52 protein-coding genes, 1 tRNA gene and 1 pseudogene (1 of these 54 running past the window's edge) are annotated in these 56,879 nt (G+C 59.4%); 25 read left to right on the forward strand and 29 right to left on the reverse strand.

The window, feature by feature from the left end; all coding sequences use genetic code 11:
• Positions 1-1,271: 1,271 nt before the first annotated feature.
• Entirely contained in the window at positions 1,272-1,592 is a 321-nt protein-coding gene (locus PFEN_RS00005) for a MazG nucleotide pyrophosphohydrolase domain-containing protein (RefSeq protein WP_191485008.1), read from the reverse strand.
• Entirely contained in the window at positions 1,589-1,996 is a 408-nt protein-coding gene (locus PFEN_RS00010) for a hypothetical protein (RefSeq protein ID WP_191485009.1), read from the reverse strand. Before PFEN_RS00010 ends, PFEN_RS00005 begins: the two co-directional genes overlap by 4 nt.
• A 455-nt stretch (positions 1,997-2,451) precedes the next feature.
• On the opposite strand from PFEN_RS00010, the gene PFEN_RS00015 reads away from it, so the two are divergent.
• Genes PFEN_RS00015 through PFEN_RS00035 form a run of 5 tightly spaced genes read left to right on the forward strand, consistent with a single transcriptional unit; the run spans position 2,452 to position 6,982 of the window.
• A complete protein-coding gene (locus PFEN_RS00015; RefSeq protein ID WP_191485010.1) occupies positions 2,452-3,369 on the forward strand; it encodes a hypothetical protein in 918 nt (305 codons plus the stop codon).
• Complete coding sequence (locus tag PFEN_RS00020) at positions 3,369-4,550, forward strand: glycosyltransferase (RefSeq protein ID WP_191485011.1); 1,182 nt, start codon at positions 3,369-3,371, stop codon at positions 4,548-4,550. The genes PFEN_RS00015 and PFEN_RS00020 overlap by 1 nt, the downstream gene beginning before the upstream one ends.
• Positions 4,540-5,142 (forward strand): ATP phosphoribosyltransferase, encoded by a 603-nt coding sequence (gene hisG / locus PFEN_RS00025; protein WP_191485012.1) that lies wholly within the window; start codon positions 4,540-4,542, stop codon positions 5,140-5,142. Before PFEN_RS00020 ends, hisG begins: the two co-directional genes overlap by 11 nt.
• Positions 5,133-5,801, forward strand: coding sequence for an SDR family oxidoreductase (locus PFEN_RS00030; protein ID WP_191485013.1), 669 nt, complete (start codon positions 5,133-5,135; stop codon positions 5,799-5,801). The genes hisG and PFEN_RS00030 overlap by 10 nt, the downstream gene beginning before the upstream one ends.
• A gap of 2 nt (positions 5,802-5,803) precedes the next feature.
• A complete protein-coding gene (locus PFEN_RS00035; RefSeq protein WP_191485014.1) occupies positions 5,804-6,982 on the forward strand; it encodes an AIR synthase-related protein in 1,179 nt (392 codons plus the stop codon).
• A 495-nt stretch (positions 6,983-7,477) separates the two neighbouring features.
• On the opposite strand, the gene PFEN_RS31235 is transcribed toward PFEN_RS00035, so the two are convergent.
• Together PFEN_RS31235 and PFEN_RS00045 are read right to left on the reverse strand one after the other, a co-directional pair.
• Positions 7,478-7,708 carry an antitoxin VbhA family protein gene (locus PFEN_RS31235; protein WP_224770864.1) on the reverse strand — a complete coding sequence of 77 codons (231 nt, stop codon included), beginning with the start codon at positions 7,706-7,708 and terminating at the stop codon, positions 7,478-7,480.
• 242 nt (positions 7,709-7,950) lie between these two features.
• Positions 7,951-8,367 (reverse strand): annotated as a pseudogene (locus PFEN_RS00045) (hypothetical protein); the annotation flags it as partial.
• A gap of 719 nt (positions 8,368-9,086) precedes the next feature.
• On the opposite strand from PFEN_RS00045, the gene PFEN_RS00050 reads away from it, so the two are divergent.
• Entirely contained in the window at positions 9,087-10,289 is a 1,203-nt protein-coding gene (locus PFEN_RS00050; RefSeq protein WP_191485016.1) for a hypothetical protein, read from the forward strand.
• Positions 10,290-10,715: 426 nt separating this feature from the next.
• On the opposite strand, the gene PFEN_RS00055 is transcribed toward PFEN_RS00050, so the two are convergent.
• Positions 10,716-10,805: transfer RNA gene (locus PFEN_RS00055), tRNA-Ser, on the reverse strand.
• Between the two features lie 319 nt (positions 10,806-11,124).
• Between PFEN_RS00055 and PFEN_RS00060 the strand changes: the two genes are divergently transcribed.
• The 3 genes from PFEN_RS00060 to PFEN_RS00070 all read left to right on the forward strand — a co-directional run bounded on the left by PFEN_RS00060 (position 11,125) and on the right by PFEN_RS00070 (position 13,721).
• Positions 11,125-11,814: a crotonase/enoyl-CoA hydratase family protein gene (locus PFEN_RS00060; RefSeq protein WP_191485017.1), complete on the forward strand. Its 690-nt coding sequence runs from the start codon at positions 11,125-11,127 to the stop codon at positions 11,812-11,814.
• Positions 11,815-11,942: 128 nt separating this feature from the next.
• Positions 11,943-12,680 (forward strand): lysophospholipid acyltransferase family protein, encoded by a 738-nt coding sequence (locus PFEN_RS00065; RefSeq protein WP_191485018.1) that lies wholly within the window; start codon positions 11,943-11,945, stop codon positions 12,678-12,680.
• A gap of 69 nt (positions 12,681-12,749) precedes the next feature.
• Entirely contained in the window at positions 12,750-13,721 is a 972-nt protein-coding gene (locus PFEN_RS00070) for a magnesium and cobalt transport protein CorA (protein ID WP_191485019.1), read from the forward strand.
• 66 nt (positions 13,722-13,787) lie between these two features.
• Here PFEN_RS00070 and PFEN_RS00075 read toward each other — a convergent pair whose 3' ends face one another.
• Positions 13,788-14,516 (reverse strand): amidotransferase, encoded by a 729-nt coding sequence (locus PFEN_RS00075; RefSeq protein WP_191485020.1) that lies wholly within the window; start codon positions 14,514-14,516, stop codon positions 13,788-13,790.
• A gap of 680 nt (positions 14,517-15,196) precedes the next feature.
• Between PFEN_RS00075 and PFEN_RS00080 the strand changes: the two genes are divergently transcribed.
• Positions 15,197-16,003, forward strand: coding sequence for a cytochrome c (locus tag PFEN_RS00080; protein ID WP_191485021.1), 807 nt, complete (start codon positions 15,197-15,199; stop codon positions 16,001-16,003).
• 116 nt (positions 16,004-16,119) lie between these two features.
• Here PFEN_RS00080 and PFEN_RS00085 read toward each other — a convergent pair whose 3' ends face one another.
• The 14 genes from PFEN_RS00085 to PFEN_RS00150 form a co-directional block, all read right to left on the reverse strand.
• Positions 16,120-16,923 carry a transglutaminase family protein gene (locus tag PFEN_RS00085; RefSeq protein ID WP_191485022.1) on the reverse strand — a complete coding sequence of 268 codons (804 nt, stop codon included), beginning with the start codon at positions 16,921-16,923 and terminating at the stop codon, positions 16,120-16,122.
• Positions 16,920-17,870, reverse strand: coding sequence for an alpha-E domain-containing protein (locus PFEN_RS00090; RefSeq protein WP_177094799.1), 951 nt, complete (start codon positions 17,868-17,870; stop codon positions 16,920-16,922). Before PFEN_RS00090 ends, PFEN_RS00085 begins: the two co-directional genes overlap by 4 nt.
• 11 nt (positions 17,871-17,881) lie before the next feature.
• Entirely contained in the window at positions 17,882-19,291 is a 1,410-nt protein-coding gene (locus PFEN_RS00095) for a circularly permuted type 2 ATP-grasp protein (RefSeq protein WP_191485023.1), read from the reverse strand.
• Between the two features lie 280 nt (positions 19,292-19,571).
• On the reverse strand, positions 19,572-19,910 hold the full coding sequence (locus PFEN_RS00100) for a ribonuclease E inhibitor RraB (protein WP_191485024.1): 339 nt from the start codon (positions 19,908-19,910) through the stop codon (positions 19,572-19,574).
• 201 nt (positions 19,911-20,111) lie between these two features.
• A complete protein-coding gene (locus PFEN_RS00105; RefSeq protein WP_191485025.1) occupies positions 20,112-20,348 on the reverse strand; it encodes a hypothetical protein in 237 nt (78 codons plus the stop codon).
• Positions 20,349-20,591: 243 nt separating this feature from the next.
• Positions 20,592-21,197, reverse strand: coding sequence for an START domain-containing protein (locus PFEN_RS00110; RefSeq protein WP_191485026.1), 606 nt, complete (start codon positions 21,195-21,197; stop codon positions 20,592-20,594).
• Between the two features lie 43 nt (positions 21,198-21,240).
• Positions 21,241-21,495: a YkgJ family cysteine cluster protein gene (locus tag PFEN_RS00115; protein WP_191485027.1), complete on the reverse strand. Its 255-nt coding sequence runs from the start codon at positions 21,493-21,495 to the stop codon at positions 21,241-21,243.
• A 149-nt stretch (positions 21,496-21,644) separates the two neighbouring features.
• Positions 21,645-22,166 (reverse strand): hypothetical protein, encoded by a 522-nt coding sequence (locus PFEN_RS00120; protein WP_191485028.1) that lies wholly within the window; start codon positions 22,164-22,166, stop codon positions 21,645-21,647.
• 104 nt (positions 22,167-22,270) lie between these two features.
• Positions 22,271-23,713 (reverse strand): PLP-dependent aminotransferase family protein, encoded by a 1,443-nt coding sequence (locus PFEN_RS00125; RefSeq protein WP_191485029.1) that lies wholly within the window; start codon positions 23,711-23,713, stop codon positions 22,271-22,273.
• A 313-nt stretch (positions 23,714-24,026) separates the two neighbouring features.
• The gene (locus tag PFEN_RS00130; RefSeq protein ID WP_191485030.1) at positions 24,027-24,842 is read right to left on the reverse strand and encodes an OmpA family protein; all 816 of its coding nucleotides are present in this window, start codon (positions 24,840-24,842) and stop codon (positions 24,027-24,029) included.
• Complete coding sequence (locus tag PFEN_RS00135; protein ID WP_191485031.1) at positions 24,839-25,195, reverse strand: DUF4398 domain-containing protein; 357 nt, start codon at positions 25,193-25,195, stop codon at positions 24,839-24,841. The genes PFEN_RS00130 and PFEN_RS00135 overlap by 4 nt, the downstream gene beginning before the upstream one ends.
• A gap of 10 nt (positions 25,196-25,205) precedes the next feature.
• Positions 25,206-26,027 carry a substrate-binding periplasmic protein gene (locus PFEN_RS00140; RefSeq protein ID WP_191485032.1) on the reverse strand — a complete coding sequence of 274 codons (822 nt, stop codon included), beginning with the start codon at positions 26,025-26,027 and terminating at the stop codon, positions 25,206-25,208.
• 98 nt (positions 26,028-26,125) lie between these two features.
• On the reverse strand, positions 26,126-27,055 hold the full coding sequence (locus tag PFEN_RS00145; protein ID WP_191485033.1) for an electron transfer flavoprotein subunit alpha/FixB family protein: 930 nt from the start codon (positions 27,053-27,055) through the stop codon (positions 26,126-26,128).
• A gap of 2 nt (positions 27,056-27,057) precedes the next feature.
• Positions 27,058-27,807, reverse strand: a complete 750-nt coding sequence (locus PFEN_RS00150) for an electron transfer flavoprotein subunit beta/FixA family protein (protein ID WP_191485034.1) — start codon at positions 27,805-27,807, stop codon at positions 27,058-27,060.
• Between the two features lie 561 nt (positions 27,808-28,368).
• Between PFEN_RS00150 and PFEN_RS00155 the strand changes: the two genes are divergently transcribed.
• Complete coding sequence (locus tag PFEN_RS00155) at positions 28,369-30,033, forward strand: electron transfer flavoprotein-ubiquinone oxidoreductase (protein WP_191485035.1); 1,665 nt, start codon at positions 28,369-28,371, stop codon at positions 30,031-30,033.
• Between the two features lie 72 nt (positions 30,034-30,105).
• Here the strand turns inward: PFEN_RS00155 and nirD are convergent, their stop codons facing one another.
• A complete protein-coding gene (nirD, locus tag PFEN_RS00160) occupies positions 30,106-30,477 on the reverse strand; it encodes a nitrite reductase small subunit NirD (RefSeq protein WP_191485036.1) in 372 nt (123 codons plus the stop codon).
• Positions 30,477-33,038 (reverse strand): nitrite reductase large subunit NirB, encoded by a 2,562-nt coding sequence (nirB, locus tag PFEN_RS00165; RefSeq protein WP_191485037.1) that lies wholly within the window; start codon positions 33,036-33,038, stop codon positions 30,477-30,479. Before nirB ends, nirD begins: the two co-directional genes overlap by 1 nt.
• Positions 33,039-33,810: 772 nt before the next feature.
• Between nirB and PFEN_RS00170 the strand changes: the two genes are divergently transcribed.
• The 6 genes from PFEN_RS00170 to cobA all read left to right on the forward strand — a co-directional run bounded on the left by PFEN_RS00170 (position 33,811) and on the right by cobA (position 43,946).
• Positions 33,811-37,944: a bifunctional nitrate reductase/sulfite reductase flavoprotein subunit alpha gene (locus PFEN_RS00170; protein ID WP_191485892.1), complete on the forward strand. Its 4,134-nt coding sequence runs from the start codon at positions 33,811-33,813 to the stop codon at positions 37,942-37,944.
• A 201-nt stretch (positions 37,945-38,145) separates the two neighbouring features.
• On the forward strand, positions 38,146-39,339 hold the full coding sequence (locus tag PFEN_RS00175) for a CmpA/NrtA family ABC transporter substrate-binding protein (RefSeq protein ID WP_191485038.1): 1,194 nt from the start codon (positions 38,146-38,148) through the stop codon (positions 39,337-39,339).
• Between the two features lie 15 nt (positions 39,340-39,354).
• Complete coding sequence (locus PFEN_RS00180; protein ID WP_191485039.1) at positions 39,355-39,930, forward strand: ANTAR domain-containing response regulator; 576 nt, start codon at positions 39,355-39,357, stop codon at positions 39,928-39,930.
• 342 nt (positions 39,931-40,272) lie between these two features.
• Positions 40,273-41,484 carry a nitrate/nitrite transporter gene (locus tag PFEN_RS00185; protein ID WP_191485040.1) on the forward strand — a complete coding sequence of 404 codons (1,212 nt, stop codon included), beginning with the start codon at positions 40,273-40,275 and terminating at the stop codon, positions 41,482-41,484.
• A 9-nt stretch (positions 41,485-41,493) separates the two neighbouring features.
• A complete protein-coding gene (locus PFEN_RS00190; RefSeq protein ID WP_191485041.1) occupies positions 41,494-43,161 on the forward strand; it encodes a bifunctional protein-serine/threonine kinase/phosphatase in 1,668 nt (555 codons plus the stop codon).
• A 26-nt stretch (positions 43,162-43,187) separates the two neighbouring features.
• Positions 43,188-43,946: a uroporphyrinogen-III C-methyltransferase gene (gene cobA, locus PFEN_RS00195; RefSeq protein WP_191485042.1), complete on the forward strand. Its 759-nt coding sequence runs from the start codon at positions 43,188-43,190 to the stop codon at positions 43,944-43,946.
• Here the strand turns inward: cobA and PFEN_RS00200 are convergent.
• A complete protein-coding gene (locus tag PFEN_RS00200; RefSeq protein WP_191485043.1) occupies positions 43,907-44,800 on the reverse strand; it encodes an AraC family transcriptional regulator in 894 nt (297 codons plus the stop codon). The two genes, cobA and PFEN_RS00200, sit on opposite strands and share 40 nt — an antisense overlap.
• 179 nt (positions 44,801-44,979) lie before the next feature.
• Between PFEN_RS00200 and PFEN_RS00205 the strand changes: the two genes are divergently transcribed.
• The 3 genes from PFEN_RS00205 (at position 44,980) to PFEN_RS00215 (ending at position 48,549) form a co-directional block, all read left to right on the forward strand.
• Positions 44,980-46,032, forward strand: coding sequence for an NAD(P)-dependent alcohol dehydrogenase (locus PFEN_RS00205; RefSeq protein ID WP_191485044.1), 1,053 nt, complete (start codon positions 44,980-44,982; stop codon positions 46,030-46,032).
• A 251-nt stretch (positions 46,033-46,283) separates the two neighbouring features.
• Entirely contained in the window at positions 46,284-46,934 is a 651-nt protein-coding gene (locus PFEN_RS00210; protein WP_191485893.1) for a TetR/AcrR family transcriptional regulator, read from the forward strand.
• A 304-nt stretch (positions 46,935-47,238) separates the two neighbouring features.
• Positions 47,239-48,549, forward strand: a complete 1,311-nt coding sequence (locus tag PFEN_RS00215; RefSeq protein ID WP_191485045.1) for an MFS transporter — start codon at positions 47,239-47,241, stop codon at positions 48,547-48,549.
• 70 nt (positions 48,550-48,619) lie between these two features.
• On the opposite strand, the gene PFEN_RS00220 is transcribed toward PFEN_RS00215, so the two are convergent.
• Both PFEN_RS00220 and PFEN_RS00225 read right to left on the reverse strand, forming a co-directional pair.
• Positions 48,620-49,162 (reverse strand): cysteine hydrolase family protein, encoded by a 543-nt coding sequence (locus PFEN_RS00220; protein ID WP_191485046.1) that lies wholly within the window; start codon positions 49,160-49,162, stop codon positions 48,620-48,622.
• Positions 49,163-49,396: 234 nt separating this feature from the next.
• Positions 49,397-49,942 carry a histidine phosphatase family protein gene (locus tag PFEN_RS00225; RefSeq protein WP_191485047.1) on the reverse strand — a complete coding sequence of 182 codons (546 nt, stop codon included), beginning with the start codon at positions 49,940-49,942 and terminating at the stop codon, positions 49,397-49,399.
• A 165-nt stretch (positions 49,943-50,107) separates the two neighbouring features.
• On the opposite strand from PFEN_RS00225, the gene copC reads away from it, so the two are divergent.
• The 4 genes from copC (at position 50,108) to PFEN_RS00245 (ending at position 53,493) form a co-directional block, all read left to right on the forward strand.
• Positions 50,108-50,482 carry a copper homeostasis periplasmic binding protein CopC gene (gene copC, locus PFEN_RS00230; protein ID WP_191485048.1) on the forward strand — a complete coding sequence of 125 codons (375 nt, stop codon included), beginning with the start codon at positions 50,108-50,110 and terminating at the stop codon, positions 50,480-50,482.
• Between the two features lie 4 nt (positions 50,483-50,486).
• Positions 50,487-51,338 carry a copper homeostasis membrane protein CopD gene (gene copD / locus PFEN_RS00235; RefSeq protein ID WP_191485049.1) on the forward strand — a complete coding sequence of 284 codons (852 nt, stop codon included), beginning with the start codon at positions 50,487-50,489 and terminating at the stop codon, positions 51,336-51,338.
• A gap of 152 nt (positions 51,339-51,490) precedes the next feature.
• Positions 51,491-52,861, forward strand: a complete 1,371-nt coding sequence (locus tag PFEN_RS00240) for a gluconate:H+ symporter (protein WP_191485050.1) — start codon at positions 51,491-51,493, stop codon at positions 52,859-52,861.
• A gap of 92 nt (positions 52,862-52,953) precedes the next feature.
• A complete protein-coding gene (locus PFEN_RS00245; RefSeq protein ID WP_191485051.1) occupies positions 52,954-53,493 on the forward strand; it encodes a hypothetical protein in 540 nt (179 codons plus the stop codon).
• 2 nt (positions 53,494-53,495) lie between these two features.
• On the opposite strand, the gene PFEN_RS00250 is transcribed toward PFEN_RS00245, so the two are convergent.
• Both PFEN_RS00250 and PFEN_RS00255 read right to left on the reverse strand, forming a co-directional pair.
• On the reverse strand, positions 53,496-53,981 hold the full coding sequence (locus tag PFEN_RS00250; protein ID WP_191485052.1) for a GNAT family N-acetyltransferase: 486 nt from the start codon (positions 53,979-53,981) through the stop codon (positions 53,496-53,498).
• 58 nt (positions 53,982-54,039) lie between these two features.
• The gene (locus PFEN_RS00255; RefSeq protein ID WP_191485053.1) at positions 54,040-54,663 is read right to left on the reverse strand and encodes a DUF4865 family protein; all 624 of its coding nucleotides are present in this window, start codon (positions 54,661-54,663) and stop codon (positions 54,040-54,042) included.
• Between the two features lie 106 nt (positions 54,664-54,769).
• Between PFEN_RS00255 and PFEN_RS00260 the strand changes: the two genes are divergently transcribed.
• Positions 54,770-55,654 carry a LysR family transcriptional regulator gene (locus PFEN_RS00260; RefSeq protein ID WP_191485054.1) on the forward strand — a complete coding sequence of 295 codons (885 nt, stop codon included), beginning with the start codon at positions 54,770-54,772 and terminating at the stop codon, positions 55,652-55,654.
• Positions 55,655-55,761: 107 nt separating this feature from the next.
• Here PFEN_RS00260 and lpxO read toward each other — a convergent pair whose 3' ends face one another.
• Complete coding sequence (gene lpxO, locus PFEN_RS00265; protein ID WP_191485055.1) at positions 55,762-56,661, reverse strand: lipid A hydroxylase LpxO; 900 nt, start codon at positions 56,659-56,661, stop codon at positions 55,762-55,764.
• Positions 56,662-56,799: 138 nt separating this feature from the next.
• Positions 56,800-56,879 carry the 3' end of a PfkB family carbohydrate kinase gene (locus tag PFEN_RS00270; protein WP_191485056.1) on the reverse strand. Its footprint extends 844 nt past the window's final position, so the window shows 80 of its 924 coding nt (coding positions 845-924); its start codon lies beyond the right edge, outside the window — the gene reads right to left on this strand; it ends in the stop codon at positions 56,800-56,802.

The following is a 56,879-nucleotide window of genomic DNA, read 5'->3' on the forward strand; positions in this document are numbered from 1 at the left end:
ACCACCGCCACCGCTGTTGGTGAAGGCGGCTGATGCGCTCACAGCTTTCTGTTCTTGAACATCGAGCACACGAATAGTAGTAGTCATAACTTAATTCCTTTTCTAGTTAAGTTTTGCACAAAGCGGAATCACTTTGTCAAAGCAGGATCGTGGTGGTTGAGCGATGGCTCGTTAGGCCTTGTTGGCAACACCACCGCCACCACCGCCACCGCTGTTGGTGAAGGCGGCAGATGCGCTTACGGCTTTCTGCTCTTGGAGATCGAGCACACGAATAGTAGTAGTCATAACCTAATTCCTTTCTAGTTAAGTTTTATACGAAGCAGTATCACTTCGAACCAGAAAACTAGACCCATACTAACCACGTGTCAAATTTCAAAATGAAAAAAATAAAATAAAATCGCCCATTGACACACATGCATTATCTGGATACCCCCCCCTGATTAGATGATATTTTGATATTATATAGCCATTAGATTAGGTAAATTGCAGACAACATCAGTGATACCAAAAATGGCGGCTAAAGCGTTTCTCTAATATATGCTCACCGTGACGTCCACGCACAACACACATCCTTTAATGCTGCCAGATAGTAGTATTTATTGGAGTCAAGTAAAAATACCTCTACTCAAAAATCCATCTAAGTCCAGCACTCAATCACAGACCAAATACTCCATCGGATTTGGAGATCAAACTAGTGCTATGCGAGCCCGTTTTTTTTGCATGCCAATAAGCCATCATGAAGCTATCATGTCATATAAATTCTATTCCTGCTGGCGGCAAGCTTCTAAGTATTCACAACTGATACCTGTAGCGGGAAACCAGTCGATAAATCTCGCATCGCACCTCATGCTCCATCGAGTCTGCTTGCCTTCGCAAGGCTTGATAGTGAGGGATTTTCGTTACTGAAACGCCAGCCCCCCAAGCCAGCTTGGAGATCGATCAATAGCGGATGCATCTAGTGAAGTGATACAGTCCTCTACACCACCCACTTGGAAAATCCTCGTCTAAAAAATGGCTCAATAGACCTTGTGACGGGTGCTCTGAACTTCCAGCTAGATCCACTTGATACGCAGCTAAGCGGATATCGGTATATCATCTGCACCGCCCTCAATTACACTCGTTGAATCCACAATACTATCTTGTACGGCAGTTTGACCCAGCACTAAACAAAAACAAATAACAAGGCAAGGCCATCAATATCTGTATCAGCACATACTCAAGTATCAAACAAATGATTTTTACCGACGTCGTAATAAACAACAAAACTCACGCTAACTATTTACCTTATCTGCGCCATATTTTACTCTCTGGCGATCCAACTCCTTCAATATAGATTTCTCGACTAAAGTCCGGCCATCAATCTCTAGGGTATTCATTAAACTAAAAATCCACACTAATATATCACCAAGCTCACCGGTAATATCGTCCAAATCGTGATTACGCCGGATTGCCCGAATTAGCTCACCCACCTCTTCTGTCAGCCACAAACAAGCCTTATCCTTATCGTATGTTCCGAAGACGCAGCCATACGCTTCCTGCAGCTGAAAAATATTAGCCAGGGAAGAAATAATAATTTCATCAGATTTTTTCATGCCACCAACCTAAATGATAAATACTGGTTGATATACTTGATGCTAGAAGCGGTTTGTGAATCAATCGCTGGCATCTTGAGCATACACACCAGTTCCGAATATTGCGGCCCATACTCATCTAAAATTTTTTTAAACTCAGCTCTGAGTGCTTTTAATGTCGACTCATAAGACCGCCCCAAAAATTCGGAGTAATACTTTACACCCCAGCTATTTATTCTAAGTTGCTTCTCCTCGGAGATATCAACGTTGAATTTAGTTGCCACAGTAAATCGATAAATTAGCTGAGCGTATGTAATAAATACAAAAGAAGACTGATCCAAGCTTTTTCCTAATGCCCTTAACACCAATCCTTTAATTGAAGAGTCAGAAAGAACATACAACGAATTCCCCTGTAGATTGAACATGTGACGCAGCTCAAGATCAACAGCGAGAAGAGCAGCAATTAATAACTCACAATCCGCTTCAGATTGGAGTTAGTTGGGAGCAGGGTTTCAATTTTCGAAATAGGATTCAAATCATCAAAGCCTGGTGCCAGCAATATATCTCGAATAGTCATTTCCATTGACAAGTGCAGCTCCTAGTATAATAAAACACACACTGGGACTTAACCCTAGTTCATTTCCAAAAAAAGTCAAGTAGAGAGGATTTTTAGTAAATCAATTTAGAGGGGTAGCTTAAACCCACACGTCAACGCAAAGCTGCACAGCATGTGGTAAGCCTCGTCATAGGGCATATAGCTATGCTAGCCCACTGCCCTCTATTCAACATAAATAAAAAAAGCTACGCTAGATCGTCGGTGAGGAAGCAAGCAGAAGCACTACACATCTGATAGCCCCAATGGACTGAATGGGTAATACATGTGAAAACAATTCAACTTGAAAGCTACTACTATCAAACCCCTTTTGGACAACTCATAATAAATTGCGCACAAGAGAATAGGGCAATTACTGACCCTGTCCTTGGTGAGGCCAATTACAAAAAAACAATTAGCAATACTAAATACAATATTACCTTTGGCGCTGATAGCTCTCCGAAGTCATCATACAGAAATAGTCAATTTGCTAAAGGGTTGCACCTTGGGCATCACATCGGCCTGCCTGGCCAAGTGTCCATGTCGACAGACATGTTAAATATAGTGCTAAAAAATGGATGTTTGAATGATTACACTAAAATTTTCTGGAATTATGCACTCAAACTTTATCTTTCCACAATGTCATTTCAACACTCCGCGCTACACTTAAAAGCCACTACACTGTCCGATAAAAATGGAAATGCCTTACTAGTTATAGGCAAAGGTGGTTCGGGCAAAAGCACGCTTGCAGAAAAACTTAATCTGTTCGGTTATAAAACACTCAGCAATACGCATACCATTTACAAAGACGGATATGTTTGGGGCATGAATACTTGGATACGAAAGCGCTCGGAAAATTCACAACACTATATACCCCCTTCACCATTAAAGACGGAAAGATTTGCAAAACTGAAATCCATAATAATCTTCGAAAAAAATGAGAGCCCGGAATACCACGAGGAACCCCTCAATATAGAACACGCTATAAACTTTATCATCCAGTTCGGCTTGGCAACATGCAATTATGACCTGAAAGAGGATCTATCAGAGTTATTTGAATCAAGCCTAGAATATCTGAGCCACTCTCAACGCGAATACTTTCTTCTAACAAAAATGTTAAATAGCGTACCAATAAAATATTTGACGGGTGATATCCACAACAACTCAACCCTCGACAAAATATTATATAACATAGAGAGCAATTAATGAATATTGCATTTTTACCCTCTGCAGATTTATCTTACGAATCAGGTAGTATAATCAATGCACTGATCACAATAAAGGGCCTAAAAGAACTTGGCGTAACTGTGGCCACGCTTGCGCAAAAGCTGCCAATTGATATAAATACCCCAATCGACAATATTTCTACAAATCCGAAACTACTTGAACACCCTATAATAACAGACAGATATATTACCGACGAACAGCATATTGAAAACTTAGAAATATATCTCGCTTACCTATTCACTAAGCATGTCGAGTCCAAAATTGATGTGGTGGTAGTGCAATATTTTTCCGTAGCTAGTTATGCAGCCAAGGTATTTGGCGAGGTTATGGGGGTTCCGTATATTGTATTCAGCTTCGGACGCGACCTATCCTCTTTTGATCAGTTAAGCTCAAATTTAAAGCGCATGATACGTGAATCCATAACTCGAGTTAGCGGCATCATCTTCCCTAATGAAGAAATACTTAACTCCTTTAAAATTTTGAGAGTTAACAAAACGCCACCATATTTAATTTCCCCTCCAGCATTGACAGCAGACATTTATGATCTAGATTGCAGTACTACTCAGAGGCTCCCCAAGGACATGAAAGTTATCACCACGATCAACTCATGTTTTAAGGAGGAAAAGGGAATCGACTCGATAATTATGGCATTCAGCAGCATGCGAAAGCAGCACAATGACGTAATATTAGTAATAGCAGGTACCGATGACCACCCGGAATCCGTAAATTACAAACGGCTGAAGGCATTGGCGAAGCGATTCGAAATATCTGATAGTATATTTTTTCCAGGATACTTAAACAGAGCTCAAATAGGAGGACTCCTTGCTGGAACAGATTTATTCATCGATGCTAGGTATGTAAGTAATTTCAGCTCTGTCCTAATTGAAGCTCAGGCTTTTAAAGTCCCAACCATAAGCGCAAAAAATCTCTCTTCACTTCAAGTAATTGAGCATGGAGCAAACGGATTACTTTTTGACGCCAATGATTCATACCACCTGGCTGAGTTAGGGCTATCGGTACTTAAGAATCCTACCTTAGCAAAGGTGTTGACCAACGGATGCACTGAATGGTGTAACTTGCACCTTTCAACTTTTGAAAGCAATAACACCATCAAAGACATATATAATTTCATCAAAGGAGTAGTTAAACATGGCAGTTAAAATCGGATTTCCCAAAGGTGTTGTCATTCCATATTCGCGCAGCACCATTGAAAAAATAATGCATATGGACGCAAAAAATGACTGCCTGAGTTTTTGCAACACAGAAACACATTGCTATCTACTAAAACATAGAGACATCCCACAACTGGTACATGACGGGGTAATTGATATAGGAGTTACTTCGTCTGAATGGGTTGCAGAAAGCGGACTAGAAAATATATCTATACAAAAGCACCTCGACTGGTGTGATACACGTATAAGTCTTATCGGGTCGCACGCTAAAAATGAATTAGTGGCAGGAGTAAAAGTAGTCACTGAGTTCCCACGTATAACAAAACAGTTCTTAGCAGGCTTGAGTATTCCACCTTCTAATATCTACAAACTAAGCGGATCAACCGAAGCTATGATACCCAATGCTTTTTTGTATGGTGTTGAGTGCATTGAAACAGGCCAAACCTTACGGGCCAATGGCTTAGTAGAAATAACAGAAATAATGAATGCATCAGTCGTAGTCATAACAAAAAAAGATGAGGCAAGAAACCTTAGCGTCTACATCGATCAAATTCACAACAAAGGAAGTGAATGCAATTGAACATCCTATTGACAGGTGCTAGCAAAGGTATTGGACTTGCTATCTACGAGAAGCTTCGAGAAGACTCATCTAATAATATTTATGTCATCGGGTTGACCCCCCCGACCGGCATACAAGACTCAATGTTTTACAGGTGCGACCTTCGATTCAACGACCAACTGGTACAAACAATCGAGCAACTGAAAAGTGTTGTTTTGCGATTCGACGTCATCGTAAATAACGCTGGCTACGGTATTTTTAAGCCGATATCTGAAATAAAAATAAACGAATGGAGCGAGCTGATAAACGTCAATCTCACGACACCATTCTATATTATAAGTAACTATATTGAAGAGATGAAAACCGCAAATTTCGGCAAGATAATAAATATATCTTCAGATGCTGACTTCAAACCCTTTGAAAATGCTGCCCTATATTGCGCATCTAAGTATGGACTTCTCGGTTTGTCTGACTCAATAAGATTAGAGCTAAAAGGTAAAAATATCTCTATAACGACTATATCGCCGGGCCGTGTCGACACTTATTTTAACGGAAAAAGTCCTGGTGATCGCCCAGTGTCCTTGAAACCAGCTGATGTTGCGATCCAAGTTGCAAACGTGATAAAATTAGCAAGCACTACGTCAATACACTCTATTCGCCTTCAATCATCACTGGAGTAGGTATGTCTACCCTTTACAGTAAGCTGGGTGTTTCCTCATCAAAGGAAGATGTTCACGAAGCCATGGGCCAGTTGCGTAATTCGTCTGATGCAACTGCATTCTGCCAGGTAATTGACGATGGATCCCAATACTACCAACTGCTTCATGCTGATGGCGCAGGCTCTAAGTCTATAGTTGCATATCTTCACTATAAAGAAACTGGAAGCAGTAAAATTTTCGAGAGCTTAGCAATTGACTCTTCGGTCATGAACACCGATGACATGCTATGTGTTGGCTGTACAGATGGTTTCATTTTAAGCAATACAATAGGCCGAAACTCACATCGAGTTGGAAAAGATATTTTGGCATCTATAATGCTAGGATATCAACATTTCGCAGACAGTATGCGGCCATTTGGAATCACTATATCCCTGTGCGGTGGCGAAACGGCTGATGTCGGGGATATAATTAGCACCTTAATTGTCGACTCGACAATGTACGCCAGATTCCCGAAATCTCGCTTTATCGATGCAGGCAAGATAAATCAAAATCCAAATAACGTTATAGTTGGCCTTTCCTCCTTTGGCAAAGCAAGCTACGAAAGCACTATTAACTCGGGAATAGGTTCAAACGGGTTCACAGTAGCACGCCATGAACTTCTAAGCAAAAAGTATGGCGAAAAATTCCCGGAGACTTTTTCGAACACTATCAATCCTTCCTCCGTATATAATGGACAGTTTTCTTTGTCTGATGCGCTGCCAGGCTCAAGCCAAACGGTAGGCGATGCCCTTCTATCTCCGTGCAGAACTTATCTCCCCGTTATGGCGAAAGTCTTCGATATTTATGGAGATAAAATACGTTCAGTAATACATAATACCGGAGGCGGAATTACGAAGTCTTTGAACTTTTCAAGTGGCATGCACTATATAAAAGATAATTTGTTTGACCTACCCCCAATTTTTGAAGCAATAAAAAACAATAGCGACACGAACATCAAAGATATGTGGTCGGTCTTTAACTGTGGCCAGCGCCTTGAAATTTCATGTGATTCTAGTGTTGCCGCCGGTATTATCGAGATCTCTCAATCATTGGGAGTTGAGGCTAAAATCATTGGATATACCGAACCACTGAAGGACAGCAGCACTAACAAGGTTTCTATTTCTCATAATGGCGTTACTGAAGAGTATGTAAAAACTCTTTGAATTAAAACGGGCAAGCGACCACTTTGACAGGTGAGTCGCTGCCTTGTTTGATCTAAACTCTGCTATCTGATCTGCGCATTGGCTGCAGTAGCGCCTTTTTAAAGGTTGCACGCCCTGCACCTCCTACACGAAGCCCTTTAAGGCTACAAATCAGGCGATTCACTAAGGTAGTAGTCATTGGTGCGACATAACTCCTCTGGCAATTGTAAGAAAAAAGCCCACGCCTCCTGCGTAAGCATCTCTCGCTGCCACTCCCCCTTAATTGGCTGACCCAGCGACGTAATGCGGATTCGCCAACCCCGTGCATTCTCGCCTGAATAGGTGTCCAGTTTCATTAGACCACTACAGGGTACGGTAAACGTCGTCTGGGTGCAGCACACCATCAAAATCGAGAAATAGAACTCGATCATTCGGCGTCAGCCGGCTGCTTGTCGGGCAGTTCGAATCAAGCATGGTAAAGATCTCTCAGAGCCGGCTTTCATGGAAGTTAACTGCTTACCGTGGAGAGCACTGCCGTATGCACTCAATCAACTCCGTCAGTAGCTCATCAAGACTGACTAGGCCATCCGCATATCGCTGCATCTCAGCAAGGTGCGTAGAGGAAGGCCTCACACCTTCGAGTGCCTGACAGCCAAGAACCTCCGCCACCGCTTTGCGACGTCGCTCACGCTCAAGCTCATAGGTCTGCACGTGCCACCTCTCCTTCGCTGCGGATTCCACGGCCATCCGGACACTTTCAGGCAGGCAGCAACGCAGGATTATTCACTACCATCGGCCTCTTTTCTCGAAGCGAAGAGGTCGTCGTGGAGCGTATATCAGATTTCCAACGGCAAGAGATAATATACGCCACGAATGGTGATATAACTCACAGTGACAAACGAGTTTATGAATTTTTGCGTATCAATCGGTGCGACCTAGAAACTTTCAGCTTTTTCATTTTTCGAACCGAATGACGAATACCAGGTCATCTATAAATTAAATCTATTACCTGAAGACTCTAGCGTAATTGACTTCAACTGGTCGGCTAGCTGCTTTGCTGCTTCCTCCGCACGGGTGAATGCAGCGGCGTTACTTGGTGCTGGCGTCGATCCATGGGTATGCCCGGCTAGTTGAGTGTTCATCTGCTCCACTAGGTCGAGTAAATCACACAGCACCTGGAGCACGTTCACCCCTTCCGATCCAAGCCAAGTCTTGGGCGCCTGCAGGCGCTGACCGAACGCTGCCACGCTCTGGCGCAGCCCCTGGATCCGCTCCTGCATGTCGCCACCCACCGTGGCGTTGTGCTTCTGCCCTACTACTAGGTTGAGATCCCGGCCGGTGGCTTGGTGGAGATCGTCCACAGCCGCCAGGCTCGCGGATCCGAAGAGCCCAAGTCGCTGACCACCCGAAACGGTCAGCACGGCACAACAGCACACCCAGCAACAGGCGATTCACAACAGTCAACCGATCAGGCTGCCTTTTGCCCCGCATGTCAGCCAACGGAGTCAGATCCGTTTTTTGCTTCTCGGGTTTTTCGCGTGCGTGAGTAGCTTTCCTATTTTCGTGCTCCAGCAAATTGTCGATAGCGAACTTGTGAGTGGGTGGCGGCTCCGCTGCATTACTGAGCTTTTTATGAAAGTCATCCTGAAGTCGATAGCACCTCTTAGGTCGCCCCTTTCCCTCTGACGTGGACGAAAAGTCCATCACCTTGCACGCTACCAAAGCCGCCAGCGACGCAGTTACCTGGCGATCCGATAGCCCAAAGCGTTCCGCAAAAGCCTTTACGCCAAGCCCCTCAGGATCAGCGGCGCCGAAGCATTGAACGAAGCGAGTTAGGAAATATTTCCCCACTGGATCAAGTCCTTTCGCTTCGCAACATAAAGCAGCTGTAAACACGTAAAGCCTCCAGAGCCCAAGTCCGAAAACCTTGATTATATCGTAATAATTACAGACTGTATAAATGATTGATCGTGATGCAGTAACGTCATCTAAGACGTCATCTAGTAACGATATTATTCACGTGACATATTCACGTGACATATTCACGTGAATAGCCTCGTCATGTGTAACGTGATGAATAACACAGTATAGTTCTGCAAAATGGCACTAACAGTTGGGGCGGGGTATGAACCAAAGATCACGCGGACTTACATGGCTTGATAGCAAGGATCGCAAGCAGCAGGAATGGGCTCGCAAATATCTGCAAGGGAAACGCAAAATCGACCCGCGAAACCTCCCCTCAACTAGCGAACTCCTTCAGATCGGCGAAGACCTAGAGAGCTCCGGGGAAGGAATATTGATCCTTGTGCAAATGAGGGCTGCATGGCGACAGGTAAAATGCAATGCATCAGATAAGACTCGGAAGACCTATGCCTTCAAGCTCAAAATAGATGCAAAAAAAGAGCTGGCACGGCTAGCGGAGGAGAGCAAGATCACCGCAGGCAACATGCTTAGCAGATTGATTTCTGATGGGGCTAACGCCCACACCGAACTGAAAAAGCAGCGAGACGAATTCAAAGAAGAAGCCAAGAGACTCCGCCAGCGAAACAATGCCGCAATGGATTTGCTTGAATTCACCGTGGCAGCGCTGTGCCGAACCGAGATCCTGTTGCACGACAGTCACTCGACAGTGACGATCACCCAGGATCAACAGCACAGAATAGAAAAGCTAGTAAAGGAGGTGGTAACCGAGGCCGGCACCGATATAGCCGCAAGCACAGACAAAACCAACGAACTCAAACTCCGCATCCCAGGGCGCCTCTCTAAAGCCATGAAAGAGGAACAGCGCGTCTGTCGCCTCATCGCGGGCAGGCCGACGAAAAACACATCACAGACAAGACTCATCGACCTTCAGCCAGTCACCTACTCAAAGCCCCTGAGCCAACAACCCCCACAAACAAAGACAAAGCCCAATCCAGCGGGCACACTCAACAGCACTAATCCACCGCTCGGCCAATCCACCAGCGAAGCCATAGGAACGGCGCCCATCGAAAACGCCTCACCTCACTCCACTACAGAAGCACAGATTCAACCCCCTCAAACAGCAACATGGGATCAGCACGGCAGATATAAAATCTATGCTTCAATTGGGAAAGATGGAGTCGCGAGCGCATTCATAAAGCAGCGCCTCGCCAAGACAGATAGCACCAACCCACTGATCAATCACTTAGCCAGTGAAACCGCAGGAGCAGCACCTGGCGAGCGTGATACAGACATACCACGCCCGGGCACTCAAGCAGTCACACAAAGTCCTCCCAGCGGAGATGAATCGCCTACGACTCTTGGGGATCTCCTGTGCAAACAAGGAAAGCTCTCTGACCAAAGCTAGAGCCGGGACCGATTAGAGGCGAGCTATGCGACACCTTCCCAGGCAGACGCCGTGCTCCCTAGTAGTTTAGGCAGCTCGCGAAATCACGCCCCACCCAGGCGGGTCAGCCTTGAACCGGTAGGACGGAGCCAGCCTTGCTGCGGCACTGACACCTGTCCGACGCCCATAGCGATTCAATACAGGGATTGTGACATGACGACGATAGAGTACTGATCGACCACATACAGCAAGGCCGCAGATGTCGGGGCGCGCACGTTATACGATTTGATGAGTATTTTTATGCCAAGCGCTCACACCGCTGCATTCACACCCCTTTAAAGGGCGGCAGAGCAAAATCACACAAAAAGAGAGTGGGGGAACAGATGGGGGAACAGAAACCACCAAAAGCAAAAAGGCCCCATAAAATGGGGCCTTTAGGTATCAATATGGCGGTGAAGGAGAGATTCGAACTCTCGATACAGTTTCCTGTATACACACTTTCCAGGCGTGCTCCTTAAGCCACTCGGACACTTCACCGTATCTCGTCAAACCTATTCAGTCTGTCGAGGCGCGCTAATGTAGTCGAAAGCTTTTCCGATGGCAAAGGTTTTTTTCAGAATTTTCATGCGCTTAAGTCAATAAGCCGGACGCCCCCCAGCGCCCTGGCCCAGCGATCAGGGCAAAACCGCCAATCTCCGGCCTGGTCCGCCGCGCGTTACCGCCCTACAGCGGGCCCGGCGCCAGCTGCCAGCCCTTGCGCGACCGGCAAAGGCTGACTCACCAGTCAGTCACGACGCTTTACCTCGCCCTGGCAGCTGGGTAACGTCTGCTTCACTTCTATATAAGGAATTGCGTCATGAGTGAATTGATCTCTTACCACCTCGACGACGGCATCGCGACCCTGACCTTGAGCAATGGCAAGGTCAATGCCATTTCCCCGGACGTGATTGCCGCGTTCAACAGCGCGCTGGACCGGGCCAGCGCCGACCGGGCCATCGTGATCATCACCGGCCAGCCGGGCATTCTGTCCGGCGGCTACGACCTGAAGGTGATGACCGCCGGTCCCAAGGAGGCCGTGAGCCTGGTGACCGCTGGCTCCACCCTCGCCCGTCGCCTGCTGTCACACCCCTTCCCGGTCATCGTCGCCTGCCCCGGGCATGCGGTTGCCAAGGGCGCATTCCTGCTGCTCTCGGTCGATTACCGGATCGGCGTCGACGGGCCGTTCAGCATCGGCCTGAATGAAGTGCAGATCGGCATGACCATGCACCACGCCGGGATCGAGCTGGCCCGGGATCGCCTGCGGCGCTCGGCATTCCAGCGCTCGGTGATCAATGGCGAGATGTTCAACCCACGGGATGCCGTGGATGCCGGTTTCCTCGACAAGGTGGTGGCCGCCGATGCGCTGAAGGACGCCGCTCTGGCCGCCGCCCAGGCGCTGAAGAAGATCAATATGAACGCTCACAAGAACACCAAGCTGAAAGTGCGCAAGGAACTGCTGGAGACCCTGGATAACGCGATCATTCTCGATCAGGAACATTTGGGTTAAGCCCGCCACGGAGCGCTCAAGCGCAACCATACGCCAAAACATCGCCAACGCCCGGCTACAGACGGTAATTGCCGAAAACAGTGCACATCCGTACACTGCGCCACCTTTTGTCCGGGCGGGCCCTGCAGATGTTGTTTCTGGTGCGTATGTTGTTGATGGGGCTGCATTTTGTGCTTGCCGGTGTACTCGGTGTGTTGCTCGGGCTATGCCGTCCCTTCAACCCGGACAACAGCCGACTCTGCGCCCGCCTCTATGCCTGGCCCGCGATGCGCATCCTGCGCCTGCGGGTCAAAGCCGAAGTCGGGCCGCTGCTGAACAAGCCGCAAAGCTGCGTGATCATCGCCAATCATCAATCCAACTATGACCTGTTCGTCTTCGGCAATGTGGTACCCCGCCGCACCGTGTGCATCGGCAAGAAAAGCCTGAAGTGGGTGCCCCTGTTCGGCCAGTTGTTCTGGCTGGCCGGCAATGTGCTGATCGACCGCGGTAACGCCCACAAGGCCCGGCGCTCCATGCTGACCACCACCGAAACCCTGCAGCACAAGGACACCTCGATCTGGGTCTTCCCGGAAGGCACGCGCAATCTGGGCGAAGAACTGCTGCCGTTCAAGAAAGGCGCGTTCCAGATGGCCATCGCCGCCGGGGTGCCGATTGTGCCGGTGTGTGCCAGCAGCTATAGCAAGCACATGCGCCTGAACCGCTGGCTCGGCGGCAAGATCCTGATCCGCTCGCTGCCGGCGATTCCGACCGTCGGGCTGACACTGGACGATATGCCACTGCTGATCGCCCAATGCCGGGAGCAGATGCGCACATGCATCGAAGCGATGGATCAGCAACTCTCCCACGAACTCCCACGCGTTTGCTGACTCTGAACAGGCAAGGCAGGATAAGCTGCAACCCGCCCTTCCCTCAAAAAAGCAGAAGTGATCAACACCATGGGTAGAGTTGTTGCCTCGGCGGTTTACAGCGCCGGTAGGAAAGTCAGGGATATCACGCTCGATGAAGGCAGTACCTGGGCGGCGAAACCGGACCATTTTGTCTGGATCGGCCTGGAAGAGCCCAACGCCCAGGAACTGGCCAACCTGCAAAAACAGTTCAATCTGCACGAACTGGCCATTGAAGACGCGCTGGAAAAACACAGCCGGCCCAAGCTGGAAAGCTTCGGCGATGCGCTGTTCATCGTCACCTATTCGCCGATCCGCAACGAAGGCAAGCTGGAGTTCATCGAAACCCACATCTTCGCTGGCAACGGCTACATCATCACCTGCCGTAACGGCCACTCGAAGTCCTATGCCCATGTCAGGCAACGCTGCGAAGCGCGGCCACTATTGCTGGAGCACGGCGAGGACTTTGTCCTGTATGCCCTGCTGGACTTCGTCACCGAGAGCTATCAGCCCGTCAGCGAAGCCATCCACGCCGAGATCGACGAGCTGGAAAAAAGCGTGCTCACCGGCGCGCTGAACGAGGGCGATATCCAGCGCATCCATTACCTGCGCCGCGATGTACTGCGCCTGCGCCGCTACGTGGCGCCGATGGTGGAGATCAGCGAGGAAGTCTCGCGCCTGGACTTCCCGTTTATCGACAAGAACATGCGCCCGTATTTCCGTGACGTACAGATTCATGTCACCCGCCAGATGGAAGACCTGGCGACGCTGCGCGATATCGCCAGCCAGACCATCGAGATCGGCGTGCTGCTGGAGGCCGCGCGCCAGAGCGTGGTACAGCGCAAGTTCGCCGCCTGGGCGGCAATCCTGGCATTCCCGACGGCGGTGGCCGGGATCTATGGGATGAACTTCCAGAACATGCCGGAGTTGAGCTGGCACTACGGCTATTTCGCCGTGCTGGGATTCATTGCCGTGGGCTGCACGGGGTTGTGGGCCAGCTTCAAGAAATCCGGCTGGCTATAGCAGGCAGACCGGCTCGCGAAGGGGCCGCCAAGGCCCCCTGGAACAACCGCCCGCCCCCTCGCCCACTCAGGCCGATGCCGCCTCGGGTTTATGCGCCACGAAACGCATCATCCATTCCGCGACAGTGGTGCCGTGGTGCTCGTGCACCAGGCTCGCCACGCCATTGGAATAGATCTGCTCACCGAGAAACTCCTGGCGGATATCCAGCAACGCCCGGGAGTAATCGTGGATGAACTCCGGATGCCCCTGGAAGCACAGCACCTGGTCGTTGATGTGGTACGCCGCATACGGGCAGAAATCGCTGGAGGCAATCACCGTGGCGTTTTCCGGCAGTGCGGTGACCTGGTCCTGGTGACTGATCAACAGGGTCAGTTCTTCACGCACCGGACTCATCCACGGCGCCTTCGCCGCCATCTTGTATTGATGGGTGCCCACCCCCCACCCCTGGGTCGCACGCTCGGTCTTGCCGCCCAGCAGCAACGCCAGCAATTGGTGGCCGAAGCAGATGCCCAGCAACTTGTCACCCCGCTCGTAGCGGTTGAGCAGGTAAGCCTTGAGGGTCTGGATCCACGGGTCGCTGCCAAAGGAGTCGGCCTTGCTGCCAGTCACCAGGTACGCGTCAAAGTTCAGATCATCACTCGGATAGTTGCCCTGCATCACGTTGTACACGCTGAACCTGGCCGCGATCGGTTGATGGGAGAACAGGCGCTCGAACATCTGCCCATAGCCCTGATATTGATCGACCAGTTCCGGACGCAGGACATCGGTTTCCAGAATGCAGATGTGTAACGACATAAAAATACCCGACACAAAAAAGATCAAGAATGAAACCCGAGCCTGCCTTGAAACCCGCTGTCAAGGCAAGCACGGAACGCACTGTCGCAAGCTCCGGTTCAGCTTCGTGCAAAGTGGCTGCATCGGTGACTGGCCGGACTGGAGGGTCACACTCGGACGAACGGTAGTCAGCTAAGGGATCGTCGTTTTTCTCCCCTGCACGTGTCTAGCAAAAGGCCCTCTAGGTGGCTGGCTATATGCCTCATGCCTTTTTAAAAAGATTTTCCAATCAACTGATACGAAATGGTTCTAAGCCAAGTGTGACGCGGACTCTAAGGTTAAGCCTGTAGCGATGGCCGTCGGGTTTTGCCGAGGCATCGACTACAGCATTGTTGTCAGTAGTCGTCGCCAGGAATAACAACAAAAGGCAGTCAGCCATGTTCAAACATTCGAAAATCCGTCAAGCCGGTCTCATCGTTATCGCCACCACCCTGCTGTTGATCCTGCCGAACCTCACCAAAGTGATCGGCTAGGCACCGTAGAGTGTTTCCCGGCAACCCCAGCCACCTGCATGGGTTCACTACCGAAGTGCGGTTTTGTGTGCCAATCTTGAGCCATGTCGCGATGGAGGGAGACGCATGCGCCCTCGAAAGCGAAGACAATACGGCCGACGAGGCTGCCCCGACCGGTACCCCGACCGAATGAAAGCGCTGATACTGCTCACCACACTGTTGTCCTGCTCGCCCCTTTATGCCGCACAGCTGGAACTGCCCCAGGGCTCCACCAGCCGGATCTGGCAAACCGAGGAGCTGCTGGGCCAGGCCCAGACCATCACGGTCAAGGATGATGTCTCGTACAAACGCGACATGACCTATCGCGCCGTGCCGATGGCCGTCCTGCTGCAAGGTCTCAAGGCCGATGATCACCTGCAAGCGATAGCGTTGGATGGCTTCGCCGCCGAGATGAGTGCCGCGCCCCTGTTGAATCGTCAAGGGGCGCAGGCCTGGCTGGCGGTGGAAGATCCGCGCCAGCCATGGCCAGCACTGGCCGACGGCAAGCCCAGTGCCGGGCCGTTCTACCTGGTCTGGAGCAACCCCCAGGCCGGCCATGTCAGCCCCGAGCAATGGCCCTTTCAGATAGCGGCTATCAAGCGCCTGGCGCCGGTGGCCGAACGCTTCCCGGCCCTGCGACCGGACCCGAAGCTGGCGTCCAATGACCCGGTGAACAAGGGCTTCGCGCTGTTCCAGAAAAACTGCCTGGCCTGTCATCGGCTCAACGGCGCCGGCGATGCGCAGGTCGGGCCGGACCTGAACCTGCCCTACAACCCCACCGAATACTTCGCCGCGGGCTACCTCAAGCGCTATATCCGCGATCCGCAGAGCCTGCGGCACTGGCCGCAGGCAAAGATGCCGGCATTCGCCCCGGCGGTGCTGCCGGACGCCGAACTGGATCAACTGCTGGCCTATTTGAAGCATATGGCCAAGCGCAAGATAGCGACACCCTTGTAGGGCGCGGATGACGGGTGATGGTCGACTGGATGCTGCTCCATGTCAACGTTGACGTCCATCGCGAGCAACCGAGCGTCGGCCGGCTGCTCCTATAGAAAGGACCGTGCGTTCTTCCGTTATTGCTGCTGCACCGAGAGTACCGGAGCCGGCGCTACCAGCACCTTGGCGTGCATCTGCTCGCCGCCACCGCCCCGGCGCATGCCCCGCACCGGGCAGGCGTCGAGGTAATCCAGGCCCACCGCCAACTTCAGATGGCGCTCCGGCCGGGACAACTGGTTGGTCACATCGAAGCTGTACCAGGCATCGTCCAGCCAGGCTTCGGCCCAGGCATGACTGGCCAGGTGTTCGCTGTTCTCGCTGTACAGATAGCCCGACACATAACGCGCCGGAATCCCCAGGCTGCGCGCGCACGCCAGGAACGCGTGGGTGTGGTCCTGGCATACTCCGGCCCGCCGGGCAAAGGCCTGGGCGGCGCTGGTATCGACTTCGGTGGCGCCCGGCGTGTAGGTCATGTGCTGGTTCAACGCCTGCATCAGGTCAATCAGCGCGCTGCGATCACGGCGCTTGTGACATTGCTTGTCGGCGAAGCCGCGCAGGGCATCGTCCGGCTCCGTCAGGCGGGTCATGCGCAAGAACGGCAAAGCCGACTGGCTCTCGTGCTCGGCCTCGCGCTGCTCGTCGATATCCACCTGGCCACGGGCGCCGATGATAATGGCTTCATGGGGCTCGTCCAGGGTCAGCACATGCAGGATGTTGCCGAACGGATCGAGCTGCGCCCGCACCGGACGCGGCAGGTCCAGTTGCCAGCTGAGCACGTGCTGGCGCTCGCTGTCGTGGGGGGTCAGGCGCAGGTACTGGATGCTCGCCCGCACCTGATCCTCGTAGTGATAGGTGGTTTCGTGGCTAATGGAAAGTCTCATGCGGCCTCCAGGTAGGAGCTGTGTATGGCGTTGCCCAGTTCGGCAACCAGGGGAATGAACTCGGTCAGCCAGGTGTGCAGGCCTTCGTCGAGGATCTCATCGATACCGGTGTAGCGCAGTCGCGCGTCCATCTCCGCGGCCAGGCGCTGGGCCGGCCGGCCGTTGATGCCCGGCAGGCTGGCGAGAATCTGATCGATTTCTTCGGTACAGGCGCGCAACGAGCGCGGCACGTCGGCACGCAACAGCAGCAGTTCGGCAACCTGCCGCGCCCCCGGGGCATCACGGTAGATCTCGGTGTAGGCCTCGAACGAGGACAACGCCCGCAGCAATGCGCTCCACTGGTAATAGGCGTGGGCCGTGCCATCGCTGACCGCGTCGGCCTGGTCGCCGGCCATGTCGTAGCGGGCATCCAGCAGGCGCAGGGTATTGTCGGCCCTCTCGATAAAGGTCCCCAGGCGAATGAAACGAAAGGCATCGTTACGCATGATGGTGCCGTAGGACGCCCCGCGAAACAGGTGGGAACGCTCCTTGATCCACTCGCAGAAACGGCTCATGCCATACCGCCCGAGGCCCTGGTCGGCAATGCCGCGAATCTCCAGCCAGGTGGCGTTGATGTTTTCCCACATGTCCGCGGTAATCCGCCCACGCACCGCATGGGCACTGGCCCGTGCGGCCCGCAGGCAACTGAAGATGCTCGCCGGGTTGGCCGCGTCCAGGGCGAAGAAATGCAGCAACCGGTCGGCATGCAGCTCGCCATGGCGTTCCAGGTAGTCGTCGAGGGTGCCGGTGATCAACAGCGGCATGGCCATTTCATGCAGACCGTCGCCACGACCGTCCTGCGGCATCAACGACAACGAATAACTCACGTCGAGCATCCGCGCGAGGTTTTCCACGCGCTCCAGATAGCGCGACATCCAATACAAATCCGAGGCAGTTCTACTTAGCATGTCAGGCTTCCTTAATCCTCGACCACCCAGGTGTCCTTGGTGCCGCCGCCCTGGGACGAGTTCACCACCAGGGAGCCTTCGCGCAGTGCGACACGGGTCAGCCCGCCCGGCACGACACGGGTCTCACGACCGGAGAGGACAAATGGACGCAGATCGATGTGGCGTGGGGCAATGCCGCTCTCGACAAAGGTCGGGCAGGTCGACAGGGACAACGTCGGCTGGGCGATATAGGCATGGGGCTTGGCCTTGAGCCGGGCGCGGAAATTCTCGATTTCCGCGGCGCTCGCCGCCGGCCCCACCAGCATGCCGTAGCCGCCCGAGCCCTGGGTTTCCTTGACCACCAACTCCGGCAGATGCGCCAGCACGTGGGAGAGTTCCTCGGGCTTGCGACACTGCCAGGTCGGCACGTTCTGCAGAATCGGCTCTTCATCCAGGTAGAAACGGATCATGTCGGTGACAAACGGGTACACCGACTTGTCGTCCGCCACGCCCGTGCCGATGGCATTGGCCAGCACCACATTGCCGGACCGGTAGGACGACAGCAGCCCGGGCACGCCAAGCATCGACTCGGGGTTGAAGGCCAGCGGATCGAGGAACGCATCGTCGAGGCGGCGGTAGATCACATCCACCTGTTTCGGGCCGTCAGTGGTACGCATGAAGACTTTGTCGTCACGCACGAACAGGTCGGCGCCCTCCACCAGTTCCACGCCCATTTCCCGGGCCAGGAACGCGTGCTCGAAGAACGCGCTGTTGAAGCGCCCGGGCGTCAGTACCACCACGCTCGGGTTGTCCAAGGGGCTTGAGCTTTTCAGCGTGTCGAGTAACAGGTTGGGGTAATGGTCGATTGGTGCGATGCGCTGGGCGGCGAACAGCTCGGGGAACAGGCGCATCATCATCTTGCGGTCTTCGAGCATGTAGCTCACGCCGCTGGGGGTGCGCAGGTTGTCTTCCAGGACGTAGTAGGTGCCGTCGCCATCCCGGACCAGATCGACCCCGGAAATATGCGAGTAGATGTCACGGTGCAGGTTCAAGCCCTGCATCGCCAGTTGGTACTGCTCGTTGGCCAGCACCTGTTCGGCGGGAATGATCCCGGCCTTGATGATGCGTTGCTCGTGATAGAGGTCGGCGAGAAACATGTTCAGCGCCTTGACCCGCTGGATGCAACCGCGTTCCACGACGCGCCATTCACTGGCGGGAATGCTGCGGGGAATGGTGTCGAACGGGATCAGGCGTTCGGTGCCCTGCTCGTCTCCATAAAGGGTGAAGGTAATCCCGGCGCGATGAAACAGCAGATCGGCCTCGCGTCGCCGTTGTGCCAACAACTCCTCAGGGGTATCGGCCAGCCAACGAGCAAACTCCCGGTAATGCGGGCGGACCTGGCCGCCGGCATCGTACATCTCGTCAAAATAGGTGCGGATCATGCCGTGCTCCTTGTCACCCGGTCACAAGAGCCTTCGCAAGGCCCGTGCCATCGGCATAAACGCTTTAATATCAAACAGTTGGATAATCATCCAACCTGCGCCGCACCATAGCTGTGCAGTAAACGCCCCAATGCGAGAAGCCGCGCCTCATTGCGAATCAGGCTTTGCCTGTCACCAGCATAGCCAGAGTTTGCGCACCTGCCCGGGTGGCCTTTTTTTGTGCGCGCGAACAAAAACGGCCAACCCTTGGGTCAGCCGTTGCCGGTGGAAGGAAGTATTTTCAATTGAGCGCTCGAACCGGATGCTTGACGCCCCAACCCTCGATAGTACCGCCCAGGGGCTCGACCACCGCCCCGAAGTTCTGCTCGAAGTCACCGATACCGCCATAGGTGGCGTACATCACCTTGCTCAGTTCCAGGTACCAGGCACCGTCGTCCCGGACACTGACCTGGGCATTCAAGGATTCACCGCGAAACTTGCCTGCCGCCCTGCGCGCCCGCTCCTCGTCCGGGAAAACGGCATAGAACTCGATGGGATGGATGCGTGCGAAATCGAAACCGCCTTCTTTCATGCGGCGCAGCACGTGGCTGCTGATGTCTTCTTGATAGGCTGTGCTCATGAAACGTCCTCCTCAGCAAGCGTTGGATAGACTTTCCGTACTCCCGAAACCAGACACCGAACAGCGCTGGCGTTACAGCAACCGGGAAACAAGCATGTAGCTGACAAGATCAGACCGCTAGCGAATCATTCGCTGATCTCCCTTGCAGAGTAGCGCGATGCCATCGCCTCTGCCAGGGGGAATGCAGATGAAAAAACGCGGTCAGGGTAAAGGCGTGATGCTGATGATCTGGATGCTGTTCTGATCTTTCAAGCTCTTGACCGTCGGCTCCGAAGTTCGGCCCTCCAGGTCATTGAGGTCCAGCGTGGCGGGAATCGGCAACAGCTTGGCGCGAATCAATCGCGCGGCTTGCTCCAGATCCGGTTGGCTTGTGCAGTCGAAGTGCTCCGTGCCCTGCACACCATGATCGTCGACGAAGGTAACTACCCACTTGCTCATCGATGCGTCCTCGGTAAAGCCCAGGAATGGGCTTACTACATCTGGACTGTAAGGCACGAAAGATCGTTCAACCCACTTTGAGCGGATAAAACCCCGAACAACGTCACCTAACCTGTAGGAGCCAGCTTGCTGGCGATGGCGAGTTCTCAGGCGACAGCGATGTCGAGCAGTAGATCGCTATCGCTGGCGAGCCAGCTCCTAACGGGTCCATGAGTGTACCGACAGGCCGCGCCAGTCAGTTCCTCACTTTTCGGCACGCTCCTTCAGGGCCTTGAGGGTATTGAACGGCGCATCGACCACGAACTTGTTGGCCAGCCACGAAGGCACGCTGCCGCCCGGCTCGGTATGCACCTGATAAGTCACTTCGGTCATGCCACCGTCCTTGGGTACCAGCTTCCAGAAACCCTCCACCTGGGCGACACGGACATAGCCCTTCTCTTCCGGCAGGTAGCTCGGTACTTCCTTGAGCGCACGGGTCAGGCTGCCGTCAGCGCCCTTGGTGGTGGTGATCTGCAGGATCGAGTCGCGATCGGTGACCGGGAACGGCGCCTTGAACTGGGTGTAGGTCCAGCTCAGGTCACCGTCTTTCTTCAGCAGCTTCTGCGACTTGCACTCGTGAATCCAGGCACAGGCCCCGACCGCGTCTTCCTGCAGCGCCTGGATCTTCGCCACCGGCGCCTTGATCAGGGTCACGCCACGGTAGGCCTTGTACTTGGAGTTGGCCACTTCACTCAGGGAGACCTTGATACCGTCCTGGTCCTTGGCCGTTTCCCAGCTCTCCGCGCAAGCGGTACCGGTCAACAGGACAGTCAAACCACAAACCACAGCCATTCGATGCAGCGAACTCATTGTTGTATTCCTTATTGTTGAAGTTCCGGTCATTGAACACACCTTATGCCGCTGTCATTTGCTCCCACCAGCCGATCAGGCGGATCGCCTCTTCACGGCTGCCGCCACAAACCTCGGGATCGGCCTGGAAAGCCCCGCATACAGGAGGCCGTTCAGGTTTGCCAAACAGACCGCAGAGATTTTCCGGCGAGAGATGCAGGCAACGTTCTCCCGCCGGCTTACCGTTGGGCATGCCTGGAATCGGCGTACTGATGGAAGGGGCAATGCAACAAGCGCCACAGCCCTCACGGCACTTCATGACGACACGCTCCTGATAAGGGAAAAGGTGTGTGGAGGACAGAGTAACCGCTAAAACGGCTGTTTAAAATTGGTCGCACAATTGTTTTTCATGGATAAGGCCGATGACCGAGCAGTCACCGACGAAGCGTCGTAAGAGTAGCCTCGGTTTCACTGTTTGAATTGAAAATCCAGGGCCGCCCCATCGACTTCCTTGCGATTCTCGTTGCGCAGCTGCAGATCCATTTCATTCTTGAGCAAACGCCCGTTGAGCTGGAAAGACGTCTGCTCGGGGTTCTTTTCGATGAACAGCGGTGGCAACAGCGGCCGACTTTTCGACAAGGGCACCGTGCCCAATGGCTCAAGGCGCTTGACCATGTCCTGGGGCAGGCTCAGATCCAGCTTGGCCGGTGGCAGCGTGGTTTTCAGCGCGTCACTGGCCGGGACGGATTTGGCGGCGATGGGCGCACGCCTCTTGAGCTTGCCCCGCGCAACCTTCTGGCTCGTGGTCCGCTTGGCCGGCAGCGTTTTTTTCTTCACCAGCTTGACGCTGCTGGCCGGAGTCCCGAGCGCCCCTTTCGCCGTCGCCGCGGGCACATGGGTGTCCTCGGCCTGCACCGCCACGGCAGCCCCCGTACCGACACCGACCAACAGGACCATCAACAGCAAACGAATGGAAAGAATCGCTTTCATAGGCTCTACGGCAGGGACGACAGAGGGCCCATATGCTCGCCTGTTGAGCGCCGCATGACAAGCAGGCCGATCATCAAGGATCGCTCCTGCCTGTCCACGGGACTTCACAAGAGTCCGGCCGCCGTCTCCTGGCACAGCTGGCTGGCCAACATGCCGAGTGTCATCAAGGCCCGCTCGGCCTCGCGATTCCAGGGGATCCCGCAGTTGAGCCGGATACAGTGATTGAACTGCTCGGTGTTACTGAAGATCAGCCCGGGAGCGATACTGATGCCCTGCTGCAGCGCCCGCACGTGCAACTCCTGGGTGTTGACCCGTCCGGGCAGGCTGACCCACAGGATGAAGCCACCAGTGGGCCGGGTCATCTGCGTGCCTTCCGGGAAGTACTGCTGTACCGCCAACTGGAAGGCGCTGAGGTTCTTGCGATACTCCTGGCGGATATAGCGCAGGTGGCGGTCGTAGCCGCCGTTTTCCAGGTAGGCCGCCACCCCCATCTGCGTCACGCTGCACGCCGAGTGGGTGCTGAAGGTCTGCAAGCGCTGGATTTCCTGCTGGAATTTGCCGGCAATCATCCAGCCGATCCGCACTCCGGGCGACAGGGTCTTGGAAACACTCGAGCAGTAGATCACCCGGTCCAGGCGGTCATAGGCCTTGAGCGCCTTGGTCCGGCCGACTTCGAACATCAACTCGCCATAGATATCGTCTTCGACGATCTGGATATCGAAATCCGAAGCCAGGCGCAGCAACTGTTTCTGCCGCTCTTCCGGCATGGTCCCACCCAGCGGATTGCTCAGTCGGGTGGTCAGGACCAGGGCCTTGATCGACCATTGGTTGGCCGCCAGTTGCAGGGCCTCCAGGCTCATGCCGATGGCCGGGTCGCTGGGAATCTCGATGACTTTCAGGCCCAGCAGGTCGGCCAGTTGCAGCAGGCCGTAGTAGGTCGGCGACTCGGCGGCGATCAGGTCGCCGGGGCGGGTCAGGACCCGTAGCGACATCTGCAGGGCATCCACGCAACCGTGAGTGATCACCACTTCCGAGGGATCGACCACCACCCCGGCATCGCGCATGCGAATCGCCACCTGGCGGCGCAACGGCTCGAAGCCGGGGCTGAACATGTAGCTGAAGGCCCGTGGGCTATGAAAGCGCGTGACCTTGGCCAACTGCTGGTGCAGCGCGCGTACCGGCAGGTAGTCCACCGACGGCACCGCCGTGCCGAAGGGAAACACCCCCTCACGGCGGGACTCGACCAGTACCTGCTGGATAATACTGCTGCGGGTGACCAGCCCTGGCCGTTCGACCCGGGCGATGTCCGGCGTGGGCGCGGTCAGGGCCGGGGTCTGGTGAACGTAGTAGCCCGATTGCGGCCGCGCGCGGATCAGCCCCTGGTCTTCCAGGTTGGCATAGGCCTGCAGCACCGTGGCGTGGCTGACATTGAGCTGCGAGCTCATCTTGCGCACCGACGGCACGCGCTCGCCCGGCTGATAGACGCCCCGCCGGATATCCTCGGCGAGCTGCTGAGCAATACGTTGGTAGAGCAATAGGTTGGTCATGAAGCAGCACTCGGTTTCAACGGCATTTTTATTCTTGGAGGCAACAATACCGGAACAGTTTCAAAGTGTACTGGCACAGTTTCTACAATAGTCGACAATACAGTGACAAGAGAAGCAAAACTGTACGGGCGCAGCGATCTTCTGAACAACGCGTACCCTGTAGGAACCCGGCTTGCTGGCGATGGCGTCCGGGCGGGCCTCATCGCAGGCAAGCCAGACTCCTACAAAGATTCGTGGTGTTTTCGAAGGCGTAACGGCCATAAAAAAACCCGGCGTCTTGCGCACGCCGGGTTTTCAAGGAAGCGGCCCGCCGTCAGCGCGCCGCGCCCAGCCGGCCCTTCTCATCGGAAAAGACAATCTCGACCCGACGATTCTGCGCTCGTCCGCGCTCGGTGGCGTTCACATCCACCGGGTACTGGTCGCCATAGCCTTCGACCTGGATGCGCTTGTCGTCGATCCCCAGGTCCACCAACATATCGGCCACCGACTGCGCGCGCTCACGGGACAGTTGCAGGTTACTGTCCGGATCGCCCGTGCTGTCGGTATAGCCCTCAATACGGACGATGCGCCGCGGGTTGAGCTGGAGAAACTGTGCCAGCTTGAGCACCGTGCGATTGGCCGAGTTCTTCAACTCCGCCTCGCCAGTGTCGAACAACACATCGCCGAGGGTCATCACCAGGCCGCGATCTTTCTGGTTACTGGTCAAACTGGCGATCTGCTCTTCCACCCACTTGCCCTGCTGCTGCACGCTGAGCAACTTGCTTTCGCGCAAGGCCAGTTGCAGGCGTTGACGCTCCAGCTCCAGCTTCGCCGCCCGCTCCTGGTTCAGCGCGGTTTCGGTATGCTCACGGGCAATGTCGGCGTAACGCTCGCTCAGGTAGGCATAGTGCTCGACATCAGCGGCGCTGCCCAGATAGCCGGACAGGCGCTCGGCCCGGGCCAGGGACTCACCGGCACGGATCACATCCCTGGGCGCGAAACGCAGCACATTGGCGTCTTCCTTGACCTTCTGAAAGCTCGCCGACGCCGCCTGCAAGGCCGCCTCGCTATCGTTCTGGCCGGCACAGCCATACAGGCCGACACACGCCAGCAACAGCAGGCCGCCGGCCCTTGCGCTCGAATGGATCATTGAGCCGCCTCCAGTTGCTTGTGCAAGCGGGTGATGCGGCTGTTGAGCAGCGCGACCTGTTCCTGGCTTTTCTCGGTCAGTACCCGGGCTTCGGCCAGGCGCGCATCCAGTTCAGCCTGCTCGGCCTTGCGCCGGGCGCCACGGAACGCCTGCTCGGCCATATTGGCCTTGGCCCGGCGGAACTTGTCCTCGGCCTGTTTCAGTTCCGCGACATCGTTGGCGTTGGCCCCGACGGCATGGGCCTGCTCGATGGCGCGCTCGGTCAGGCGCATTTGCTCATTCGGCGCCGGATCGGTTGCACAGCCCGCCAGCGCCAGCACGGCCAGGGCAGCAAATAGAGGTCGAATACTCACAAGAAAATCCCTACGGTTTGGGGGCGCCGACCGGTTGCAATTGCGCCTTCCAACGCTCCAGATTGCGCTGCAGCGCGGCTTCGGTCAGGCCGGACGCGGGCAATTCTGTCATCTTTTTCGCCAACTGTCCGCGCAACCAGGGGTCATTGCAGGCCGAGTTGTGGGAAACGGCGAGAAACAGCCCCGGCTGGTCGACCGGTTGCGGATGGGCCTCGATATCGTTGGCCATGCCCAGGGCCTGGGTCGTGACCATGCCGGCATAACGTCCGGCCAGCACGTATTCGACCTCGCCCAGCAACAGTTTGTGCAAGGCCGGGGTCAGACTTGGCGTGCGCCGCAGGCTCAGGCGCTCCTGGCTGAAGGCACTGAACGACTGGGTCATCCGGGCCTTTTCCGAGACCGCCCCGGCGTGCCCGTGCAGATCCTCGACGCTGTTGTAGACCAGGGGCGAATCCTTGCGGGTCCAGACCAGGAAATCGTTTTGCAGCAGCGCCGGGTGGATGTAGTCCAGCGAGTCCAATTCGTCGAGTGCGAGGGGGGCATCCAGCAACAGGTCCATGCGCCCGCTGCGCACCTCGGCCTGGGCCTCGGAGCGCCTGCCGCCGTAGAGCACCTCGACCTTGAGCCCCAACTCCACCGCCACCTGGCGCAGCAGGTCGGCGCTGGCGCCGATCAGGTGCGCCGGGTCCTGCGGATCGCGCCACAGGTATGGCGGCGCATCCGGGCTGCCGGTGACGATCAGGCGCTCGCATTTGCCCAGCGCCAGGGCCTCCGGGGCCAACACGGGCAAACCCAGCAGTAGCGACAGCGCGGTGGCGCGAAGCCTGTCCATGAGGTGAATCTCCTACAGGGGAACGCAGCATTCGGTCGATGATCTCGAAAAAAAACCCGGCCAGAAGGCCGGGTTCTCTTATAAGCGAAGCCGCTGGATCAGACCAGCTTCTCGAACTCGGGTACCGCCTCGAACAGGTCCGCCACCAGGCCGTAATCAGCCACCTGGAAGATCGGTGCCTCTTCGTCCTTGTTGATCGCGACGATCACCTTGGAGTCCTTCATACCAGCCAGATGCTGGATCGCGCCGGAGATACCGACGGCAATGTACAGCTGTGGAGCGACGATCTTGCCGGTCTGGCCGACCTGCATGTCGTTCGGTACGAAACCGGCGTCGACCGCGGCGCGGGAAGCACCGACGGCAGCGCCCAGCTTGTCGGCCAGGGCGTACAGGTGCTTGAAGTTGTCACCGTTCTGCATGCCGCGACCGCCGGAAACGACGATCTTGGCGGCGGTCAGTTCCGGACGATCGGACTTGGCCAGCTCTTCGCCGACGAAGCTGGAGATGCCAGCATCATGGGCAGCGGCAACGGCTTCAACAGCGGCCGAACCACCAACAGCTGCAACCGGGTCGAAACCAGTGGCACGCACGGTGATCACTTTCACGGCGGCGGTCGATTGCACGGTAGCGATGGCGTTACCGGCGTAGATCGGACGCTTGAAGGTGTCAGCGCTTTCGACCGAGATGATCTCGGAGATCTGGTCAACGTCCAGTGCAGCGGCGACGCGCGGCAGGATGTTTTTGCCATTGGAAGTGGCGGCAGCCAGGATGTGGCTGTAGCCCTTGCCCAGTTCGGCTACCAGCGGAGCGACGTTTTCCGGCAGTTGATGCGCGTAGGCGGCGTTGTCGGCCACCAGCACTTTAGCCACGCCAGCGACTTTCGCAGCGGCTTCAGCCACGGCGCCAGCGCCCTGGCCTGCAACCAGCAGGTGGATGTCGCCGCCGATTTTGGCAGCGGCGGCAACGGTGTTCAGCGTGGCCGGGGCCAGCACTTTGTTATCGTGTTCGGCGATTACCAAGATAGTCATGATTAGATTACCTTCGCTTCGTTTTTCAGTTTCTCGACCAGTTCAGCCACCGATTTGACCTTGATGCCTGCGCTGCGCGCAGCAGGCGCTTCGACTTTCACGGTCTTGTTGGTGGAGGCGGTGGAAACGCCCAAAGCATCCGGAGTCAGCACTTCGAGAGGCTTCTTCTTGGCTTTCATGATGTTTGGCAGGGACGCATAGCGCGGCTCGTTCAAACGCAGGTCGGTGGTGATGATGGCCGGCAGTTTCAGGGAAACGGTCTGCGCGCCGCCGTCGATTTCGCGGGTCACAGCTACGCTGTCGCCGCTGATTTCGACTTTGGAAGCGAACGTGCCCTGGCCGTAACCGCTCAACGCAGCGAGCATCTGGCCAGTCTGGTTGTTGTCGCTGTCGATGGCTTGTTTACCAAGGATCACCAGTTGAGGCTGTTCCTTGTCGACAACGGCTTTGAGCAGTTTGGCAACGGCCAGGGAAGTCAGATCTTCGGCGGATTCGACGAGGATGGCGCGGTCGGCACCCAGAGCCAGCGCGGTGCGCAGTTGCTCCTGGGCGGTGGACGGGCCGACGGAGACGACGACGATCTCAGTCACCACGCCTTTTTCTTTCAGGCGCACCGCTTCTTCCACTGCGATTTCGCAGAACGGGTTCATCGACATCTTGACGTTGGCGAGGTCGACGCCGGAATTGTCCGCCTTGACACGAACCTTGACGTTGTAATCGACAACGCGTTTGACAGCTACAAGAACCTTCATGGATTCCTCGTTACTCTCCGGTGAAAAGGAAATCGCCAGGACTGACCTGGCGGTTGATGCTCATCGGCGCACGACTCCATAAGAAGCACAAGGGCACCTCCAAAAACGCCGGCACTTGAAGCGAAAACACCGCTGCCGACCAGCCTATACCGTCCGTCGGACGCGACTGGGCAGTCATGAACCGTCAAGGCGTGTAAACTCCGCGCCAGAACGGCATGCCGCTGTACTTTTCACTGCCTTCGCCCTGTCTTTAGAGGGGCTCCTGAATCCTGGATTCAGCCTACGGCGAGCGTGAAACCGCCCGTATCTTGACCGGAACGCCCATTCCGGTCAATACGACAAAATGGCCAGTCATAAGCCGCGCTTCTTTGATTTCTCTAGCCTGCAGCGAATTCAAACAAACGTTTGTATTGGACGCTGGTAGTGGTGTAGATATAATGCGCCGCCTAGAGAGAAAGATGTCTTATCCGAGCTCCTCTTCCCGACGCGGAGCAGGAATACTGGAGCGGGCACCAAACCTCCAATCAGAAAAAAATGTGAGCCTTGAGTAGGAGAGAGTCTGTGGAACGCGAATACATGGAATTCGACGTGGTCATCGTCGGTGCCGGCCCCGCAGGCCTGTCCGCCGCTTGCCGGCTGAAACAGAAAGCGGCCGAAGCGGGTCAGGAAATCAGCGTCTGCGTCGTGGAGAAAGGTTCCGAGGTCGGTGCCCACATCCTTTCCGGCGCGGTGTTCGAGCCACGGGCCCTGAACGAACTGTTCCCGGACTGGAAGGAACTCGGCGCGCCGCTGAACACCCCCGTCAAGCGCGACGACATCTATGTCCTGCGCAGCAACGAAACCTCGACCAAGGTTCCCGACTTCTTTGTGCCCAAGACCATGCACAACGAAGGCAACTACATCATCTCCCTGGGTAACCTGTGCCGCTGGCTGGCCCAGCAGGCCGAGAACCTGGGCGTGGAGATCTACCCCGGCTTCGCCGCCCAGGAAGCGCTGTTCGACGACAACGGCGTGGTCCGCGGGATCATCACTGGCGACCTGGGTGTCGACCGGGAAGGCAAGCCGAAGGAAGGCCTGTACACCCCCGGCATGGAACTGCGCGGCAAGTACACGCTGTTCGCCGAAGGCTGCCGTGGGCATATCGGCAAGCAACTGATTTCGCGTTTCAAGCTCGACAGCGACGCCGATGCCCAGCACTACGGCATCGGCCTGAAAGAAATCTGGGAAATCGATCCGGCCAAGCATGAGCCCGGCCTGGTGGTGCACACCGCCGGTTGGCCGCTGGACATCATGAGCGCCGAGAACACTGGTGGCTCGTTCCTCTACCACCTGGAAAACAACCAGGTGGTGGTCGGCCTGATCGTCGACCTGTCCTACGGCAATACCTACCTGTCGCCGTTCGACGAATTCCAGCGCCTCAAGCACCACCCGGTGCTCAAGCAATACCTGGAAGGTGGCAAGCGCATCAGCTACGGTGCCCGCGCCATCTGCAAGGGCGGCCTGAACTCGCTGCCGAAGATGGTTTTCAAGGGCGGCGCGCTGATCGGCTGCGACCTGGGCACCCTGAACTTCGCCAAGATCAAGGGCAGCCATACCGCGATGAAGTCCGGCATGCTGGCGGCCGAAGCCGTGGCCGCGAAGCTGCTGGCCGGTGCCGAGGGCGGTGACGAACTGAACACCTACGTCGAGTCGTTCAAGGCCAGCTGGCTGTATGAAGAACTGTTCGCCAGCCGCAACTTCGGCCCGGCGATGCACAAGTTCGGGCCGATCGTTGGTGCCGGTTTCAACTGGCTCGACCAGAACCTCTTTGGCGGCAAACTGCCGTTCACCCTGCACGACACCCAGCCGGACTACGCCTGCCTGAAGTTGGCGGCCAACAGCCAGAAGATCGACTACCCGAAACCGGACGGCAAGCTCAGCTTCGACAAGCTCAGCTCGGTATTCATCTCCGGCACCAACCATGAAGAAGAGCAGCCCTGCCACCTGAAGCTGGCCGACCCGAGCATCCCGCTCACCAAGAACCTGCCGCTCTATGATGAACCGGCGCAGCGTTACTGCCCGGCGGGCGTGTATGAGGTGATCACCCAGGAAGACGGCGAGAAGCGTTTCCAGATCAACGCCCAGAACTGCGTGCACTGCAAGACCTGCGACATCAAGGACCCGTCGCAGAACATCACCTGGGTCACCCCGGAAGGCGCCGGCGGCCCGACTTACCCGAACATGTAAGTCTCCCCCGAAACAAAAGGCCCCCGGAGGGGCCTTTTCGTTGCCCGGGATAAACCGCCCGGGTACCGAGCCTCAGTCCAGCCCCACCTCCACCTGATCGCCGTTCAGGCGCACCGGCCAGACCCGCAAGCGCTGTTCTGGATACTCGATGCAGGTGCCATCCTCCAGGCGAAAGTGCTGCTTATATAAAGGCGAGGCGATCACCAACTCGCCCTTCAGCGTCCCGACGATGCCACGACCAATGACATTGGCCCCCGATTTCGGATCGCGGTTATCGATGGCAAAGACCTGCTCGCCACCCTCGCCGAGCGGCAGATGGAACAGCGCCACCTGGGCACCGTCGAGCCAGGCCACCACGCCGGAGTCGGCCACCAGGTCAGCGCGGCTGCACAGGGTTTTCCATTCGACGGCGTTCTGGGTGCGTACCGCTGTGGTCAGGTTCATCAGTTCATCTCCTCGGTGACAGGGATCAGGTGCAGTTCGTGGGCACGGACCGGACGACGCTGGCCACGCTCATGGACAAAGTGGATGGAAGGATCGCCACCGGCCTCATTGACGAAGGTGCGGAAGCGCTTGAGCTTCTCAGGGTCCTGCAGGGCGTTGGCCCATTCGCACTGGTAGCGATCGATCAGCAAGTGCATCTGCGCCTCCAGTTCATCGGCCAGGCCCAGACTGTCCTCGATGATCACCGCCTTGAGATAGTCCAGGCCGCCTTCCAGGCTTTCACGCCACACCGAGGTGCGCTGCAAACGGTCGGCGGTACGGATGTAGAACATCAGGAAGCGGTCGATGTAGCGGATCAGGGTGGCGTCATCCAGATCGGTGGCGAACAGTTCGGCATGCCGCGGACGCATGCCACCGTTACCGGCAACGTAAAGGTTCCAACCCTTGTCGGTGGCGATCACGCCGATGTCCTTGCTCTGCGCTTCGGCACATTCGCGAGTGCAGCCGGAGACCGCGAGCTTGAACTTGTGCGGCGCGCGCACGCCCTTGTAGCGGTTCTCCAGGACCAGGGCCATGCCGACGCTGTCCTGCACGCCATAACGGCACCAGGTGCTGCCGACGCAGGACTTCACCGTGCGCAGCGATTTGCCATAGCCGTGTCCGGTTTCAAAGCCGGCGTCCACCAGCTCACCCCAGATCTGCGGCAACTGGTGCAATTGGGCACCGAACAGATCGATACGCTGACCACCGGTGATCTTGGTGTAGAGATCGTATTTCTTCGCCACCGCGCCCAGGGCAATCAGCTTGTCCGGGGTGATCTCGCCGCCGGCGATACGCGGAATGATCGAATAGGTACCGTTTTTCTGCATGTTGGCCATGAAGGTGTCATTGGTATCCTGCAGCGGCACCAGGGCAGGATCCATGATCGGCTGGTTCCAGCACGAGGCAAGGATCGAAGCCACCGCCGGCTTGCAGATATCGCAACCGAGATGCCCCTTGCCATGGCCGGACAGCAACGCGTCGAAGGACTCGATGCGCTCGACCCGGACAATCGCGTAAAGCTCCTGGCGGGTATAGGCGAAATGCTCGCACAGGCTCTTGTCCACGCTGACGCCGCGGGCGCTCAACTCATGCTCGAACACCTGCTTGAGCAGCGCGCTGCAGCCGCCGCAGCCGGTGGCCGCGCGGGTGCAGGACTTGAGCTCGGCGAGGTCGCTGCAACCGCTGTCGATGGCCGAGCAGATCGCGCCTTTGCTGACGTTATGGCAGGAACACACGGTAGCGCTCGCCGGCAAGGCGTCCACGCCCAGGGCCGGCGCGCCCTCGCCCAGCGGCAGGATCAGCCCGGCCGGATCGGCGGGCAGGTCGATGCCGTTGCTGACATATTGCAGCAGGGTGTCATAATAGCTGTTGTCACCGACCAGCACCGCGCCCAGGGCGCGCTTGCCGTCGGCGGACACCACCAGGCGCCGGTAGCTGGCGCTGGATTCGTCGATGAAGCGGTAGCTGCGGGCTCCCGGCGTGGCGCCGTGGGCATCGCCAATGGAGCCGACATCGACGCCGAGCAGTTTCAGCTTGGTCGACATGTCCGCGCCCATGAACGGCTCGCTGTCTTCGCCACAGAGTTGCGTGGCGACCGCGCGGGCCATCTGGTAGCCCGGGGCGACCAGGCCGAAGATCCCACCATTCCACGCCGCGCATTCGCCGATGGCGTAGATGGCCGGGTCACTGCTGCCACACTGGCTGTCGATGGCCACCCCGCCACGCGGACCGAGCTCCAGGCCGCACTGCCGGGCCAGGGCATCCTGCGGACGGATGCCGGCGGAAAATACAATCAGGTCGGTCTCGAGGAATTCGTCCGCGGCAAAGTTCATCCGATAGCGGTATTCGCTGCCGGCGCTGATCGACTGGGTGCCGCGCGACAGATGCACGCTGACCCCCAGCGCCTCGATCCGGTCCTTGAGCGCCTGGCCGCCTTGCTCATCCAGCTGCACCGGCATCAGTCGCGGCGCGAATTCCACCACATGGGCTTCCAGGCCCAGGGACTTCAGGGCATTGGCCGCTTCCAGGCCCAACAGGCCGCCGCCGACCACCACGCCACGCCGGGCATTTTTGGCCGCGTCACGGATACGGTCGAGATCGCCCAAGGTGCGATACACCAGCCGCGAGTCGCCCTCGGCGCCTTCGATCGGCGGGACAAAGGGAAAGGAACCGGTCGCCAGCACCAGCTTGTCATAAGCCACAGCCCCTTCGCTGGTGATCACCTCGCGGCGTGCCCGGTCGATTTCCAGCACCGCACGGCCCAGGTGCAAGGTCACACCCGGGGTCTGGTACAGGGAGATGTCGCCCAGGGCCAGCGCCTGCGCATCGCGGCCACTGAAGTATTCGGACAGGTGCACGCGGTCGTAGGCACGCTGCGGCTCTTCGCTGAAGACATGAATCTGAAAATGCGCCAGGGCACCGCGCTCGACCAATTGCTCGACGCAGTGATGACCCACCATGCCGTTGCCGATCACCACCAACGTTTGCAGGGTATTCGAGGTCGCTGAATAGCTGTTCATAGGAAGCATCCGTCAAGGCCAATCCGGTTTTTCGAAAGCAAAAAAAAGCGCCCGGAACCAAAAAGGTTCCAGGCGCCTTTGCCTGTTCGTGCTGCCGGCCCGTGGGCCCGACGCAGTCATGTTCACCCGGGCCAGTTGTGGCCAAACGATCGCCGTTGATCGACGGGGCGTCCCACTCGCGGCTTCGCGGTGAGGTACAAGCGGCTATGCATCGCTTGTGCCACATTGAGGTCGGCGGCTTGTCAAGGGCTTGCCCCAATACCCATCGGTCAGGAACGGCCCTCAGGCCTGGCCAGGATTTGTGGCGAGCGGGCTGGCCCGCTCGCCACAAATCCGCTCTCGGCTTCAAATCTACTTGACTTGACGGCATCAGGGGCAAGGCCGCGGACAGCCCACATAAAAGCGCCAAAACAGTGCAATAACGCGTGGACCGCCCCATCGCGACGCCGATTTTCAGTTCCCGGGGCAGCGCCAGCGTCCTTGCTTCAGCCCATGCCAAGGCGCCCGGTCCTGGCGCGCCGACCTTGTCTGTCCCACCCCGCCGACCGCCATCAAAGGCCGGCTCGCGACAGTTGGCGCGCACCTTGCTAATGCCTGCACAGGCCATCAACGTCGATGGCACTGCTCATTCAATATTCAGGCAACAGTCACGACAAAGGCGCCGTGCCGCTCCCGTTGAAAAACGTGGGGCAGCCGGCGCCTTTGTCGTTTCTGCCGGACCCGGTTCAAACCCGTGGTGCATCATCGAGGACGCACAATGACCGATACCCAGGTGGCCAGCAAAACCGTGCGCAGCGTCTGTCCTTATTGCGGCGTGGGGTGCGGCATCGTCATGCAGGTCGAGGACAACCTCATCGTCAAGGTCTCGGGCGACAAACAACACCCGAGCAATTTCGGCCGCCTGTGCACCAAGGGCAGCACCTGCGGCCAGGCCGTGGCCGATTCCGGGCGCATGGAGCATGCCTTCATGCGCTCGCAACGCAGCCGCGATCCGGCCCGAGTGGCCGTCGACCAGGCCATCAGCGCCACCGCCAGCCGTCTGCGCGGCATTATCGACAGCCATGGCGCGGACGCCGTGGCGCTGTATGTGTCCGGGCAAATGTCGCTGGAAGCACAGTATCTGGCCAACAAGCTGACCAAGGGCTTTATTCGCAGCCGCCATATCGAATCCAACTCGCGCCTGTGCATGGCCAGCGCCGGCAGCGGCTACAAACTGTCACTGGGAGCAGACGGCCCACCGGGCTCCTACGAGGACTTCGAGCACAGCGAGCTGTTCCTGGTAATCGGCGCGAACATGGCCGACTGTCATCCGATCCTGTTTCTGCGCCTGCTGGATCGAGTCAAGGCCGGGGCCAAGCTGATCGTCGTCGATCCGCGGCGCACCGGTACCGCCGACAAGGCCGACCTGTTCCTGCAGATCAAACCGGGCACCGACCTCGCGCTGCTCAACGGCCTGCTGCACCTGCTGGTGAAAAACGGCCACAGCGACGCTGATTTCATTGCCAGCTTCACCGAAGGTTGGGAGGTGATGCCCGACTTCCTCGAAGACTACACCCCGGCCCGGGTGGCCGAGCTGACCGGCCTGGCCGAGGCCGACCTGCACCAGGCCGCGCAGTGGATCGGCCAGGCCGCCAACTGGATGAGCTGCTGGACCATGGGCCTCAACCAGAGCGTGCAGGGCACCTGGCACACCAACGCGCTGTGCAACCTGCACCTGGCCACCGGCACCCTGTGTCGTCCTGGCAGCGGACCGTTTTCCCTGACCGGGCAACCCAACGCCATGGGCGGGCGCGAGATGGGCTACATGGGCCCCGGCCTGCCGGGCCAGCGCTCGGCGCTGGTGGCCAGCGACCGGGCCTTCATCGAGCAGCTTTGGCAACTGGCTCCCGGCAGCCTGCGGGCCGAAGCCGGCGACGGCACGGTGGCGATGTTCGAGGCTCTGCGCGCCGGCAGCATCAAGGCCTGCTGGATTATCTGCACCAATCCGGTGGCCAGCGTCCCCAACCGGCAGAACGTCATCGAGGCACTGCAAGCCGCCGAACTGGTGATCAGCCAGGACGCCTACCTGGACACCGAAACCAACCGCTATGCCGATATCCTCCTGCCCGGGGCCCTGTGGGCCGAGGCACAGGGCGTGATGATCAACTCCGAACGCAACCTGACCCTGATGCAGCAGGCCGTCGAGCCACCGGGCGAGACCCTCCCCGACTGGCAGATCATCGCCCGCGTGGCCTGCGAAATGGGCTATGCCGAGGCTTTTACCTACGACAGCGCCGAGGCGGTATTCGAGGAGATCAAGCAGGCCTGGAACCCCAAGACCGGCTACGACCTGCGCGGCGCCAGCTATGCCCGCCTGCGCGAGCAACCACTGCAATGGCCGTGCGCCGAGGCGCAAGGCGCCACGCGCAATCCGATCCGCTACCTCAACAACGGTATCAGCCAGACGTTGAAGTACGATCAGGACGGCCAGCAACCGGCACTCGTCTTCCCCACCGACAGCGGCAAGGCGCAGTTCTTTGCCCGGCCACACCTGATGCCGGCGGAAATGCCCGATGAAGAATTCCCGCTGGTGCTCAACACCGGGCGGCTGCAACACCAATGGCACACCCTGACGAAGACCGGCAAGGTAGCGAGCCTGAACAAACTCAACCCCGGGCCTTTCGTGGAAATCCACCCCGACGATGCCACGCGCCTGGGCATCAAGGAACGCGATCCGGTGCAGATCCGTTCGCGGCGCGGCCGGGCGGTGCTGCCGGCGCTGATCAGCGACCGGGTCCGGCCGGGCAACTGTTTTGCGCCCTTTCACTGGAACGATGTATTCGGCGACGACCTGGCTATCAACGCCGTCACCAGCGATGCCATCGACCCGCTGTCGTTGCAGCCGGCATTCAAGTTCTGCGCGGTGAACCTCCTGGCCCTGGCGCCGGAGCCCGCCAGCCTGCTACCCGAGCGCGCGCTGGCCGGCGCCTCGACTGTCGCCCCGGAGGGCTTTTGCGCCATGCGGATCGATGCCTTCGCCCGCCTGCTCAACCTCGATATCCCGGCCGAACTGAGCCTGGCCGCCGACGAGCGCCTGTACATGCAGGGCTACCTGCTGGGCTTGCGTAGCGCCGAGACCAAGACAGCCGGCGTGCCCACCCTCCCCGCCAGCGCGCCCTTCGGCGCCGACAAGCGCCTGCTGCTGGACGGCCTGCTCGCCGGGCTGTTTTCGCGCACGCCGGGCACGGCGCCGCAAGCCCAGGTCGCCGCCACGGCTCCGGCGACAAGCGCCGAATGGCTGGTGCTCTGGGCTTCGCAAACCGGCAACAGCGAAGAACTGGCCCAAGCCTGCGCCCAGCGTCTTGACGCCGCCGGCCAACGCACCCGCCTGCGCGCCATGGACGAAGCCGGCCTGGACGACCTGCGGGCCGCCAGCAGCGTGCTGCTGGTCACCAGCACCTTCGGCGACGGCGACCCACCGGACAATGCCGCCAGTTTCTGGCAAGCGCTGCAAGGCGCCCAGGACCAGGCCCTGGCGCAAAGCCGCTACAGCGTGCTGGCCCTGGGCGACTCCAATTACGATCAGTTCTGCGGTTTCGGCCGCAAGCTGGATGAGCGCCTGAGTGAGCTCGGCGCCGAACGCCTGCTGCCACGCCTGGAGTGCGAGCAGGACACACAGCACTCCGTCGAATCCTGGCTGACGACCCTCTGCGCCGCGCTCAGCGGTTCGGCGGCGCCCGCCGACGCGCTCCCGGCAGCCGCCGAGGTGGTCGCCACAACGCCAGCCGTCCCGGCGGACGTCGGCGCCCCTTACAGCCGTCATCATCCATTGCACGCCCGCCTGCTGCACAATCAGTTGCTCAATGCCCCTGGCGCGCAGAAGGAAACCCGACATCTGGTGTTCGATCTTGACGGCCAGGACTTCCCCTACCAGGCCGGCGATGCCCTCGGCGTCTGGCCGAGCAACTGCCCGGAGTCGGTCGACAAACTGCTGGACATCCTGCAACTGGACGGTGGCAGCGCGGTCACGCTCAAGGACAAGCCGAGCATGGCGCTGCGCGAGGCACTGCTCGAACACCTGGACATCACCCGTATCACCCCGGAGATCCTGCGCCGGGTCTGCGGGCTGTGTGCCAGCCCCTGGCTGGATGAAATGCAGGAGGAAGCCAACCAGGCCCGGCTCAAGGACTGGCTGTGGGGCCGGCAACTGCTGGATCTGCTGTACGAGTTCCCCATCAGCCTCGGCGCCCACCAACTGGTCGGCCTGCTCAAACCCTTGCAGCCGCGCCTGTACTCGATTTCCTCCAGCGCGAAAGTCACCCCGACCCAGGTGCACCTGACGGTTTCCACGGTGCGCTACCGGCATGGCGAGCAGATCCGTGGTGGGGTCTGCTCGACCTTTCTCGCCGACCGGGCCGCCAGCACCGGCGCACGCCTGTTTATCCAACGCAGCACGCACTTCCGCGTTCCGCAGGACCCGCACACGGCGCTGATCATGATCGGCCCCGGCACCGGCATCGCGCCGTTTCGCGCCTTCCTCCAGGAACGCCAGGCCCAGGGCGCCAGCGGCAAGAACTGGTTGTTCTTCGGCGAGCAGCGCGCCGCCAGCGATTTCTACTACCGCGAGGAACTGGAGGCCTGGCTCCGCAGCGGTCACCTGAGTCGCCTGGACACCGCCTTCTCCCGCGACCAGACTGAAAAGATCTACGTGCAGCAGCGCATGCTCGAAGCCGGCGCGCAGCTCTGGAAGTGGTTGGAGCAAGGTGCCTGCGTGTACGTCTGCGGCGATGCCAGCCGCATGGCCAAGGATGTCGATGCCGCACTGAAGAAGATCGTCCAGGTCCACGGCCGGATGAGCGGCGGCGCGGCGGCGCTGTATGTCAGTGCCATGAGCAAGGATCGACGCTATCTGCGCGATGTCTATTGACCAGGATGTTCAAGCCAGCGCCCTCCCGCAGGCGCTGGCTTGCCAGCGATGAGGCCGCCAGTCCCGCATCGACTGTACGGCCGCCATCGCCAGCAAGCTGGCCCCTGCAAGGGAGCGTGTTCGACCCGACCGACGGCTATCGGCACAACTCTTGCTCCGTCTTGTGACAGGCGTCAGCCCCACAGCTTCAGGAATCACCGCATGAGCAACGACTTCGCAAGATCTCCACTGGCCTGGGTAGCAGGCAGCGATGCCCCGGAAAAGCACATCCTCAACCTCGGCTATATGCCCCTGAGCGACAGCGCCTCCCTGCTGGTCGCGGCCACCCAAGGCTTCGCCCAGCCCTATGGCCTGACGCTGAATCTACGGCGGCAAACCTCCTGGGCGGGCTTGAGCGACAAGCTGGTCAGCGGCGAACTGGATGCCGCCCATGGCCTGTACGGCATGATCTACGCCATCCAGTTGGGCATCAGCGGCACACCGGCCACCGACATGGCGGTGCTGATGGGCCTGAACCAGAACGGCCAGAGCATCAACCTTTCGCAACCGCTCAAGGACGCCGGCGTCACCAGCGTCCAGGCCCTGCAGCACCGCGTCCGGCAAGGCCAGGCCAAACTGACCTTCGCCCAGACCTATCCCACCGGCACCCATGCCATGTGGTTGTATTATTGGCTGGCCAGTCAGGGCATCCACCCACTGGAGGACGTCAATAGCGTGGTGGTGCCACCGCCGCAGATGCTCGAACACCTGCGGGCCGGGCGCATCGACGGTTTCTGTGTCGGCGAACCCTGGGGCGCTCATGCCGTCGAGCAGGGCCAGGGTTTTACCCTGGCCACCAGCCAGGCGATCTGGCCGGACCACCCGGAAAAGGTCCTGGCCTGCACCCGGGCGTTCGTCGAAGCATACCCCAACACCGCGCAAGCCCTGGTCATGGCGATCCTGGAGGCCAGCCGCTTTATCGAAGAAAGCCAGGAAAACCGCCGCAGTACCGCGCAATTGCTCAGCGGGCGCGACTATCTCGACGCCCCGCTGGCAAGCATCGAGCCGCGCCTGCTGGGCAGCTACAACGACGGTCTCGGCCGACACTGGCAAGACCCCCATGCCCTGAGCTTCCATGCCCGCGGCAAGGCCAACTATCCGTACCTCTCCGACGGCATGTGGTTCATGACCCAGTTCCGCCGCTGGGGCCTGCTGCGTGAAGCACCGGACTACCTGGACGTGGCGCGCCAGGTGCAGCAACTCGATCTCTATACTCGCGCCGCGACCGCCCTGGACATTGCCGTGCCCAACACGCCGATGCGCAGCAGCCAACTGCTCGATGGTCACCTCTGGGACGGTTCCGCCCCCGAGGCCTATGCCCGCGGTTTTGCCCTGCATGCCCTCAATGATCACTGACGGGAGCTGGCCGCCATGCTGAAAATCCTGCTGATCAACGATACCTCGAAGAAACTCGGACGCTTGCGCACTGCCTTGAGCGAAGCCGGTTTCGAAGTGATCGACGAATCCGGCCTGACCATCGACCTGCCCGCGCGGGTCGAGGCGGTGCGCCCGGATGTGCTGCTGATCGACACCGACTCGCCCAGCCGTGACGTACTGGAACAGGTGGTGCTGCTGAGCCGCAACCAACCCCGGCCGATCGTCATGTTTACCGATGAACACGACCCCGCGGTGATGCGCCAGGCGATCAAGGCCGGGGTCAGCGCCTACATCGTCGAGGGCATCCAGTCCCAGCGCCTGCTGCCGATCATGGAAGTGGCCATGGCCCGCTTCGAAAGCGATCAGCACCTGCGCGCGCAGTTGCAGGCCCGCGACCAGCAGATCGCCGAGCGCAAGCGCATCGAGATGGCCAAGGGACTGCTGATGAAGATGAAGGGCTGTGACGAGGAAGCCGCCCATACCCTGATGCGCCGCCAGGCCATGAGCAAACAGCAGAAGCTGATCCAGGTCGCCGAGCAGGTGATCGCCATGAGCGAACTGCTCGACTGATGACGCACCGCAACGCAGCACCGCACAAACATCGGGCTGCGTTGTGGGGCACAAGACCTTTTTCTCCCGCCCTCAGCCCACGGGCAACGCGCTGAAAAGGCCGTTTTTGAGCGCCGAACGGGCCAGGAACGAAAACTGGCACACATAGTGCTCAGACAATACCCGGTAGCCAACGGCGGCTGCCCCACCCCGACAAAGACGTCGCATTTCCCTTCGTGAAAACGAACAGGGATGCGGCGTTTTTGCGTTTTTGGCGTCGACAACAGGGTACGCACGGCTGGTGAAGATCACCCGCCCAGTGCCCCGAACCGGCGTTGAACCCCTTGGCAGATGAGGTGTTAGATGCACAACAGTTTCTGGAAAGCCGGCCATACACCGACCCTGTTCGCCGCGTTCTTGTATTTCGACCTGAGCTTCATGGTCTGGTACCTGCTCGGACCGCTGGCGGTGCAGATCGCCACCGACCTGCAGTTGACCACGCAACAGCGCGGCTTCATGGTCGCCACACCGATCCTCGCTGGCGCCTTTCTGCGCTTCATCATGGGCATGCTCGCCGACCAGCTGTCACCGAAAACCGCCGGCATCATCGGCCAGGTGATTGTCATCGCCGCCCTGCTGGTGGCCTGGCAACTGGGGATCCACAGCTACGAACAAGCGCTGCTGCTGGGCGTGTTCCTCGGCATGGCCGGAGCCTCCTTCGCCGTGGCCTTGCCCTTGGCCTCGCAATGGTATCCGCCACAACACCAGGGCAAGGCCATGGGCATTGCCGGCGCCGGTAACTCGGGCACCGTGATCGCCGCGCTGGTGGCGCCCCTGCTGGCCACCGCCTTCGGTTGGAGCAACGTGTTCGGCCTGGCCCTGATTCCCCTGGTGCTGACCCTGGCGCTGTTCAGCCTGCTGGCGCGCAACGCCCCCAACCGTGCCAAGACCAAATCCATGGCTGACTACCTGCGCACCCTCGGCGACCGAGACAGCTGGTGGTTCATGTTTTTCTACAGCGTCACCTTCGGCGGCTTTATCGGCCTGGCCAGCGCCCTGCCCGGTTACTTCCACGACCAGTACGGCCTCAACCCGCAAACAGCCGGCTACTACACCGCCGCCTGCGTGTTCGCCGGCAGCCTGATGCGCCCATTGGGCGGAGCGCTGGCGGACCGTTTCGGCGGTATTCGCGCGTTGCTCGGCACCTACGCCATTGCCGCCATCTGCATCGGCGCGGTGGGCTTCCACCTGTCCAGCTCGGTGGCGGCCCTGGCGTTGTTCGTCACCGCCATGCTCGGTCTCGGCGCGGGCAACGGCGCGGTGTTCCAACTGGTGCCACAGCGCTTTGCCAAGGAGATCGGTGTGATGACCGGTCTGATCGGCATGGCCGGCGGTGTCGGCGGCTTCCTGCTCGCCGCGGGCCTCGGGGCGATCAAGCAGAGCACCGGTGACTACCAGCTCGCCCTGTGGTTGTTCGCCAGCCTGGGGTTGATCGCCTGGTTCGGCCTGTATGGGGTCAAGCGTCGCTGGAGAACCACCTGGGGTTCGGCGGCCTTCTCCGCCGCCCGGGTCTGAGCCCAGCGCATGGGCCTGCAACTCAGCTATGCCGAGGCCAGCGCCAGCGGCCCACGGGAACAGAACCAGGATGCGACGCGCCTGGTGATCCCGGTGCCCGCCCTGGCGGCCAGCAAGGGCTATCTGTTCGCCCTCGCCGACGGTGTCAGCCAGTGCGCCGATGGTGGCCTGGCCGCGCGCTCGACCTTGCAGGCCCTGGCGCTGGACTATTACGCCACGCCGCCGACCTGGGGCGTGTCGCAAGCGCTGGACCGCCTGCTGCTGGCACAGAATCGCTGGCTGCATGCCAACGGTGGGCAGTCGCCACTATTGACCACCCTCAGTGCGCTGGTGCTGCGCGGGCGCTCCTTCACCCTCGCGCATATCGGCGATTGCCGGGTGTATCGCTGGTTTGCCGGGCAGTTGCAACGCATCAGCGAAGATCACGTCTGGGGCCAGGCCGGCATGCAGCATGTGCTGAAGCGGGCCCTGGGCCTGGAGCAGCACCTGGTGGTCGACTACCTGGAAGGCGATCTGCGCCAGGACGAACAGTTCCTGATCCTCAGCGACGGCGTCTGGGCGACCCTCAGCGATGCGTCGATCGCCGACATCCTGCAGCGCAGCCAGACGTTGGAGCACACCACCCAGGCCCTGGTCGAAGCCGCGCACCGCTCCGGTAGCCAGGACAATGCCAGCGCCGTGCTGATCCGTGTCGATGAGCTGGCCGATACCGACCTTGACGATCTGCTCGGACAAGTCGACCAGTGGCCGCTACCGCCATCACTCAAGCCGGGACAGTTGTTCGAGGGCTGGCAGGTCGAGGGCCTGTTGAAACAGAGTCGCCAGTCGCTGCTGTACCGGGTTCACGATGCGCAGCAACAAGCCTGGCTGTTGAAAACCCTGCCGCCGCAGCGCCACGACGACACGGCGGCGGCCCAGAGCCTGTTGCTGGAAGAGTGGTTCCTGCGGCGCATGGCCGGGCGTCACTTCCCCGAAGTACACCCCGCCGAGCAGCGCCAACACCTGTACTACCTGATGCGCGAACACTCGGGGATCACCCTCGCCGAGCACTTCGCGGCGCACGGCAACCTCGGGCTCAATCAATGGCTGGAGCTGGCTTCGCGGCTGCTGCGAGCCGTGGGCCTGATGCACCGGCGCAATATCCTGCACCGTGACATCAAACCGGAAAACCTGCTGCTGGGGGACGACGGCGAACTGCGGGTACTGGACTTCGGACTGGCCTACTGCCCCGGGCTGACCCGCCAACGCGATGGCGAGCTGCCTGGCACGCCGAGCTATATCGCTCCGGAAGCCTACAACGGTGTGCCACCGAGTCCGGCGCAAGACCTGTATAGCGTCGGCGTCAGCCTGTATTACCTGCTGAGCGGACACTATCCCTATGGCGAAATCGAAGCCTTCCAACGCCCTCGGTTCGGCACGCCGGTTCCGGCCAGTCGCTATCGCCCGGACCTGCCCGACTGGCTCGAACGCAGCCTCGGCAAGGCCCTGGCCAGCGACCCGGCGCAACGCTACGAGACCGCCGAGGAATGGCTGCTGGCCCTGCAACAGGCCGAACACTTGCCCGCGCCGCGCCCACGTCCCTTGCTGGAGCGCGAACCGATCAAAGTCTGGCGCGCCCTGGCGCTCGGCTCCTTGTTACTGAACCTGGTCCTGCTGGCCTGGCGGCTGCACGGCTGAATCGAACGCCCACTGGAGAAACGAATATGCATGGCAAAGTCTGGTTGGTTGGCGCCGGCCCTGGTGACCCGGAACTCTTGACCCTCAAGGCGGCGCGCGTCCTGCGCGGCGCCCAGGTGGTCATGGTCGACGACCTGGTCAATCGCGCCGTGCTCGAGCATTGCCCCGATGCCCGGGTGATTGCCGTGGGCAAGCGCGGCGGCTGCCGCTCCACGCCGCAGGCGTTTATCCACCGGCTGATGCTGCGCTATGCCCGCCAGGGCAAATGCGTGGTCCGCCTGAAGGGTGGCGACCCGTGCATCTTCGGCCGTGCCAGCGAAGAGGCCGACTGGCTGCAAGCCCGCGGCATCGAGGTCGAAGTGGTCAATGGCATCACCGCCGGCCTGGCCGGCGCCACCCACTTCGGCATCCCCCTGACCTTGCGCGGCGTGGCCCGTGGCGTGAGCTTCGTCACCGCCCACACCCAGGACGACAGCCCGCTGGACTGGACCGCCCTGGCGCAAAGCGGCACCACACTGGTGGTCTACATGGGCGTGGCCAAGCTGGCGGAAATCCGCGGCAACCTGATCGCCGCCGGACTTGCCGACAGCACCCCGGTGGCACTGATCGAGAATGCCTCGCTGCCCCAGCAACGCGAATGCCGCAGCGACCTGGCGAACATGCACGCCGACGCCCTGGCGTTCGAGCTCAAGAGCCCGGCGATCCTGGTGATCGGCGAGGTCGCGGGCTGCGCCTCAAGCCAGGTTCAAGCCGCGCGCTCGTCCCCGGGGCTGCGTTCGAAGTAGCGCTTGTACTCGCGACTGAACTGCGAGGAACTCTGGTAGCCCACCCGATGCGCGACCTGGGCCACGCCCAGGCCGTCGGCCAGCAACAGTTGCTGGGCCCTGAGCAGGCGCAGGCGCTTGAGGTACTGCACTGGCGAGAGCAGGGTGACGCGCTTGAAATGCTCATGGAAGGTCGACAGGCTCATGTTCGCGCAACCGGCCAGGGTCTCGACGTTCAAGGGCTCGGTGTAATGGCCGTGCAGATGACTCAAGGAGGCCGCGATCCGGGAAAAATGCCCCTGCTGCTCCACCAGGGCGCGCAACACTTCCGCCTGCGGCCCGCGCAAGGCGGCAAACAACAACTCACGCACCCGCGCCGCGCCCATGACGCGGCACTCCAGCGGGTCCCGCAGGCAGCACAGCAGACGTTCGACGCAGCCGCGCATCGTATCGTCCAACACCACCGAGGCCATGGACTCCGGTGTCTGGGCCGCCGCCGGGCTGTCATGGTTCATCCCCATGGCCAATACCAGTTCACCGAGCAGCGCCCGGTCGATAGCGACGGAAATCCCCAGCAACGGCGCGCCCGCGCCACCGGCAAAGGTCTCGCACTCGAAAGGCACCGCCAGCGCCTGGATCAGATAGTGTCCGGCGCCATACTCCAGGGTCCGCGTCCCCAGGTAGGCCAGCTTGCTGCCCTGGACAATGATGATCAGGCTCGGCTCATAGATCTGCGGGCCACGGGCCACGTCACAGCTGACCCGCAGCACCTGCACCGCGGGTAACAGGGTCGGCGCGAAACCGTCGCGAGTGGCCAGGGGCTCGATCAGCGCAACCAGGGGGGCATTGGCGTCCAGATGACGGGTCAACAGCATGGCAAAAACTTCACGGAAAAAGGGATGAGAGCATCTTCGCAGGTCCGGAGGCACAGGCGAATGACAGAAACACGATGCCGGAGGAATAGGCAAGACATACGGAGGAATCGCCATGGCCGGGTTCGCAACCGGCGCAGAGAATGACTCGCCTCAACCGTCACAGCTTTGCGAGGTTCCTCATGTACACCGCCATCGGTTACGCCGCCCAATCCGCCACTACGCCCCTCGCCCCCATGTCCTTCCAGCGCCGCTCGCCGCGAGCGGATGATGTCGCCATCGAGATTCTCTACTGCGGCGTTTGTCACTCCGATATCCACCAGGCCCGCAACGAGTGGGGCATTGCCGTCTACCCGTTGATGCCTGGCCATGAAATCGTCGGCAAGGTCACCGCCGTGGGGGCCAACGTCAGCCGGCACAAAGTCGGCGACCTGGTGGGTGTCGGCTGCATGGTCGACTCCTGCCGCCACTGTGAAGCCTGCCAGGCGGACCTCGAGCAATACTGCCTCGAAGGCCCGACCTTGACCTACGCCACCCCCGACCGGGTCGACGGCAGCAACACCATGGGCGGTTATTCCGACAGCATCGTGGTCAGCGAACACTTCGTCGTACGCATTCCGGAAAAACTCGACCTGGCCAGCGCCGCGCCGATTCTCTGCGCGGGTATCACCACCTACTCGCCGCTCAAGCACTATGGCGTCAAGCCCGGCGACAAGGTCGGGATTCTCGGCATGGGCGGCCTGGGCCATATGGGCATCAAGTTCGCCAAGGCCATGGGCGCCGAAGTCACCCTGTTCACCCGTTCGGCGAGCAAGGCCGAGGAAGCGCGTCGCCAGGGCGCCGACCATGTGATCGTGTCCACCGATGCCGCGCAGATGGCCGCCGCGGCGGGTCGCTTCGACTTCCTGCTGGACACCATCCCGGTGCAGCACGACCTCAACCCCTACCTCGACACCCTGACCTACGACGGCGTGCACATTCTGGTCGGCCTGATCGAACCGGTGGACCCGGCCCTGCATGCCGCCAAACTGGTGCTCAAGCGCCGGGTACTGGCCGGCTCCTTGATCGGCGGTATTGCCGAAACCCAGGAAGTGCTGGATTTCTGCGCCGAGCACGGCATCAGCTGCGACATCGAGATGCTCGATATCCGCCAGATCAACGAGGCCTACAGCCGCATGATCGCCGGTGACGTGAAGTACCGCTTCGTGATCGACATGGCGACCCTCAGGGCCTGATAGAGGCACAAGGTAACTTGTGGGAGCGGCGCTTGCCTGCGAAGTTTTTTGGCGACCTCGGGGGCCTCTTCGCGGATAAATCCGGCTCCCACAATGCTACGTCTGACGCAATTTCTGCGTGCCACGCAGGTACTGTGGGAGCCGGATTTATCCGCGAAGAGGCCAGCAAGACTGGCTTCAGTCTCAATGCAAGTCACCGTCAGCGCAACAACCCCATGCTATATTCCCGTCCCTTCCTGACCGCAGAAGGAATGCCGACGGTGAACAAGAAGACCGGCATCAGAGCCCAGCAAGCCGACCAGACCCGCGCCCGCATCCTCAAGGCGGCGGTGAAGGTGTTCACCCGCGATGGTTATTCCGGAGGCCGGGTCGAGAGCATTTCCCGCGAGGCCGAATCCAACGACCGCATGCTCTATTACTATTTCGGCAGCAAGGAACGCCTGTTCATCTGCGTGCTGGAACACATCTACGAACAGTTCAACAAGGCCGAAAGCAAGCTCAAGCTGAACCTGGATGAGCCGCTGCAAGCCTTGCGGGATGTGGTGGCCTTCGTCTGGAATTACTACGTCAAGCATCCTGAATTCGTCGCCATCCTGAGCATCGAGAACCTGCACAAGGGTCGCCATGCGCAGCAATCGGGCGAGCTGCGCCGGCTTTCCGGTGAGGCAGTCGGCGTGCTGCGCCCGATCCTCGAGGCGGGCCAGGCCAAGGGCATCTTTCGAGAGGACCTGGACATCAAGCACGTGTACCTGATGATCGCCTCGCTCTGCTATTTCTATAACTCCAACCAACACACCCTGAGTTCATTCCTCGGTGAGCCGCTGGCGGAGAAACGCCAGCAGCAGGACTGGCTGGCGTTTATCAGTGACCTGGTGCTGCGTGGGGTGCTGCGCCTGCCGTAACCTCGACCTGACGTCCCCTGTAGAGCCAGCTTGCTGGCGTTTTTTGGCAAAACGATGCAACCGCGGCCCGAAGAAGTGCTGATCAGCAAGCAATACGCCAACAGGTTTTTCGTTACCGATTTCGAAATTCCAGGGAGCTTGACCGCAGAACCGCGCCATAGAGCGTGGTCCCGTAATAAACTGCGCGTTGCTTCCTGGCGAGTGTGACGCCCAGTCTTCTGACACTGCCTTTGGAAGCCGCCTGATCGGCGCTCCCAGAGCGCTGTATCGAAAGCGGCTGTATAAAACCGCCAGGAGACAGACAATGCCCATTGCGAATGCGACAACCGCGACCTCGGTCGCCGAGCCAACCCAAGCGCTTTACCACAAGATCACCTGGAAACTGATCCCGTTCCTGTGCTTCTGCTACCTGGCCGCGTACCTCGACCGGATCAATGTCGGCTTCGCCAAACTGCAGATGCTCGACCAGTTGCACTTCAGCGAAACCGCCTTCGGCCTGGGGGCGGGGCTGTTCTTCGTCGGCTATATCCTGTTCGAAGTACCGAGCAACCTGATACTGGAAAAGGTCGGGGCGAAAATCTGGATCGCACGGATCATGATCACCTGGGGCCTGCTCTCGGCCTGCACCCTGCTGGTCACCTCCACCACCCAGTTCTACATTCTGCGTTTCCTCCTTGGCGCCGCCGAGGCCGGCTTCCTGCCGGGCGTGCTGTTCTACCTGACCACCTGGTTCCCGACCCACCGCCGCGGAAGGATCATCGCCCTGTTCATGATCGGCCTGCCGCTGTCCAGCGTTATCGGCGGACCACTGTCGGGCTGGGTCATGGGCCATTTCGACCAGGTCAGCGGGCTGCGCGGCTGGCAATGGCTGTTCCTGATCGAAGCCATCCCCAGCGTGTTGCTCGGCATCCTGACCTTCTGGGTGCTGCCGAACCACTTTCGCCAAGCCAAATGGCTCAGCGAAGAGGAAAAGGCAATACTGGAAAGCGAACTGCAAAGCGACGAAGTCAGCAGCCCAGAGAGCAAGCAGGACTTTCGCGATGGCTTCTTCAACCTCAAGGTCTGGATGCTCGGCGGTATCGACTTCTCGATCCTGCTCAGCGTCTATGCCATGGGCTTCTGGATGCCGACCTTCATCCGCAATGCGGGGATCAACGACACCTTCCATATCGGCGTGCTGACCGCGCTACCGAGTGTCGCCGCCCTGCTCGGCATGCTGCTGATCGGCGCCAGTTCCGACCGCCATCGCGAACGCCGCTGGCACATCATCGTGCCGTTCTTCATCGGCGCCGCCGCCATGGCCACCAGCACCTTCTTCACTCATAACGTGGTGGCCACGGTGACCCTGTTCGCCATTGCCTCGGCGGCAATCATCGGCGCGGTACCGGTGTTCTTCAGCCTGCCGGCGACCTTCCTCAAGGGCACCGCGGCGGCCACCGGTTTTGCCCTGGCCTGCTCGCTGGCGAACATCGCCGGGCTGGTCAGCAACTCGCTGATGGGCGTGGCCATCGACCTGACCGGCAGCAGCGCCGGTGCCCTCTGGTTCTTCGCCGGTTGCCTGATCCTGAGCAGCTTCCTGGTGATCGCCCTGCCAGCCAAACTGGTCAATCGTTAAGTCGCCAGCGGCCTGCCGATAGCCTCGGCAGGCCGGCTGGATTAATCGATGAGCGCGTAGCGGTCACCATTCAGAACCGCACGTCGGGCGTATTCAGCACCTGCACAAACGCCCCGTTCAAGGTCGCATTGTGATGCTCGACTATCGCCCGCGCCGACAGCCCGGGCGTGTCCATGCAGGTATGGGCATCGCCCACCAGGACCGCCTCGAAACCCAGGTCCCGGGCCAACCGACAGGTAGTATCGACGCAATACTGAGTCTTCATCCCGACAATCACCAAGCGTCCGATACCGGCATCATCCAGTTGCTCGGCCAACCCGGTATTGAAGAAACAACTGGGGCGCGTCTTGTCGAGCAGATGATCCGCCGCGGGATCAACCCGCAACTCCGGCAACAGCTGCCACAGCGAACTCCCGGCGGCAATCGGCGAGCCTTCCGGCCCGGTATGCCGGACCGCGAAAATCGGCGCACGCGCCAGCCGCGCCAGGCCGATCAGGTGGTTGATATTCTCCAGCAGCCGTTGCCCCTCCCAGGGCTTGTCGGGACCGTTGAACAATCCGACCTGCATATCGATGATCAACAGGGCCGAACGCTGTGCACTTTCAGCTTGCATGGGGTGTTTCTCCTTCCGTGTGATGCCAGCAAGGGCGCAGAAACCAAAAGGCCCCGTCCATTGCTGGCGGGGCCTGGTCACTGCGTTTACCGACTCACGCACCGACCTCACGCCCGCCAGAGGCGGTCGTGGTGGTCTGGGTGAGGTTCAGCGGATTCCGGTTCATGAGATCGATCATGCTACGGGCGGTTTGAACATGACAACCCCGGCGGCCGAAAAAACACCCCGAGCCGCTCAGAAGCGCAAGCGCCAGCGCCCGTTGCGGCGCAGGTCGACCACCGACAAGGGTTCGATATCGATGGCATTGAAGGCCCCGGGGCCGGTGGCCAGGGCATGCAGAATCGCCGCGCGGATCACGAAGGGATGAGTGACCACCACAAAATGCCCGTCCTCGTGAAAACCGTCGAGCCAGGCCCCGATCCTGGCACACAACGCCATCACCGACTCACCCGCCGGAGGCGCCAGCGCCGGGTCCGCGGTCCAGGCCGTCAATAACTCGGGATTGCTCTCCTGCAAGTCCGCCAGGGCAACGCCCCGCCACTCGCCAAAATCGAGGTCGCCCAGTTCAGGGACTATTTCGATCTCGCTGCCCAAGGCCTCGGCGGTCTGCCAGGCGCGGGTTTCCGGCGCGCTGAGGATACGCACCGGTTTCTTCAGGCGCGCCGCCAACTCGGCGGCCTTGAGCAAGCCCTTGGGCTCGACCGCCTCGTCCAACGGGAAACGTCCCAGGCGCTGAGCCTCGGTGCGGGCATGACAAACAAAGCTCAAACGCGTCGGCATATAAGGTGTGTTCCGAAAGGCAGTCCGTGTCGTGGCTCAACATACCGGGAAGTCATTCGGCCCGTATTGCAAGTATCGCTCAAGCGAACAACGCTTCAAATGCGACGTTCGGTTGCAGAGCCAGCTAGTATAGTCAGCTCATTTCAGCCCACGAGTAACTGATCGATGCCTGCTACCCTGCTCAAGAAAACCCTCGGCGCCCTGCTCCTGTTGGCGGGTCTGGCCAGTGCGAACGCCGCGTTCGCCCATGCTCACCTGAAAAACGCCAGCCCAGCCAAGGATGCCACCGTCAGCGCTCCAGCCGAATTGCGCCTGGTGTTCAGCGAAGGGGTCGAGGCCGCGCTCAGCAAGGTCGAAGTCAGCAGCGCCGGTAACCCGGTCGGGCTGAAAAGCATCGCCACCGATCCGGCCGACAAGAAAACCCTGATCGTCACCCCGGCCGCACCGCTCCCGGCTGGCGAGTACAAGGTCGTGTGGCACGCCGTGTCGGTCGATACCCACAAGAGCGAAGGCAACTACAGCTTCAAGGTGGGCAACTGAGTCCATGCAAAGCGCCGTGGTCCTGTGCCGTTTCCTGCATTTCGCGGTGGTGCTGTCGTTGTTCGGAACCTGTCTGTTACGCCCCTGGCTGATCGGCAACACACTCCACGCGGCACTGGACCGGGGCCTGCTCGGGATCAAGCGCTGGTTGGCCCTGCTGGCGCTGCTCAGCGCCGGGGGCTGGTTGCTGCTGACCACCACCAATATGACCGGCGACTGGTCGGACGCCCTGAGTCCCGCCACCCTCCAGTTGGTCCTGGGCAAGACTTTTTTCGGTCAGGTCTGGAGCTGGCACCTGGGCTTGTGCCTGCTGCTGTTGATCAGCCTGCTGGCCAATGCCCGCCCGGCCTGCAACCTGCTGCTCGGCTTGCTGTTGCTGGCGACCCTCGCCCCCGTCGGCCATGGCGCCATGCTCGACGGCCTCGACGGCCGCCTGCTGATGCTTAACCAATTCGTCCACCTGAGCGCTGTCGGCGCCTGGCTCGGCGGCCTGTTGCTGCTCCTGCGGGTCCTGGCCCAACCGGCCGGGCACGACCTCGAACGGCTCCTGCGACGCTTCAGCAGCCTGGGCTACGCGCTGGTGGCGATGATTATCCTGAGCGGCCTGGTCAATGTCCGCATGCTCACCGGTGCGCCCTGGCCAACGCCGCTGTTCAGCGGGTTTGCGCTGATCCTGCTGATCAAGGTGCTGATGGTTGCGCTGATGCTGGCGCTGGCACTGTTCAACCTGGTGATGAGCCGTCGCGGACGTTTCAGCGTCTTGCGCAGCAGTGTGACGGTCGAATGGCTGCTCGGGCTGGGGGCGATTCTCGCCGTATCGCTGTTGGGCACCTTACCGCCGATGCTGATGAACTGAGCCCGTTCAGGCGGCGCTAGCGAACAGCGTAAATCTACCCGGACTTTCATACTGCCGTTCGCAAAAAACCTGTTTCATATAATCATCTATATGAATTCATCAGGTATATTCCTTCCGACCGCGTAACAAAATATTACAAGAAGGGGTATCCGTTGGATCTTTCACACGCCGCGTGGCTTGCTCACGACACCCGCCTGATCATCTGCTGCCTGCTGGCAATCGCCACCATCATCGTGCTGATCAGCCTCACCAAACTGCCGCCCTTCCTGTCCATCCTGATCGGCACCTTCGTCGCCGGGATCGGCGCCGCGCTGCCCGCTGAAGAAGTGGCCAAGGCGTTCAGCAAGGGCGCCGGCAGCCTGCTCGGCGAAGCCGGGATCATCATTTCCCTGGGCGCCATGCTCGGCGCGCTGATGGCCGAGTCCGGGGCCGCCGACCGCATCGCCTCGACCCTCCTGCGCCATGCGCGGGGCAAGGCCCTGCCCTGGGTCATGGCAATGGTCGCGATGATCATCGGCCTGCCGCTGTTCTTCGAAGTCGGCCTGGTGCTGATGGTGCCGATTATCTTCGTGATCTCCCGTCAGTCCGGCCAACCGCTGCTCAAGGTGGCGATCCCGGCCCTGGCCGGCATGACCACGCTGCATGCGCTGATGCCACCGCATCCTGGCCCGCTGATCGCGGTCAGCGCCTTGCACGCCGACCTCGGCATGACCATGCTGCTGGGCTTTTGCATCGCGGTCCCGGCGGTGATCCTCGCCGGTCCCCTGTACGGCATCTGGCTGTCCAGGCGCATGGATGTGCGGGAGCCGGCCGAAATCGGCGCGCTGTTCACCGCCAAAGTCCAGACCCGGCGCCAACCGAGCTTCGCCATCTCGTTGTTGATCATCCTGCTGCCGGTGCTGCTGATGCTCGGCAGCACCCTGGCCAAGGTGGCCATGGCGCCGCAAAGCAGCCTGGCCATGACCCTGAAGTTCCTCGGCGAGCCATTGATCGCCCTCGGTATTGCGGTGATCGCGGCGGTGATTTGCCTGGGCTGGTCCATCGGCATGGCCCGCGACCAGGTCGGCAGCGTACTGCGCAAGAGCCTCGGGCCGATTGCCATGCTGTTGCTGACCATCGGTGCCGGCGGCGGTCTGAAACAGACCTTGCTGGAAGCCGGCATCAGCGACACCATCAGCAAGGTCGCCACTGGCGCCAACCTGTCCTACGTCCTGCTGGCCTGGCTGATCGCCGTGGCACTGCGCCAGGCCACCGGCTCGGCCACCGTGGCGACCACCACCACCGCAGGTATTCTCGCGCCGATGATGGCCGGCCTGGCCAGCACCCAGAGCTCGCTGGTGGCCCTGGCCATTGGCGCCGGCTCGGTGTTCTTCTGTCACGTCAACGACGCCGGCTTCTGGATGGTGCGCGAGTACTTCGGCTTGCAGCTCAAGCAGACGATCTGGGTCTGGTCGGTGTTGCAGACCATCGTTTCAGTGGTCGGCCTGATCGGCACGTTGTTGTTATGGCAATGGTTCCAGTAACCGTTGCCACGCTGTGAAGATTGACCAGAGGCGTCGCGCAAGGTGGATAATGGCGCCTTACTCAGGGATAGGCTTACCCAAGGAAGCGCCTTATGGACAAGAAACAAACCCGGCAACAGGCGATCGAGTCACTGAACGCCGGGACGCCGAAAAGCCAGATTTTCGCGTCCTTGCGCGGCGGCGCCCTGAAAGACAGGGCGCTGGCGGCGTTGCTGGCCAATCATCCCGATCCCGAGCTGTACACGCGCCATCACTGGAAAGTCATCGGGGTGCTCGCCATTATGATCCTGCAAGGATTGCTGGCGGCGGCAGTCGGCTTTGTGCTCGGAGCGAGTATCGGCCCGACGGCCATCTGGTTGATGCCCCTGGCGTTCGCCGTCATTCCCTTCCTGCTGGCCTACGGCGTTTACCGCAACCACTCCAGTTACTACACCGTCTATGTCCTGCTCAACGTCTCGCAATTCCACCGAGCGTTCGAGGGTTTCAGCGAAGAACCGATCACCACCGGCATCGCCGTGCTGATCGGCTTTGCCAGCCTGGTGTATGTCCTCTACGTCAAGTCGCTGCTGTTTCCGGACGTGGTGTTCATGTCACCGAAAAAGATCAAGGGACAGTACGTTTTCAGCCGTTGAGCTCAGTCTTCGGAGTCGGCGAAACGCTTCAACACCTCGCCATCCATCCGGTAGCGCACCCATTCACTCTGGGGTTGCGCGCCGATCGATTCGTAGAAGCGGATCGCCGGCTCGTTCCAGTCCAGCACACTCCATTCCAGGCGGCCGCAGTCATTGGCGCAGGCAATCTTCGCCAGATGCCGCAACAGCTTCTTGCCCGCCCCGGCACCGCGTTGTTGTGGTGAAACATAGAGGTCCTCCAGGTACAGGCCGTTACGCCCGAGCCAGGTGGAGTAGCTGAAGAAAAACACCGCGAAACCGACCGGTTCGCCGTCACGCAGGCAGATCAGGCCGTGGGCCGTGGCGCCTTCGCCAAACAGGCTGCGCTCGATATCCACGACGTTGGCGATCACTTCATGACGGGCTCGTTCGTACTCGGCCAGTTCAGTGATAAAGGCAAGGATCTGCGGCGCATCGCTGGGCCGGGCTTCGCGTATTTCGAGGGACATGGGCGCTTCCAGAGTCGATGAAGTCGCCCATGCTATGCGGATTATGCGACGGCTTGAATCACTTCAATGAAAATTCACCCGCAACCGGCCGATCAGCCGCCGCCCCTCGTGACGCGTGGCGCAGGCGCTCGATGCCCGGCTGCGCCAGGTACAGCACTTCATAGGCCTTGCCCGCGCGGCGGCGATCGGGTGCGGACGCCGACAGGGTGATTCGGATCAAGCGCCAGGCCGCGGTATCCAGAGCAAGGAACAGCGCAATGGTGTCGTCCTGGCGAACCAAGGCCCGGTTACGCTCCACCTCCGTCGCCAGCAAGCGGACATGGTCCGCTTCCGGATCGACGGGCAAGACTTCGCGGTACAACGCCCGCGCTGGCGCCGCGCGCCCCAATTGCAGGTCCAGCGGCAGCCAGGCCTCGATATCCGGGCGACCGAATGAGTCGATCACCCGCTGGAAACGCTCGTCCATCAGAAAGCCGGCGGCAGCACTCGGATCGGACCACAGATACACCGACGAATACAGATTGGCCTGGGCACCGAAGAGCCCGCGCTCCTCGGCAATGAACGCCTTGAGCAGCAGCCCCGGGGTATCGTCCCAGAGCGGACCCAGTTCGGCGGCACGGCGGCGAATCAAGCCCATGTCGTAGAGAGCGGGCAAGCGGTGCGAATACTGTTTGGCAAACATGGCGGCACTCCTGTGGGGAAAGGTTATCGAGAACCTGGCGCCAGCTTGCGCAGTCTCTATAATTACAACAAGATATCTATAGATATATATGTGATAAGAGATAGATATGACTGAAGTCGTCAAGCCACTCGATATCGACACCGTCCAGGCCTTCGTGCTGATCGCCGACTTCGCCAGCTTCACCCGCGCGGCCCAGGCGCTGGACACGTCCCAGGCGGCCATCAGCCTGAAGCTCAAGCGTCTGGAAGAACGCCTCGGCTACCGCTTGCTGGAGCGCACGCCTCGTCATGTACGACTGTCGCCCCCGGGCGAGCAGTTCATCCATGCCGCGCGCGCCTTGCTCCAGGCTCACGAACGGGCACTGGGCGATATGAGCGCCATGCCGAACCGCCGCTTGATCATCGGCATCAGCGACCATGTGGCGGGGCCGGACCTGCCGCGCCTGCTGAGCCGCCTGGCCGACTACGATCCGCTGCTGATCATCGAGGTGCGTATCGCCTCCTCTCGAGACCTTGGCGCGGCCTTCGACCGTGGCGAACTGGATGCGGCCATCGTGCGCGGCGAGGGTGACCGTCACGACGGTGAGGTGCTGGTGGTGGAACGCTTCGGCTGGTTCGCCGCCCCCACCTGGCAACACACACCCGGTAGCGTCCTGCGCCTGGCGACCATGGCCGCGCCCTGTGGCGTGCGCCATCTGGCGGTACGAGCGCTGGATGACGCGGGCATCCCCTGGACCGAAGTGTTTATCGGCGGCGGCGTGCTGGCGGTGGGCGCGGCGGTCAGCGCCGGACTCGGCGTGGCGGCGCTGGCAAAACGGGTGGCACCTGCCGGCGCGGTCGAAGTCGGTGAACAACTCGGGCTGCCGGCGTTGCCGCTCACCGAAATCATCCTGCATGCACGACCCACGGATGCCCGTTCGCAGGAAACCTTGCGGGCCTTGAGCGCGGCGTTTCGTGGAGTGCTGGAACGCGAGTCGATCAAACCGCGCTGAAGCCCGCAAGGATAGCCTCCAGACGTCGCAATGAGCCGGGCAATGCCGGAAAAAAATCGGCCGGGCGCCCATGGGGCCCGGCCGAATTCGATCACCAACAGCAGGAACTAGATCAGCAGGAACAGTGCCAGCAAGCCACCGAAGATCGCCCACTTCTCCAGGTAATAGCGCGTGCGATTGCGCTTCTTCAATTCCTTGCCGCGCAGGCGAATGCCGTAGATCTTGGCAAAGAACTTGTTGATCCCACCGGTCTTGTCGTTCGCGTCATTCGGCGAGGCGGCGGCGGACATCACATTGCGGCTGAACCAGCGGTTGAACGCCGTCGCCCAGCGATACTGCAGCGGTCGCTCGACATCGCAGAACAGGATCACGCGGTTCTGCTCGGTCTTGTTTTCAGCGTAGTGGATGAACGTCTCGTCGAACATCACCGGCTCGCCGTCACGCCAGTAGTACTCCTGACCATCGACGTTGATATGGCAGCCCGGATCGTTCGGCGTTTGCAGACCCAGGTGGTAACGCAGGGAGCCGGCATAAGGGTCGCGGTGACGGACCAGGCGCGAACCCGGCGGCAGCTCGGCGAACATCGCCGCCTTGACGCTGCCGATACTGTTGAGCAGTTCCGTGGTGCGCGGGCACAGCTCGATGGCGGAAGGGTGGTTGTCGCCATACCACTTGAGGTAGAAACGCTTCCAGCCGGTCTTGAAGAACGAGTTGAAGCCGACATCGTTGGGCTGCTCGGATTTCTTGATCTCGCCGGCTCGCAGCAGGGCCAGGGCCTCGGTGCGGATTTCCTGCCAGTTGTCCTGCAACGGCTTGAGCTCGGGGAAGTCGGCCGGGTCCAGATACGGACGGCTCGGCACCTTGGAGAACAGGTAGAGGAAGCAGTTGATCGGGGCCAGGAAGGTCGAGTGGTCACTCAGTTGCCGGCCCAGCTTGTGCCGGACCTTGCCGCGCAGGTGTACGTACGCGATAGACAAAACGTAGATAGCGATAATGATGAGTTTCACGGGCGTCGTCACAGAAGTCGAAGGGACACGCGATCTTTCATGCCTCTGGTGGCCCGGTGCACACAAGCCGAGGTCCAGAAGTCGCAAAGACAGCGAACGCACTAGGGTAGAACAGCTGGCGTATGGGTTTCCAGTGTTTCATCCGCCAAACGAAAGCAAAGCATCCACTTCTTGTGTGCCGGGTGAGGTCGCAGGCCCCCAGCGCGTGACCGCCAGGG

The sequence above is a fragment of the Pseudomonas sp. FEN genome (genome assembly GCF_904067045.1).
Classification (GTDB): domain Bacteria; phylum Pseudomonadota; class Gammaproteobacteria; order Pseudomonadales; family Pseudomonadaceae; genus Aquipseudomonas.

Excerpts from the sequence above, each read along its gene's own strand:
- PFEN_RS00250 (WP_191485052.1), bottom strand. The coding sequence starts at position 53,981 with ATGTCCCTCGAAATACGCGAAGCCCGGCCCAGCGATGCGCCGCAGATC.
- PFEN_RS00225 (WP_191485047.1), bottom strand. The coding sequence starts at position 49,942 with ATGCCGACGCGTTTGAGCTTTGTTTGTCATGCCCGCACCGAGGCTCAG.
- PFEN_RS00100 (WP_191485024.1), bottom strand. The coding sequence starts at position 19,910 with ATGAGCACAGCCTATCAAGAAGACATCAGCAGCCACGTGCTGCGCCGC.
- PFEN_RS00010 (WP_191485009.1), bottom strand. The coding sequence starts at position 1,996 with ATGTTCAATCTACAGGGGAATTCGTTGTATGTTCTTTCTGACTCTTCA.
- PFEN_RS00020 (WP_191485011.1), top strand. The coding sequence starts at position 3,369 with ATGAATATTGCATTTTTACCCTCTGCAGATTTATCTTACGAATCAGGT.
- PFEN_RS31235 (WP_224770864.1), bottom strand. The coding sequence starts at position 7,708 with ATGGCCGTGGAATCCGCAGCGAAGGAGAGGTGGCACGTGCAGACCTAT.
- nirB (WP_191485037.1), bottom strand. The coding sequence starts at position 33,038 with ATGAACAGCTATTCAGCGACCTCGAATACCCTGCAAACGTTGGTGGTG.
- PFEN_RS00260 (WP_191485054.1), top strand. The coding sequence starts at position 54,770 with ATGACTGAAGTCGTCAAGCCACTCGATATCGACACCGTCCAGGCCTTC.
- PFEN_RS00075 (WP_191485020.1), bottom strand. The coding sequence starts at position 14,516 with ATGTCGTTACACATCTGCATTCTGGAAACCGATGTCCTGCGTCCGGAA.
- PFEN_RS00090 (WP_177094799.1), bottom strand. The coding sequence starts at position 17,870 with ATGCTAAGTAGAACTGCCTCGGATTTGTATTGGATGTCGCGCTATCTG.
- PFEN_RS00180 (WP_191485039.1), top strand. The coding sequence starts at position 39,355 with ATGCTGAAAATCCTGCTGATCAACGATACCTCGAAGAAACTCGGACGC.
- PFEN_RS00205 (WP_191485044.1), top strand. The coding sequence starts at position 44,980 with ATGTACACCGCCATCGGTTACGCCGCCCAATCCGCCACTACGCCCCTC.
- cobA (WP_191485042.1), top strand. The coding sequence starts at position 43,188 with ATGCATGGCAAAGTCTGGTTGGTTGGCGCCGGCCCTGGTGACCCGGAA.
- PFEN_RS00050 (WP_191485016.1), top strand. The coding sequence starts at position 9,087 with ATGAACCAAAGATCACGCGGACTTACATGGCTTGATAGCAAGGATCGC.
- PFEN_RS00190 (WP_191485041.1), top strand. The coding sequence starts at position 41,494 with ATGGGCCTGCAACTCAGCTATGCCGAGGCCAGCGCCAGCGGCCCACGG.
- PFEN_RS00105 (WP_191485025.1), bottom strand. The coding sequence starts at position 20,348 with ATGAGCAAGTGGGTAGTTACCTTCGTCGACGATCATGGTGTGCAGGGC.
- PFEN_RS00150 (WP_191485034.1), bottom strand. The coding sequence starts at position 27,807 with ATGAAGGTTCTTGTAGCTGTCAAACGCGTTGTCGATTACAACGTCAAG.
- PFEN_RS00145 (WP_191485033.1), bottom strand. The coding sequence starts at position 27,055 with ATGACTATCTTGGTAATCGCCGAACACGATAACAAAGTGCTGGCCCCG.
- PFEN_RS00005 (WP_191485008.1), bottom strand. The coding sequence starts at position 1,592 with ATGAAAAAATCTGATGAAATTATTATTTCTTCCCTGGCTAATATTTTT.
- PFEN_RS00070 (WP_191485019.1), top strand. The coding sequence starts at position 12,750 with ATGGGTAGAGTTGTTGCCTCGGCGGTTTACAGCGCCGGTAGGAAAGTC.
- PFEN_RS00080 (WP_191485021.1), top strand. The coding sequence starts at position 15,197 with ATGAAAGCGCTGATACTGCTCACCACACTGTTGTCCTGCTCGCCCCTT.
- PFEN_RS00185 (WP_191485040.1), top strand. The coding sequence starts at position 40,273 with ATGCACAACAGTTTCTGGAAAGCCGGCCATACACCGACCCTGTTCGCC.
- copC (WP_191485048.1), top strand. The coding sequence starts at position 50,108 with ATGCCTGCTACCCTGCTCAAGAAAACCCTCGGCGCCCTGCTCCTGTTG.
- PFEN_RS00060 (WP_191485017.1), top strand. The coding sequence starts at position 11,125 with ATGAGTGAATTGATCTCTTACCACCTCGACGACGGCATCGCGACCCTG.
- PFEN_RS00245 (WP_191485051.1), top strand. The coding sequence starts at position 52,954 with ATGGACAAGAAACAAACCCGGCAACAGGCGATCGAGTCACTGAACGCC.
- PFEN_RS00035 (WP_191485014.1), top strand. The coding sequence starts at position 5,804 with ATGTCTACCCTTTACAGTAAGCTGGGTGTTTCCTCATCAAAGGAAGAT.
- PFEN_RS00255 (WP_191485053.1), bottom strand. The coding sequence starts at position 54,663 with ATGTTTGCCAAACAGTATTCGCACCGCTTGCCCGCTCTCTACGACATG.
- PFEN_RS00220 (WP_191485046.1), bottom strand. The coding sequence starts at position 49,162 with ATGCAAGCTGAAAGTGCACAGCGTTCGGCCCTGTTGATCATCGATATG.
- PFEN_RS00095 (WP_191485023.1), bottom strand. The coding sequence starts at position 19,291 with ATGATCCGCACCTATTTTGACGAGATGTACGATGCCGGCGGCCAGGTC.
- nirD (WP_191485036.1), bottom strand. The coding sequence starts at position 30,477 with ATGAACCTGACCACAGCGGTACGCACCCAGAACGCCGTCGAATGGAAA.
- PFEN_RS00140 (WP_191485032.1), bottom strand. The coding sequence starts at position 26,027 with ATGGACAGGCTTCGCGCCACCGCGCTGTCGCTACTGCTGGGTTTGCCC.
- PFEN_RS00210 (WP_191485893.1), top strand. The coding sequence starts at position 46,284 with ATGCCGACGGTGAACAAGAAGACCGGCATCAGAGCCCAGCAAGCCGAC.
- PFEN_RS00115 (WP_191485027.1), bottom strand. The coding sequence starts at position 21,495 with ATGAAGTGCCGTGAGGGCTGTGGCGCTTGTTGCATTGCCCCTTCCATC.
- PFEN_RS00120 (WP_191485028.1), bottom strand. The coding sequence starts at position 22,166 with ATGAAAGCGATTCTTTCCATTCGTTTGCTGTTGATGGTCCTGTTGGTC.
- PFEN_RS00215 (WP_191485045.1), top strand. The coding sequence starts at position 47,239 with ATGCCCATTGCGAATGCGACAACCGCGACCTCGGTCGCCGAGCCAACC.
- PFEN_RS00030 (WP_191485013.1), top strand. The coding sequence starts at position 5,133 with ATGCAATTGAACATCCTATTGACAGGTGCTAGCAAAGGTATTGGACTT.
- PFEN_RS00175 (WP_191485038.1), top strand. The coding sequence starts at position 38,146 with ATGAGCAACGACTTCGCAAGATCTCCACTGGCCTGGGTAGCAGGCAGC.
- PFEN_RS00065 (WP_191485018.1), top strand. The coding sequence starts at position 11,943 with ATGTTGTTTCTGGTGCGTATGTTGTTGATGGGGCTGCATTTTGTGCTT.
- copD (WP_191485049.1), top strand. The coding sequence starts at position 50,487 with ATGCAAAGCGCCGTGGTCCTGTGCCGTTTCCTGCATTTCGCGGTGGTG.
- PFEN_RS00125 (WP_191485029.1), bottom strand. The coding sequence starts at position 23,713 with ATGACCAACCTATTGCTCTACCAACGTATTGCTCAGCAGCTCGCCGAG.
- PFEN_RS00130 (WP_191485030.1), bottom strand. The coding sequence starts at position 24,842 with ATGATCCATTCGAGCGCAAGGGCCGGCGGCCTGCTGTTGCTGGCGTGT.
- PFEN_RS00200 (WP_191485043.1), bottom strand. The coding sequence starts at position 44,800 with ATGCTGTTGACCCGTCATCTGGACGCCAATGCCCCCCTGGTTGCGCTG.
- hisG (WP_191485012.1), top strand. The coding sequence starts at position 4,540 with ATGGCAGTTAAAATCGGATTTCCCAAAGGTGTTGTCATTCCATATTCG.
- PFEN_RS00110 (WP_191485026.1), bottom strand. The coding sequence starts at position 21,197 with ATGAGTTCGCTGCATCGAATGGCTGTGGTTTGTGGTTTGACTGTCCTG.
- PFEN_RS00085 (WP_191485022.1), bottom strand. The coding sequence starts at position 16,923 with ATGAGACTTTCCATTAGCCACGAAACCACCTATCACTACGAGGATCAG.